Annotated in this window: 56 protein-coding genes and 3 riboswitches (1 of these 59 running past the window's edge); of the genes, 46 read left to right on the top strand and 10 right to left on the bottom strand. The window is 36.0% G+C overall.

Features of this window, described 5'->3' with window-relative positions; genetic code table 11:
* The first annotated feature begins 498 nt into the window (after positions 1–498).
* The 8 genes from P8610_RS17660 (at position 499) to P8610_RS17695 (ending at position 9,979) form a co-directional block, all read left to right on the top strand.
* Positions 499–1,086, top strand: a complete 588-nt coding sequence (locus P8610_RS17660; RefSeq protein WP_394605625.1) for a glycerol-3-phosphate acyltransferase — start codon at positions 499–501, stop codon at positions 1,084–1,086.
* Positions 1,087–1,375: 289 nt separating this feature from the next.
* Positions 1,376–2,833 (top strand): peptidoglycan DD-metalloendopeptidase family protein, encoded by a 1,458-nt coding sequence (locus P8610_RS17665; protein WP_394605626.1) that lies wholly within the window; start codon positions 1,376–1,378, stop codon positions 2,831–2,833.
* A gap of 178 nt (positions 2,834–3,011) precedes the next feature.
* A complete protein-coding gene (gene yycF, locus P8610_RS17670) occupies positions 3,012–3,716 on the top strand; it encodes a response regulator YycF (protein WP_066244253.1) in 705 nt (234 codons plus the stop codon).
* Positions 3,717–3,721: 5 nt separating this feature from the next.
* Positions 3,722–5,551, top strand: a complete 1,830-nt coding sequence (walK, locus tag P8610_RS17675) for a cell wall metabolism sensor histidine kinase WalK (RefSeq protein ID WP_394605627.1) — start codon at positions 3,722–3,724, stop codon at positions 5,549–5,551.
* On the top strand, positions 5,548–6,957 hold the full coding sequence (locus P8610_RS17680) for a YycH family regulatory protein (RefSeq protein WP_394605628.1): 1,410 nt from the start codon (positions 5,548–5,550) through the stop codon (positions 6,955–6,957). Before walK ends, P8610_RS17680 begins: the two co-directional genes overlap by 4 nt.
* The gene (locus tag P8610_RS17685; RefSeq protein ID WP_394605629.1) at positions 6,958–7,800 is read left to right on the top strand and encodes a two-component system regulatory protein YycI; all 843 of its coding nucleotides are present in this window, start codon (positions 6,958–6,960) and stop codon (positions 7,798–7,800) included.
* A gap of 16 nt (positions 7,801–7,816) precedes the next feature.
* The gene (locus tag P8610_RS17690; RefSeq protein ID WP_289493858.1) at positions 7,817–8,614 is read left to right on the top strand and encodes an MBL fold metallo-hydrolase; all 798 of its coding nucleotides are present in this window, start codon (positions 7,817–7,819) and stop codon (positions 8,612–8,614) included.
* A 156-nt stretch (positions 8,615–8,770) separates the two neighbouring features.
* Positions 8,771–9,979, top strand: coding sequence for a S1C family serine protease (locus tag P8610_RS17695; protein WP_394605630.1), 1,209 nt, complete (start codon positions 8,771–8,773; stop codon positions 9,977–9,979).
* On the opposite strand, the gene P8610_RS17700 is transcribed toward P8610_RS17695, so the two are convergent.
* A complete protein-coding gene (locus P8610_RS17700) occupies positions 9,953–10,159 on the bottom strand; it encodes a hypothetical protein (protein ID WP_394605631.1) in 207 nt (68 codons plus the stop codon). The two genes, P8610_RS17695 and P8610_RS17700, sit on opposite strands and share 27 nt — an antisense overlap.
* A 352-nt stretch (positions 10,160–10,511) precedes the next feature.
* Between P8610_RS17700 and P8610_RS17705 the strand changes: the two genes are divergently transcribed.
* The 5 genes from P8610_RS17705 (at position 10,512) to P8610_RS17725 (ending at position 14,079) form a co-directional block, all read left to right on the top strand.
* Complete coding sequence (locus P8610_RS17705) at positions 10,512–10,676, top strand: CxxH/CxxC protein (protein ID WP_394605632.1); 165 nt, start codon at positions 10,512–10,514, stop codon at positions 10,674–10,676.
* A gap of 80 nt (positions 10,677–10,756) precedes the next feature.
* Entirely contained in the window at positions 10,757–11,242 is a 486-nt protein-coding gene (gene rlmH / locus P8610_RS17710; RefSeq protein ID WP_394605685.1) for a 23S rRNA (pseudouridine(1915)-N(3))-methyltransferase RlmH, read from the top strand.
* 245 nt (positions 11,243–11,487) lie between these two features.
* A complete protein-coding gene (locus tag P8610_RS17715) occupies positions 11,488–12,249 on the top strand; it encodes an ABC-three component system protein (RefSeq protein ID WP_394605633.1) in 762 nt (253 codons plus the stop codon).
* Positions 12,246–12,479 (top strand): ABC-three component system middle component 7, encoded by a 234-nt coding sequence (locus P8610_RS17720; RefSeq protein WP_394605634.1) that lies wholly within the window; start codon positions 12,246–12,248, stop codon positions 12,477–12,479. The genes P8610_RS17715 and P8610_RS17720 overlap by 4 nt, the downstream gene beginning before the upstream one ends.
* A complete protein-coding gene (locus P8610_RS17725) occupies positions 12,463–14,079 on the top strand; it encodes a DUF2326 domain-containing protein (RefSeq protein ID WP_394605635.1) in 1,617 nt (538 codons plus the stop codon). The genes P8610_RS17720 and P8610_RS17725 overlap by 17 nt, the downstream gene beginning before the upstream one ends.
* A 39-nt stretch (positions 14,080–14,118) precedes the next feature.
* Here the strand turns inward: P8610_RS17725 and P8610_RS17730 are convergent, their stop codons facing one another.
* Entirely contained in the window at positions 14,119–14,520 is a 402-nt protein-coding gene (locus P8610_RS17730; RefSeq protein WP_394605636.1) for a 23S rRNA (pseudouridine(1915)-N(3))-methyltransferase RlmH, read from the bottom strand.
* Positions 14,521–14,716: 196 nt separating this feature from the next.
* On the opposite strand from P8610_RS17730, the gene P8610_RS17735 reads away from it, so the two are divergent.
* The 23 genes from P8610_RS17735 to P8610_RS17845 all read left to right on the top strand — a co-directional run bounded on the left by P8610_RS17735 (position 14,717) and on the right by P8610_RS17845 (position 38,943).
* The gene (locus P8610_RS17735; RefSeq protein WP_394605637.1) at positions 14,717–15,031 is read left to right on the top strand and encodes a hypothetical protein; all 315 of its coding nucleotides are present in this window, start codon (positions 14,717–14,719) and stop codon (positions 15,029–15,031) included.
* Positions 15,032–15,035: 4 nt separating this feature from the next.
* The gene (locus P8610_RS17740) at positions 15,036–15,386 is read left to right on the top strand and encodes a hypothetical protein (protein WP_394605638.1); all 351 of its coding nucleotides are present in this window, start codon (positions 15,036–15,038) and stop codon (positions 15,384–15,386) included.
* Between the two features lie 559 nt (positions 15,387–15,945).
* Complete coding sequence (locus P8610_RS17745) at positions 15,946–16,707, top strand: hypothetical protein (RefSeq protein ID WP_394605639.1); 762 nt, start codon at positions 15,946–15,948, stop codon at positions 16,705–16,707.
* Between the two features lies 1 nt (position 16,708).
* Complete coding sequence (locus P8610_RS17750; protein WP_394605640.1) at positions 16,709–17,557, top strand: hypothetical protein; 849 nt, start codon at positions 16,709–16,711, stop codon at positions 17,555–17,557.
* A gap of 534 nt (positions 17,558–18,091) precedes the next feature.
* Positions 18,092–18,637 carry a hypothetical protein gene (locus P8610_RS17755; protein WP_394605641.1) on the top strand — a complete coding sequence of 182 codons (546 nt, stop codon included), beginning with the start codon at positions 18,092–18,094 and terminating at the stop codon, positions 18,635–18,637.
* A gap of 57 nt (positions 18,638–18,694) precedes the next feature.
* Entirely contained in the window at positions 18,695–19,342 is a 648-nt protein-coding gene (locus tag P8610_RS17760; protein ID WP_394605642.1) for a hypothetical protein, read from the top strand.
* Positions 19,343–19,562: 220 nt separating this feature from the next.
* Complete coding sequence (locus P8610_RS17765; protein WP_394605643.1) at positions 19,563–19,835, top strand: hypothetical protein; 273 nt, start codon at positions 19,563–19,565, stop codon at positions 19,833–19,835.
* A gap of 1,044 nt (positions 19,836–20,879) precedes the next feature.
* Complete coding sequence (locus tag P8610_RS17770; RefSeq protein WP_394605644.1) at positions 20,880–21,263, top strand: hypothetical protein; 384 nt, start codon at positions 20,880–20,882, stop codon at positions 21,261–21,263.
* A 22-nt stretch (positions 21,264–21,285) separates the two neighbouring features.
* Positions 21,286–21,996, top strand: coding sequence for a hypothetical protein (locus P8610_RS17775; RefSeq protein WP_394605645.1), 711 nt, complete (start codon positions 21,286–21,288; stop codon positions 21,994–21,996).
* Between the two features lie 42 nt (positions 21,997–22,038).
* On the top strand, positions 22,039–22,716 hold the full coding sequence (locus P8610_RS17780) for a hypothetical protein (protein WP_394605646.1): 678 nt from the start codon (positions 22,039–22,041) through the stop codon (positions 22,714–22,716).
* A 632-nt stretch (positions 22,717–23,348) separates the two neighbouring features.
* Entirely contained in the window at positions 23,349–24,032 is a 684-nt protein-coding gene (locus P8610_RS17785) for a hypothetical protein (RefSeq protein ID WP_394605647.1), read from the top strand.
* A gap of 158 nt (positions 24,033–24,190) precedes the next feature.
* Positions 24,191–24,544, top strand: coding sequence for a hypothetical protein (locus tag P8610_RS17790; RefSeq protein ID WP_394605648.1), 354 nt, complete (start codon positions 24,191–24,193; stop codon positions 24,542–24,544).
* Positions 24,545–24,730: 186 nt separating this feature from the next.
* Positions 24,731–25,336 carry a recombinase family protein gene (locus P8610_RS17795; protein ID WP_394605649.1) on the top strand — a complete coding sequence of 202 codons (606 nt, stop codon included), beginning with the start codon at positions 24,731–24,733 and terminating at the stop codon, positions 25,334–25,336.
* A 48-nt stretch (positions 25,337–25,384) separates the two neighbouring features.
* The gene (locus P8610_RS17800; protein WP_394605650.1) at positions 25,385–25,963 is read left to right on the top strand and encodes a hypothetical protein; all 579 of its coding nucleotides are present in this window, start codon (positions 25,385–25,387) and stop codon (positions 25,961–25,963) included.
* 200 nt (positions 25,964–26,163) lie between these two features.
* Positions 26,164–27,231, top strand: coding sequence for a hypothetical protein (locus P8610_RS17805; RefSeq protein ID WP_394605651.1), 1,068 nt, complete (start codon positions 26,164–26,166; stop codon positions 27,229–27,231).
* 79 nt (positions 27,232–27,310) lie between these two features.
* On the top strand, positions 27,311–28,240 hold the full coding sequence (locus tag P8610_RS17810; protein ID WP_394605652.1) for a hypothetical protein: 930 nt from the start codon (positions 27,311–27,313) through the stop codon (positions 28,238–28,240).
* Between the two features lie 183 nt (positions 28,241–28,423).
* Complete coding sequence (locus tag P8610_RS17815) at positions 28,424–30,559, top strand: type I restriction-modification system subunit M (protein WP_394605653.1); 2,136 nt, start codon at positions 28,424–28,426, stop codon at positions 30,557–30,559.
* Positions 30,556–31,935 carry a restriction endonuclease subunit S gene (locus tag P8610_RS17820; protein ID WP_394605654.1) on the top strand — a complete coding sequence of 460 codons (1,380 nt, stop codon included), beginning with the start codon at positions 30,556–30,558 and terminating at the stop codon, positions 31,933–31,935. The genes P8610_RS17815 and P8610_RS17820 overlap by 4 nt, the downstream gene beginning before the upstream one ends.
* Entirely contained in the window at positions 31,935–34,904 is a 2,970-nt protein-coding gene (locus P8610_RS17825; protein WP_394605655.1) for a type I restriction endonuclease subunit R, read from the top strand. Before P8610_RS17820 ends, P8610_RS17825 begins: the two co-directional genes overlap by 1 nt.
* A gap of 48 nt (positions 34,905–34,952) precedes the next feature.
* A complete protein-coding gene (locus tag P8610_RS17830; RefSeq protein ID WP_394605686.1) occupies positions 34,953–35,171 on the top strand; it encodes a YdbC family protein in 219 nt (72 codons plus the stop codon).
* A 248-nt stretch (positions 35,172–35,419) separates the two neighbouring features.
* Positions 35,420–35,575 (top strand): hypothetical protein, encoded by a 156-nt coding sequence (locus P8610_RS17835; RefSeq protein WP_394605656.1) that lies wholly within the window; start codon positions 35,420–35,422, stop codon positions 35,573–35,575.
* Positions 35,576–35,645: 70 nt separating this feature from the next.
* Entirely contained in the window at positions 35,646–37,286 is a 1,641-nt protein-coding gene (locus P8610_RS17840; protein ID WP_394605657.1) for a recombinase family protein, read from the top strand.
* 105 nt (positions 37,287–37,391) lie between these two features.
* A riboswitch (glycine riboswitch) is annotated at positions 37,392–37,470 on the top strand.
* A gap of 126 nt (positions 37,471–37,596) precedes the next feature.
* Positions 37,597–38,943 carry an amino acid permease gene (locus P8610_RS17845; RefSeq protein WP_394605658.1) on the top strand — a complete coding sequence of 449 codons (1,347 nt, stop codon included), beginning with the start codon at positions 37,597–37,599 and terminating at the stop codon, positions 38,941–38,943.
* A 77-nt stretch (positions 38,944–39,020) separates the two neighbouring features.
* Here the strand turns inward: P8610_RS17845 and katG are convergent, their stop codons facing one another.
* Positions 39,021–41,243 (bottom strand): catalase/peroxidase HPI, encoded by a 2,223-nt coding sequence (gene katG, locus P8610_RS17850; protein ID WP_394605659.1) that lies wholly within the window; start codon positions 41,241–41,243, stop codon positions 39,021–39,023.
* Between the two features lie 337 nt (positions 41,244–41,580).
* Between katG and P8610_RS17855 the strand changes: the two genes are divergently transcribed.
* Both P8610_RS17855 and P8610_RS17860 read left to right on the top strand, forming a co-directional pair.
* Positions 41,581–42,162 carry a hypothetical protein gene (locus P8610_RS17855; protein WP_394605660.1) on the top strand — a complete coding sequence of 194 codons (582 nt, stop codon included), beginning with the start codon at positions 41,581–41,583 and terminating at the stop codon, positions 42,160–42,162.
* A gap of 223 nt (positions 42,163–42,385) precedes the next feature.
* On the top strand, positions 42,386–42,508 hold the full coding sequence (locus P8610_RS17860) for a hypothetical protein (RefSeq protein ID WP_394605661.1): 123 nt from the start codon (positions 42,386–42,388) through the stop codon (positions 42,506–42,508).
* A 32-nt stretch (positions 42,509–42,540) separates the two neighbouring features.
* Here the strand turns inward: P8610_RS17860 and P8610_RS17865 are convergent, their stop codons facing one another.
* Entirely contained in the window at positions 42,541–43,416 is an 876-nt protein-coding gene (locus P8610_RS17865; protein WP_394605662.1) for a LysR family transcriptional regulator, read from the bottom strand.
* A gap of 169 nt (positions 43,417–43,585) precedes the next feature.
* Here P8610_RS17865 and P8610_RS17870 point away from each other — a divergent pair, with 169 nt between their 5' ends.
* The 7 genes from P8610_RS17870 (at position 43,586) to P8610_RS17900 (ending at position 49,529) form a co-directional block, all read left to right on the top strand.
* Positions 43,586–44,878: a GntP family permease gene (locus P8610_RS17870; RefSeq protein ID WP_394605663.1), complete on the top strand. Its 1,293-nt coding sequence runs from the start codon at positions 43,586–43,588 to the stop codon at positions 44,876–44,878.
* Between the two features lie 22 nt (positions 44,879–44,900).
* On the top strand, positions 44,901–45,677 hold the full coding sequence (locus tag P8610_RS17875; RefSeq protein ID WP_394605664.1) for a 3-hydroxybutyrate dehydrogenase: 777 nt from the start codon (positions 44,901–44,903) through the stop codon (positions 45,675–45,677).
* 158 nt (positions 45,678–45,835) lie between these two features.
* Entirely contained in the window at positions 45,836–47,476 is a 1,641-nt protein-coding gene (locus P8610_RS17880; RefSeq protein WP_289493874.1) for an AAA family ATPase, read from the top strand.
* Between the two features lie 26 nt (positions 47,477–47,502).
* Positions 47,503–47,964 carry a hypothetical protein gene (locus P8610_RS17885; protein ID WP_289493876.1) on the top strand — a complete coding sequence of 154 codons (462 nt, stop codon included), beginning with the start codon at positions 47,503–47,505 and terminating at the stop codon, positions 47,962–47,964.
* Positions 47,961–48,167, top strand: a complete 207-nt coding sequence (locus tag P8610_RS17890) for a DUF2997 domain-containing protein (RefSeq protein WP_289493877.1) — start codon at positions 47,961–47,963, stop codon at positions 48,165–48,167. Before P8610_RS17885 ends, P8610_RS17890 begins: the two co-directional genes overlap by 4 nt.
* 4 nt (positions 48,168–48,171) lie before the next feature.
* Positions 48,172–48,897, top strand: a complete 726-nt coding sequence (locus P8610_RS17895) for a ComEA family DNA-binding protein (protein WP_394605665.1) — start codon at positions 48,172–48,174, stop codon at positions 48,895–48,897.
* Positions 48,897–49,529 carry a 4Fe-4S single cluster domain-containing protein gene (locus P8610_RS17900; protein ID WP_394605666.1) on the top strand — a complete coding sequence of 211 codons (633 nt, stop codon included), beginning with the start codon at positions 48,897–48,899 and terminating at the stop codon, positions 49,527–49,529. Before P8610_RS17895 ends, P8610_RS17900 begins: the two co-directional genes overlap by 1 nt.
* Positions 49,530–49,549: 20 nt before the next feature.
* Here P8610_RS17900 and P8610_RS17905 read toward each other — a convergent pair whose 3' ends face one another.
* The 6 genes from P8610_RS17905 to P8610_RS17930 form a co-directional block, all read right to left on the bottom strand.
* Positions 49,550–51,496: an ABC transporter permease gene (locus P8610_RS17905; protein WP_394605667.1), complete on the bottom strand. Its 1,947-nt coding sequence runs from the start codon at positions 51,494–51,496 to the stop codon at positions 49,550–49,552.
* Positions 51,486–52,247, bottom strand: a complete 762-nt coding sequence (locus P8610_RS17910) for an ABC transporter ATP-binding protein (protein ID WP_394605668.1) — start codon at positions 52,245–52,247, stop codon at positions 51,486–51,488. Before P8610_RS17910 ends, P8610_RS17905 begins: the two co-directional genes overlap by 11 nt.
* A 97-nt stretch (positions 52,248–52,344) precedes the next feature.
* Positions 52,345–53,349 (bottom strand): sensor histidine kinase, encoded by a 1,005-nt coding sequence (locus P8610_RS17915; protein ID WP_394605669.1) that lies wholly within the window; start codon positions 53,347–53,349, stop codon positions 52,345–52,347.
* On the bottom strand, positions 53,346–54,035 hold the full coding sequence (locus P8610_RS17920; protein ID WP_394605670.1) for a response regulator transcription factor: 690 nt from the start codon (positions 54,033–54,035) through the stop codon (positions 53,346–53,348). The genes P8610_RS17915 and P8610_RS17920 overlap by 4 nt, the downstream gene beginning before the upstream one ends.
* A gap of 173 nt (positions 54,036–54,208) precedes the next feature.
* Positions 54,209–54,991, bottom strand: coding sequence for a DUF817 domain-containing protein (locus P8610_RS17925; RefSeq protein WP_394605671.1), 783 nt, complete (start codon positions 54,989–54,991; stop codon positions 54,209–54,211).
* A 147-nt stretch (positions 54,992–55,138) separates the two neighbouring features.
* A complete protein-coding gene (locus P8610_RS17930; RefSeq protein WP_394605672.1) occupies positions 55,139–56,302 on the bottom strand; it encodes an acyl-CoA dehydrogenase family protein in 1,164 nt (387 codons plus the stop codon).
* Positions 56,303–56,590: 288 nt separating this feature from the next.
* Positions 56,591–56,703: riboswitch (SAM riboswitch) on the bottom strand.
* 155 nt (positions 56,704–56,858) lie between these two features.
* A riboswitch (SAM riboswitch) is annotated at positions 56,859–56,961 on the top strand.
* Positions 56,962–57,079: 118 nt separating this feature from the next.
* Between P8610_RS17930 and P8610_RS17935 the strand changes: the two genes are divergently transcribed.
* Positions 57,080–57,671, top strand: the 5' end (the start) of a protein-coding gene (locus P8610_RS17935) for an LLM class flavin-dependent oxidoreductase (protein WP_394605673.1). It continues 800 nt past the right edge of the window; the window shows 592 of its 1,392 coding nt (coding positions 1–592); its start codon is at positions 57,080–57,082; its stop codon lies off the right edge, out of view.

The following is a 57,671-nucleotide window of genomic DNA, read 5'->3' on the forward strand; positions in this document are numbered from 1 at the left end:
TCGATAGCTCAGTCGGTAGAGCAGAGGACTGAAAATCCTCGTGTCGGCGGTTCGATTCCGTCTCGAGCCACCATTTTACTTTTAATCTTAATCCTAAATCATGCTGCATGTTCCTTGAAAAAGGGGCATGCTTTTTTTATATTCGGTACTAGAAATAAGACTTGGTGTAGGGGTATAACTAGAGGTCGACTATGTCGAAAATTATCGAATCGCCTTTATTTTGTCACTAACGACTTAATTGTTCTTGAATAAGACTTAATTTTTCCCATTAAGACTTAATTACAGGGTGTTTAGACTTAATTATCATCACAAGTACCCCGCTAGGTATACGAGCGGACACTTATACGACACTGAAAATGCCCCTTTCTGACAATAAAAAGACTTGAAAAGTAAAAATTGCTGCATCACTATACACACTTTTGTCACTTTTAATGCTGATTAAGAGGGATAAGTCCTCGCTATTTAGAATATATTGTATCAATTGGGATGAGGAAGGTTGTGATCATACAGATGGAATTTGAATGGGGGCTGTATTTGATCGCGAGTTACCTTGTAGGCGGAATCATGACAGGGTTTCTTGTAGCTAAGCTTTTAAAGGGTGTTGACTTACGATTATTAGGCAGCGGTAATATAGGGGCTCGAAATGCAGGCAGGGTTTTAGGATCATCGGGCTTCGTTCTGACTTTAGCAGGGGACATTTTAAAAGCGGCAGCAGTCGTTTGGGCAGCCATTCAATTCGAATATCCTCCTCATATTCAGCTGCTTGGATTTCTTGCGGTGATTCTTGGTCACCTTTATCCGATATTCCTGAAGTTTCATGGTGGAAAAGGAGTCGCTTCTTTTATCGGAGGACTGATTGTTTTTCATCTGCCATCAGCCATACTTGTTGGAGCAGCATTTTTATTGTTTTATGCAATAAAAAGAAGTTTAACGGTAGCGGGTCTTTTTGCCTTCTCCCTCGCACCTTTCTTCTACTGGCTCATTGAAAGACAATGGCAAGAAACGTTAATCCTTCTGCCGATCAGCTTGCTCGTGGTATATGTTCAAAAAGAGGATATTATCGAACGAATTAAACTAACAGAATAGGTGTTAAGAAGAGTATAGATGAATCATCCTATACTCTTTTTTTTTTTGCGTTTTTTCCTAAAAGATTGCAAAGCGGAAAATCTGGAGTGGAAAATCAAAAAATTACTAGAGCAGCCACCAAACAGCCTTTTTCCATGTCGTTTTTTTACATTTGCATTACAAAATACGTGAAATTCTGACAAATAGAAATTCCTTATGATAGGATACTAGAGGTGCTTTAGGAGAATTTTGTCATAGGACATTAGACTTAGATGAGATATAGAAGAGGATCTTTAGGGGGAAATAGAAGGTGCAAAATCGAAAAACCACTGAAGTATTTAAAAATAAAATCATTCCGCTATTTATTGCGGTTTTAATGATACTCTCGACATTTACGTTGAATCCATCCATTGCAGATGCACATCATGATGATAACCACTTGATCAAAACCGTTTTTAACGTTTATGTGGATGGAAAGAAGATCGGTACCGTTCGAGAAGAAAGTGTTGTTGAAAACACGGTAGAAGAGATATTGCAGCAAGCTAAAGGCAGAAAGAGTAATTTTGCTTTTACCATAAATGAATCCATTGAGTTAAAGCCGGAAAAAATGTTCAGACCCCAGTTTGATAATGAAGCGGCGAGAGAAGCGTTAAGAGACCGCTTATCGGTTTCCGTTGAAGCTTATCGATTGGTAGTTGGCGGGCAAACAGTAGCTTACGTTTCAAGTGAAAAAGAAGCAGAAGATGCGCTGTTAAAGCTGCAGCTTGAACATGTTTCAAAAGCAGAGCTTGATGAGATACAAAAAAAGAAAGCCGAAAATAAGGAGCTTGAAGTTCCAAAATTGAGTCCTGGAGAAAGTAAGGTTGTTGATATTGATTTCTCGACACCCGTTTTTATTCAAAAAGCTCAGACGTCAATCAAGGATCTCGTATCTGTTGACGGTGCGATCTCCCTTTTAAAAGAGGGGACAATCCAGGAAAAAGAGCATGTTGTTCAAAAAGGTGAAACGGTTAAGTCGATTACCGAAAAGTATCACTTAACGATGGAGCAATTTTACACATTAAATAAAGAATTGCTGCTCGTTCCTGTTATTCGTCCTGGACAAGCGGTTACTGTTACAGAAAAGAAGCCTTATACCGAAGTAATGGTATATGAAGCAACTCGTGTACAAAACGAGATTCCTTTTCAAGTTGAAAAACAAGAAGACAGCACGCTAGAAAAGGGACAGGTGAAAACGGTTCAAAAAGGTCAAAAAGGGTTAGAAGACGTGACCTATACCGTTAGAAAAGCAGACGATAAAGTTCTTAAGAAAGACATCGTAAACCAAGAGCAAGTGAAAGCACCTGTTACTGAGATTCAGAAGATCGGTACGAAAGTGATTCCATCTAAAGGGACAGGCACTCTTTCATGGCCAGCAGTTGGCGGATACATCTCGAGCCATAAAGGATCCAGATGGGGAAGACAGCATAAAGGAATGGACATTGCACGGCCTTCTGAACGATCGATTTTGGCAGCGGACAACGGTACGGTTGCTTCTGCTGGTTGGGATGGGGATTACGGCAACAAGATCATCATCAATCATAACAATGGCATGAAAACTATCTATGCTCATTTGAATTCCATTTCTGTATCAACAGGAGATGTGGTGCAAAAGGGATCAAAGATTGGAGTTATGGGATCTACAGGCCAATCGACAGGCGTTCATTTGCATTTTGAAGTATACGAGAATGGCGTATTAAAAAACCCTGCAGATTATATAAAAAAATAACTTCTAAGACCTCTCAGGAATATTTCTTCCTGGGAGGTTTTTCTTATCTGAAATTAGAAGGTTTTACTAGTAGTATGGAGAAAGTTTCAACTGTGATAAAATAGTAGAGATACCTTAAAATGATACTACAAACAATCTGCTATATATTAAATAGAGTTTCCGAAGAAGGAGCGTTCCCATGGATAAGAAAATTCTCGTTGTGGATGATGAAAAACCAATTGCAGATATTCTGCAATTTAATCTCGAAAAAGAGGGATTTACGGTAAGCTGCGCTTATGACGGTATTAATGCCCTTGAAAAAGTAGAAAAAGAGAAGCCAGATATGATCCTGCTTGATATCATGCTTCCTTTAAAAGATGGCATGGAAGTATGCCGTGAGATCCGCAAAAAGTATGATATGCCTATTATTATGCTTACTGCAAAAGATTCGGAAATCGATAAGGTGCTAGGGTTAGAGTTAGGTGCTGATGACTACGTAACAAAGCCTTTCAGCACGCGCGAACTGATTGCTCGAGTAAAAGCCAACCTTCGCCGTCACCAGCAGGAGTCAGAGCGTGAAGTAGATGAGAACAATGAGATTACAATCGGTTCTCTAACGATTCACCCTGATGCTTATATTGTTACAAAGCGCGGTGAAACGATAGAGTTAACACATCGAGAATTTGAACTGCTGCATTATTTAGCTAAACATATCGGGCAGGTGATGACGCGTGAGCACTTGCTTCAAACCGTGTGGGGATATGACTACTTTGGTGACGTAAGAACAGTTGATGTTACGGTTCGTCGTCTGCGTGAGAAAGTAGAAGATAATCCGAGTCACCCATTATGGATCATTACTAGACGCGGAGTGGGGTATTACCTAAGAAATCCTGATCAGGAGTAATCATCATGGATAAAGTCAATTTTTTTAAATCAATACACGTTAAGTTTGTATTGATTTATGTTTTGCTCATCTTAATAGCCATGCAAGTGATCAGTGTCTATTTTATTAATAATTTAGAGACGGACCTGCGGCAGAACTTCTCAAAATCACTCTATGATCGGGTAAATTTGCTAGAGTTTAATATTGAGCAGAAGATGAAGGATAAAGATCGGTATAAGGTTAAGAAAGCTGAAGATGGTGAAGAAGCTGTAACGCTTGAAGATGATATTCAAGCGTTAATTGACGAGGAGTTTGAAGAGAAAGAAGTCCAAGTTTTAAATAAAGAAGGTATGGTTCTTGCGAGCAATAAGCAAAAACTAGTTGGCCAGATCAGTTTTAATCCTAAAATCAAACTGGCCTTAGAAGGTACGGTTGATGATGAGGTTATGCTTCATGAAGGTGAGCGGGTGATGGTGCTCGCTAAGCCTATTAAGAATGACAGCACGAGCGAAACGATGGGAGCCATCTATCTAGTAGCTTCCATTGAAGGCATCTTCAAACAAATACAGCGTATTAACAATATTTTAGTAACGGGGACGGTAATCGCACTAATTATTACTGGACTTCTCGGTATCTTTTTGGCGCGTACGATTACAAGGCCGATGGCAGATATGAGAAAACAGGCTCTTGTTATGGCACGAGGAGATTTCTCGCGTAAAGTACAGCTGTATGGTGATGATGAGATCGGGCAGCTCGCTATGACCTTTAACAACCTTACAACCAAACTGCAAGAAGCTACAGCTATTACGGAAAGTGAACGAAGAAAACTGCGTTCTGTCCTAACGTATATGACAGATGGTGTGATTGCGACTGACCGGGACGGGGCGATCATTCTGATGAACGACCGTGCGGAAGAGATGCTGAACATCTCGAGACAAAACGCGCTCGGTACTTCTCTCATGGAATTACTCCGATTAAATACAGAATATACGTGGGAAGAACTTTATAACGAGTATGAATCCATGCTGCTGGATTTTAGTACAGATGACATTCATTATGTCGTACGTGCTAACTTCTCTACGATTCAAAAAGATGATGGGCCAATTAATGGTCTTATTTGTGTTCTTCATGACGTAACAGAACAAGAACAGATCGATAACGAACGCAGAGAGTTTGTATTTAATGTGTCACATGAGCTAAGAACACCGCTGACAACGATGAGAAGCTACCTTGAGGCACTTGCAGATGGAGCATGGCAGGACGATAACATTGCGCCTCGTTTCTTAGAAGTTACGCAAAACGAAACAGAGCGTATGATCAGGCTTGTTACAGACTTGCTTCAGCTTTCAAAAATGGACAGCAAAGACTACAGATTTAATTTCCATGAAATCGACTTGGTGCACTTCTTAAACGGCATCATTGATCGTTTTGAGATGCTGGAGAAGGAAAACATCGAGCTATCCCGCTCATTGCCAAGTGATAAGATTCCTGTTCAAATGGATACAGACAAGATGACACAAGTGCTGGATAACATTATCTCTAATGCGATGAAATACTCTCCTGAGGGAGGCACGATCACATTTACCGCTGCCGTTATCGGGCGTAAAGTGAAAGTAAGCATAGCGGATCAGGGTGTTGGGATTCCGAAGAACAACGTCTCTAAGATCTTTGATCGATTCTTTAGGGTGGACCGTGCTCGTTCGAGAGATCTTGGAGGCACAGGTCTTGGCCTTGCGATCGCTAAAGAGATCGTGCTTGCTCATGGCGGAGATATTTGGGCAGAAAGTGAATGGGGACAAGGAACGACGATCCACTTTACTCTTCCTTTAAGAAAAGTTAGGGAGGGGCTTAAATGAACTGGTTAAAATGGATTACTCATGCACGGAAACTGATTACATTTTTCCGTAAGAACTATGAACATATTAAATCGATTGCACTAACGCTCTTGATCGTACTCAGCCTTGTCCTGACGTGGAGCTTATGGACATTTAAGCCAAGCTATCCTTCATTAGAAGGAGCACGTATTGTAAAAAAACAAGAAGTTGATGTTGAGGCAGAATTAAAAGAAATCGTTTATCCAACACAGCTCATTTACCACAAAGGTGACAGCTTGTACGGTGTAGAGGCAAACGATTTAATCAATGAATTTAATATGCGGTTAAACGAAACAAAGTTCACGTTTGATACAGGCACTAAGAACAATAGATCATTCGATCCTGATGAAACCTTTATAAAAGACAATAAATACATTGAAGTGGTCTTCCCAGTAGGCATGACTCAAGATATTTACAAAGAAATTTTTTCATTTGAGTCTGAAATAACAGGCAGTAAACCCAAATATGTAGATCGGATATTTTTGTATCAAAACAAGTCAACAGATAGTGTAGAAGGTTATTTAGTTTCTTATCAGGAAAAAAAGATGCAAAGAATTAGAGCCTCTAACAACCAGCTTAATCCGATCATGAAAGAAATGGATAAGTGGATTGATAATGGCAGCTTCGTTCCATATATGAACTTCGATATTGAAGAAAGAGGAAACGAAGGACAGGTTGATGTGAAAAGAAGATTTTATTTTCCTGAAGTCCCTCTTGATCTGACTCGCTATACTTATATATCAAGAGCAACAAGTGAAGATACGTATGAGATGTATAAGAAGGCTCTTTTTAAAGATCCATTGGCTGTAAAGAGTGCCTCCGCTCCCAACCAGATCACCTATGCGGATGGAACGGCGGCGATGGTTATAAATGAATTGCAAAATCGCTTCACTTATACAAACTTTGCGGGGTTCGGTAATCGAAATACACCATCAAGTATTTCACCGCTCCTTCAATCTATTGATTATATTAACACTCACGCTGGATGGGGAAATCCATATATCGTATCGAACCTAACAAATTACACGGCTAACTTTTGGCTTTTTATTGAGAATCTGCCCGTATTGAACCAAGAAATGCAGATGAGTCTGATCTGGTATGAAAATGAGCTGCAGGAGTATCAGCGGTCACTGATACAGCTAGATTTAAGTGCAGCTTCTTATCCAGATCTATTAACAGAAAAGGTGACGATTCAGTCAGGCAAAGATGTTACAACAGAACTAGAAAAAGAGTTTAATTTAAATTACGTACAAGATGTTCGTATAGGGTTCACGATGAAAAAACAAAATGAACCACATGTTTATAAACTAGAACCTCAATGGTTTATTAATTATGATACTAAAGGTTGGCAGCCTTTATTTAAAGAAGACAGAGAGGAAGGATTCTAATTGAATTGGCAAAGAACAAAAAGCATTTTTATCCTTACCTTTCTTGTCTTAAATTTATTTTTGGGCTATCAGCTGTATCAAAAAAACGATATTAACAATATTTCCAATCTTACAGAACAGCCTTTAGAAGAAAGACTTGCGATTAATAAAATTAATTATCTGGATAAGTTGCCAAAGTATAAAGAGGATCAAACTTCAATAAGTGCTCAGCGGTATAAATTTACAGATGAAGAAAAGAAAATACAGTCAAAGAATATCTCCCTAAATAAAGATAAAAGCACAGAAATAACGCTTCAATATAAATTAGATAAACCTATGGATCTGCCAAAAAAAGATTCAAAAGATCTTATTGCGGAGCTTAGTAAATTTCTAGAAGAAAACGTTACTCGAGGCAAGGAATACTCCTTTTATCATTGGGACAAAGAAACAAATATCGTTTGGTTTAATCAAGTTTATTTAGAAAAGCCCATCTTTTACAATCCTAAAAAATTTGACAATCGTGCTGATGCAGAAGATTATGATGCACCAAACGGGATGATTAAATTTAAGCTTGATGATAAAGGCAACTTAACAGAATTTACTCAAACATATTTACTAATTATGAGGCAAGGAGCTTTTCAGGAGATCATTTCGCCGAAAAAAGCATTAGGAAAACTCTTAGATACAGCTCACCTGACCAAAGGTGATAAGATACAAGATATTGACCTTGGGTACTACAGTCTTGTTGGTGTAGGAGAACTTCAAGTGTATGCTCCTACCTGGTTTATTAAGACAGAAGACGGACAATATCTCGTAAATGCAACTGACAGTTCCGTTCAAGTTTTATCGGGAGAAGAAGAGTAGAAAGGAACATGCGGTTATGAGTTTAAAATTTAGCGTTCTCGCTAGCGGGAGTTCGGGGAATGCCGTTTACGTTGAAACCGAACAAACACGCCTGCTTGTTGATGCAGGCTTAAGTGCGAAACAAATTCAGATTCTTTTTGAAAAAGCGGCTTGTGGTGAAGTGGGCGATATTGATGGCATTCTCGTCACTCATGAACATAGCGATCATATAAAAGGACTCGGCGTGCTTGCTCGTAAATTCAAACTTCCAATCTACGCGAACAAAAATACGTGGAATGCCATGAACGGCTTAATTGGTGAAGTGGCAACAGAGCAAAAATTTGAGTTTGAGATGGAAAGCGTTAAAACGTTCAACGACCTTGACGTAGAGTCGTTTGGTGTATCTCATGATGCAGCTGAGCCGATGTTCTATGTATTTCATCACAACGGCAGAAAGCTGGCTCTTATGACAGATACAGGCTATGTGAGTGACCGGATGAAAGGGATTATCCGTGACAGCCACTCCTTAGTCATTGAATCGAATCACGATATTAATATGCTCATGATGGGGAGATATCCTTGGAATATTAAACGACGTATTCTAGGTGATCATGGCCATATTTCTAACGAGGATTGCGGACATGCTCTGGCAGATGTTATTGGAGATGGCACGAAGCATATTTATCTTGCTCATCTTAGTAAAGATAACAACATGAAAGATATTGCTCGCTTAGCGGTCGAACAGACGTTAAAAACATATGATATCACGGCTGGTGAACAAATTATTCTGCACGATACAGACGCAAGTCAGCCTACAAAGCTGGCCTTGGTTTAAATACTTACTTGTTTAAAGTGAACCGTTTCAGGAAATAACAATAAGTGTGGGAAATTATGAAAAATAACCCAAAATGTCCATATTTTCAGGACTAATTGCTTATACTAGGTTATGAATTCGTACACTTCATTGTTGAAAGGAACGGTGATGAGCAAAATGGGATATTATGATGACGATTATGAATCCTCATCTCGACAAAAAGGAAACCGCGGAGGAAAGTTTCTACCAGCTTTGCTAGGAGCGATTCTGGGTGGTTTGCTTGTCTTATTTACAGTGCCTGCACTAGGTGGAGCTGGGCTTTTGCCGGATAATCTGTATCCTCCAAATGAAGAGGAAAACGGGCTAGGCACTGACGAAAAGGCAGTAGAGAAAAACGTGGATGTTGATCTTACGACAAATGTAACAGATGCCGTAGACAAAGCTTCTGATGCAGTAGTCGAGGTTGTAAACATTCAACAGACTGATTTCTGGAGCCAGCAGCCAGCGGGTACAGGGTCAGGGGTTATTTATAAAAAAGAAGGAAACAAAGCGTATGTTGTAACAAACGATCACGTCGTTGCTGATGCGAACCAGATCGAGATTACTTTAAGCAACGGTTCAAAATTAAAGGGAACGCTTCGCGGTTCAGATCCTCTGATGGATTTAGCTGTTGTTGAAATCGATGGCAGTAAGGTGGACAGTGTCGCTGAATTTGGTGTATCGGGTGACCTTAAGCGAGGAGAACCTGCGATTGCGATCGGGAACCCGTTAGGAAACTTCCCTGGCTCTGTCACACAAGGTATCGTTTCAAGTGCTGACCGATCTATTCCAATTGATCTTGATCAAGATGGCAATCCTGATTGGCAAGCTGAAGTCATTCAGACGGATGCAGCCATTAATCCAGGTAACAGCGGTGGAGCGTTAATCAATATTGCCGGTCAGGTTATCGGCATCAACTCTTCTAAGATTGCTCAGAATGAAGTAGAAGGAATCGGATTCGCTATTCCTTCAGATGTTGCAAAACCTATTATTGAGGACCTTGAGAAATATGGTGAGACGCGCAGACCGTTCTTAGGGGTTAACATTATTCCTCTTTCTCAAGTAAACACGTATCAGCGTGAACAAACACTTAAGATTCCAAACAGCGTTCAAGATGGCGTTGTTGTTATGGAAATCACGCCTGCATCTCCAGCTGCTCGTGCAGGCATGAAGGAAATGGATGTGATTACGGAGATGGACGGAGAGAAGATTAAGGATCCGGTCGCTCTGCGTAAGTTCCTATACACGAAAGCAAAAATTGGTGATGAAGTGGATGTGACGTTCTATCGTGATGGTAAGAAACAGACTGTCAAAGTAGAATTAAGCGGTGGAAGACAAACGCAATAGATGATGTAAAACAGGGGGGCTTATGGTCTTCCTGTTTTTGTTTTGTTGAGCTTCGATGCTCTTGAAAGTGTTGATATCCGTTCCAGATGCTCGCTTTCCGCGGGGCAGGCGGTGAGCCACATTCGGACGTTTCACTTTTAAGTGTCTCACCTGCCCGCCTGTCCCGCAGGAGTCTCGCACCTTGCACTGCAATCAACTTGTCGAAGAAGAGGATGAATAGAAAGATCTTTGAGAACAATCTGTTAGAGAAGAGCTTTTCAGTTTTACCACTTTAGTTCACGGTGTTTGCTTCTATGTATGCAGATAGGTAATCATTGATGTACAGGAATTTTTGATTTTGCGTGTTCATCAACTTTAAAGCGATTTTCATTTTGCGAAGAGTATTTAAAGGTCTTGAAAGCTACAATTTGTAGAATACAGTTTATATTGGTCTCAACATGTGGACAACTTTATTTGAATAAGATTGTTTACACACAGATGTATATTCGATAGTGTTAGAAGAAGCATTGTGGATAAGTAAGGAGTGAAGATTTTGATAATTATTTGCTGTAAAGAGCATGCTGAGCTTGCGATTGACATCATTGTGGATGAATTTGAAACACCTCCTGTTGTAGAGTTACTAACAGAAAACAATGAGTTATCAACAGGTTGTGAATACTGCGACAACGACGGTGTATATAAAGTATCGAACATATGAACGCCTACAATATATGGCCTTAAATGTGCATATGTGGATAAGTTCTGGGGATAACTTATTTGAAAGGAAGTTTTCAACACGTGAATATTTCAATCGTATCGGTAGGAAAGTTAAAAGAAAAATACTTGAAGTTAGGTATTGATGAATACTTAAAAAGACTAGGTCCTTATGCAAAAGTTGAAATCATAGAGGTTCCTGATGAAAAAGCACCCGAAACTCTAAGTGATCAAGAGATGATTATGGTCAAAAGCGCTGAAGGTGAGAGAATTTTAGCAAAGATCGGGCAAGATGTGCATGTGATCGCGATGGCGATTGAAGGTAAGGCCGTTTCCTCTGAAGATTTGGCTAAGAATTTGGATCAGCTTGCGACGTATGGGAAGAGCAAAGTAGCATTTATCATTGGGGGATCGTTAGGTTTAAGTGACGCTGTTATGAAGCGGGCGAATGAGAAGATTTCTTTTGGTAAGATTACTTATCCGCATCAGTTGATGAAACTCGTGCTTGTTGAACAGATTTATAGGACTTTTCGGATTAATCGGGGTGATGCGTACCACACCAAATCCTAAAATAGATTTTTTCGATTTTACTGAAAAAGTTGAGTTTACTTTGTATATGAAAAACGGAATTGTTACACAAGTTAAAAAGATGATGTAACGGAAAAAAGGTGACTTTATTTAGTCACCTTTTCTTTATGACTAAAAAATGGAAAATAGAGGTTTTGCAAATTTATTGTCGAATAATAATACATGAAATGGTAATTAAAATAGTAAATAAAAATATTGAAGTGTAACATTTCTGAGGTGTTGTGAGAATGCAGACAAATAGAAGAAAACTTTCTCAAAATGAAAATGCTATACTCCTCTCTGAAGTTGAGAGTATTTGTCCTTTATGCACCAAGCCTCTCATGTACGAGAAAAAGGGTAGAAAAGAAAAATTGTTTGAGGGAGCCCATATTTATCCTCTAAATCCTACTGCTGAAGAAGAGCAATTATTAAAAAACGAAGAACGCCTACATGAGGATGTAAATCATTTAGATAACTTTATTGCTCTTTGCAGAGATTGTCACAAAAAATTTGACAATCCAAGGACAGTTGAAGAGTATAGGAAATTAATTGATAAAAAGAAATTTCTGTTAAGTAGAACTAAAACAAGAGCAAAATACTATGATTATCAAATAGAAATTGAAATAAAACAAATATTAATGGCTCTTGTTGATGGATCTGATGAGTTCTCTGAGATTTTATTAAGCATGGATGCTTTAAAGCTTGATGATAAAGCAAATGAGACATTAACAGGATTAACGAAAAGAAGAATAAGGAACGAAATTACGGATTATTATTTATATATACAGGAGCAGTTCAGACAATTGGATAAACAATACCCAAAATCATTTGATACGATTGCATCTCAAGTTAAGACTTTTTACTTAAAATTAAGTAGAACAGAAACTTCACAAGAAGTAATTTATGAGCTGCTTTCTGAATGGTTATCAAAAAAGACAGAAAATAGTTCATTAAATGCGTGTGGAATAATTATCTCATTTTTTATTCAAAACTGCGAGGTATTCTCATGATAGTACCTAATAAGGTAATAAGTTATAGCGAGTCAATAATTGGGAAAATGCTCAATGTTCTTGAGCGCATTTCAGAGGATGAAGTTTCTATAGAACATTTGTATTCAAGCACTCAAGAATATTTTGAAGAAGTTGATGAATTTATTTATTCTTTAGATGTTTTGTATCTACTTGATGTAATCCAAGTAGACTTTAATAAAGGGGTAGTAAAATATGTTAAAAGAGATTAGGTGTGAAATATTTAAGGAAAAGGTTATTGAGTTTCACAACGGTCTAAATGTAGTTTTAGGTGATAACTTTGGTTCCAATTCAATTGGGAAATCAACATTATTAATGATTCTCGATTTTGTTTATGGTGGTAATACTTATATCACTCATAATAAGGATGTAGTGTCGAAATTAGGACACCATGAATTCTTATACATATTCGAGTTTACAAAGGTTAATTTATATTTCATTAGAGGAACAGAAGAGCCAAATATTATTTATCGGTGTAATAGTGGATTTGAAAAGGAAGAAGAAATTAAATTAAGCGATTTTAATAATCTTTTAAAAGAGTATTATAAATTACAATCAGAGGGCTTAAAATTTAGGTCCGCAGTTAGCCTTTTCTCAAGAATTTGGGGTAAAAATAATTATGATGTTAAGAGACCCTTGCATAGCCATCATTCAGAGAAAAATATTGAAACTGTAACTCGACTTATCAAGCTATTTAATGAATACAATAAATTAGCTCAAGAGGACAAAGAATTAAAACAATTAATCGAATCAAAAAATGTACTAAACAAGGCAGGAAGACTTAAATTCATTCCGAAAATAACTAAAAAAGCTTATGAAAAGAATTTGAAAGAAATTGAAAATCTTAAAGGTGAAATTGAAAAGTTAAGTAAAAGTGCGTTTAGTCCTATTATCAATATTTCCGAAATTATTTCTGACGAATTAATTGAGTTAAGGGAACGAAAAAACATCTTGATTGAAGAAAGGGATTATTATAAATCACGTTATAATAGAACTAGCAAAAAAATAAGCAAATATACGGATGTTGGTTTTGAGAAACTTTTGGAATTCTTCCCAGGTGTAAATATTGAAAAACTAGAATCAATCGAAAGTTTTCACGAGGGAATATACTCAATATTGAAGAAAGAACTTAATCGAGCTAAACAAGAATTGAAGCAAAAGATAGAATCATTGAATAAAGAAATTGATGAAATAAATAGAAAGTTAGAACAGGTATTAAACCCTAATGAGGAACAGAATGTATTTATTGATAGCTTAATTGAATCATCATCAAGATTAAAAAGTCTTCAATTAGAAAATAATTACTTCAATAAGTTACAATCTGTAACTGAGGGAATAGCGTCAAAGACAACTTCTTTAAGTCAACTAAAAGAAAGCATTGTAAAGAATTTAAAGTTAAAAATTAATTCCAAATTGATTGAAATAAATGATTCAATTCATGATGACAAAAGGACTCCACCCGAATTAAACTTAACTTATAACAATTATGAATATAAATATTTTGAAAACACGGGAACAGGTAAAGCGTTCACTAATTTAATTATCTTTGATCTAGCTATATTTACGTTAACAGAATTACCATTTGTAATTCATGATTCATTCTTGTTTAAAAATATTGAGAAAGTAACAGTTGAAAACCTTATCAATTATTATAATGAATTAAATAAACAAGCTTTCATAGCAATTGACATAATAGATATTTATAACGGAGATACTCAAAAGGTCCTAAAAGAGAACAAGGTAATACAACTTTCAAAGGATAATTTATTATTTATTCTAGATTGGCGAGATAATCCCATTGAAAATGAATAATTCAATTCCAATAAATAAAAGGCGACAGTGAGTCGCCTTTTATTTATGATAGGGTTCATTACCTAGAATACGATATGAACGGTAAATTTGCTCAAACATAATGAGTGTTTTAATTCCTAAATCCATTTCTATAGTACTCAAAGCCACCACTTCATCATGGGGAATATTATTGGTACCTATAACAAAAGTAACATCTGACTTTCCTGTAATCCCTAAATGATTTATTTTATCAGCAAGTTCTTCTGAAGTTACCGTTTTTCCATTAACAGAAATTAATATCTTATATGACTTATCAGCGAGTTTTTTTAAAAGTTGTTCCTCGTTTTTAAAGGACTGTAATTTAATTTTGCAGTATCTACTCAGTCGCTTTTCATATTCCTTTATTCCTTCTAGAAAAGTTTTATCTATTTTTTCACCTACTACGTAAACTTTAATATTCATAGCAAAACTCCAGTTAAAATATTTTATAGCTATCAACTCATACTACTTTATTTGGATGGTGAAAAACAAGACGCATTAAAAATCTGAATAACAATGATTTCTAAAGTGTATTTTCACTTTGACTCTTCTTCATTCCAAGTTATATTACTACAAAGTAAAAGTTCGAATGTGATTTGGAGAAGAATGAAGTTAATTTATGCAAATTACACAAGAAAGTATGTTTAAACGATTTCCTTGGGCAAAACCTGTAATTATAGAGTTAAGTGATTCTGATGAGGGGTTCTTCTGTGACGTTATTCCTTGGACTTACAATCGTGCTCAATTGAATTTGATACACACAATGCTTGAAGAAATAGAAAATTGGTTTTCATTATATAATAAACCAATTGAAGTAACCATATTCGAGTTTAAAGAGGTCCAGGGTCATGTATTTGTAGAAAAGATTTGTGGTTTTTCTGAGATTGAGGACATATTTAGAAAATATCAAATAATATATCTTGGGGAGGAGTAATAATATGGTCTATCTGTCTAGAAGAAGCATATTAGAGAAGTTTCCTTGGGCAAAAGAGAAGTCATTATTTGATAAAATTGATATTGATCAAGAATTAGATGACTCAATAAAATGGGTTTTAAATGAGAAGCAGCTACAGCTTGTTGTAATGTTATTTAAAGAGCTAGAGGAATGGTTTATTAGTCGAAATAGGGAGATTGACATTAAAATTTATTATATAGGAGAGTTATTGGATAGATTACAAATTGATTTTTCGAGTAATACACGTGAAGTTGGATTAATCATAGACAAGTATAAACGGTTTTCGGTGGATTTATTGGATGAAGAAGATGGGGATTATGATGTTATATTCTGAGGTGTCATAAGAATTGGCACCTTATTTATATTTATTGAGTATTTAATGATTTCATACACAATAAATTGAAGTTTTATCTCTTAAATTAAGAGATATCATAAAAAAAATTCCAATAAATCATTAAAATTTTTTAAATGTTCTCTGGAGAATAACCCCCCTTTAAGAGAAGATACGCCAGGTAAAACATATTAGATAGAGAGAGTCTGTTTAAACCAGTAATTAACGATTACAAATTAACATTTCATCCATACCACACAAATTTAATTGATTTAAACATCTTCGAACTTCTAAGTCATCTTGAGTATCAGCTTATATCCTTCCAAAATCTCCTGACAATAACTCAACACCCACTCACCCGGTCACTCAGTATAATTTAAAGGTAACAGTATTGAAAATGATTTTATTAACAGCAACTTAATGACAGGTAGATGAAAAAAGTAATATTTTTTGCTACATATTTTTTAAAGACTATGAGATGAGTATAATTGGGGTGAATTTTCAAGAGGCATTTTCTCTCTAAGTAGAAACGATAAAATTCTACAAAGAGAGGAATATTTTTATGAAGAAAAATCCATCTACAAACGATCAAGTGATAGTAAAAAATGAAGTTTTACCGCTAAGGGACATTCAGTTTCCATCAGGAATAAAAGATGCGGTAGAGACTGATTGGAAAGTGGAAATTCTACTTGAGGAACATCCTGAATTCACTGGTAATGTCTTTATTGCAAAATTCACAAGCAAACGGGGTAGAACTAATCCAATATATTGTCTTTGTTCTGACCTTTATGACAAGAAAAAACAAAAAGAACTGATAAGGGAATTAGTAAATAGGGGTAGATTTTATCCAGATGAACTTGAAGCCTTTATTCAGTATGTTGACTGTCTAAAGGTAGCTGGACTAATTATTTCAAATGATGAGGGATATAAACAACATATTTTGGGAACAACAGAACTTACTAACTTTGATGAAGCTAATAATGTGTATCGAGCTATTGTTGAACATGCAATTGAAAATAACTCTGCCTTTCCAGATAAGGGGAATTTTAGAGAGGAATATGATGGAATTCGATTTACTGATGCTATAGATAAACTAAAATACGGTGAATATTCTATTGCATTCGAAGCAAAGAAGTTTCGTGAACTAATCGATATGCCAAATACTAAGATTGTTAATGCAATATTAGCAGATTTAGCTAACAGGAGTTTATTCTTTCCAGGTTCATTTGAAAACAGAAAGAAGGTAACTTTGCGAGCTGGTTATGCTCCACACTGTTATATATTTAAAATTGATGATTCTGTATTGTCTCAAGGGGGTATGTAAAATGTTTGAAGTTAAACATATTAAAGTACTCAAAACAATAGGCGGTAAGAGCCGCCTATTGAAAGTATTTCTTCCCCTTATCAGATATGTATACAGGAACTATGAGATTAACGGTTTTATGGATTTATTTGGGGGAGGTAACAAGTTTGTACCTCAATTAAGTAGGAGAGTAGTACCATTTAGGCTCTATAATGAGTTAGATAAAGGTATTTCCAATGTAATGGCTTGTTTAACGGATTGGGGTAATGCAAGGGAATTGGTGAATTTGACGCGTCAACTTCAAAAAACAATTAAAACCGAAAAAGATTTCAAGAATGCTATAAAGAGAAAACATTCGGATGATACAACTCAACTAGAATCAGCAGCACTTGCAATTATTATCGCTGAATATAGTAGAGCAGGAGACAGAGTAAGTTTTTGTAAAGAAAATGCTGAGCGGGGTATTAGCTATGCAAGTTTAGTAAGATACAAAGAGCTGGTTCCTTTATTGCGGGATGTTGTAATAACACAGGCTGATTATAAGTTTTTTATTGAGGAATATGGACACAGGAGTGATTTTCTAGCGATCTTGGACCCACCTTATGTAGACTCAGATATCTACGAGGATTCATTTCCACGTTGCAAACATGAAGAGTTAGTTCGACTTATTGAGAATGTAAAGATGAGAATAATCCTTTGTGGAACTGATAACGATATATATGAGTATCTAGATAAAGATAAGGGTTGGAATAAGTATTTTGTAGGTAACATTCCTAAGAGCAGTTCAACTAAAACCGGTGATAAACAAGCCGAGTTTATTTGGACAAACATAGCTATCCCATTATATCTTCTTCCAAGACAAGTGAAATAATTAAACACCGCCTTACATCAACCAATAGCGATAAAATATGATTAAAAATTTTAGTAATTAATTAGAGAGGATAAGTTTTTTTAGAATAAAAGATATAAAAGTAATATTACTACCAATATAAATTTATTAGTAGAAAATTTATCTTAAGAGCCCAAGTACATCTCCTAGATAATTAATCAGGGGTATATACCAGGCTTTTTTATTTTGCCCAAATTAGGCTTTAATCGGTGGTAGGCTATGTATCCCTTATTTTCCTGAAAGCTTGCCATTTAGCTGTAAAAAATCGTTTACAAGGGTTTCCTGATTCTAAATGTATATTTTTTTATGTTTTAATAAAATCGATTCTATTTTATTTATTAATTTAAGAAGATTCAAAGAGAAATTTACAAAAATACATCAATAGTTTTTACAATTGGTGAGTAGAATTTGCATAAAAAACTCTATTATCTATAACGGCGCTTAACCGAACCATAAAATTAAGCAATAATTTTATTGGTATCTGGGCTGAATACTTTTATGAAGAAGGTGAGCAAGATGGGTAAGACAATTGGGTATCTTTGCACCAAAAAACATAGCGAGGCTCAACTGTTTAAAGGTGTAGTGAAAGCAGATAAATTTTACATCGATTTGGCAACAGATCGAGGATGGTCTAGCTATTATGAGTTTAATAATTTAATAGAAGAAGTAGAAGAAAATGACAAAGTAATTATGCCAAGTATTGTGATGGTGAGTGAAGATTTAGATGAGGTTTATAAACTACTATGCATTTTTCGAAATAAAGGGGTAAAGCTAAATCTCTTAAATCCAACTAGAGGAGAGGAAATCTTTTTAACCGATGGAGGATTTAAAACTCTGGAGGCAATTTTTAATCTGCGAAGGGATTTGACTAAAAATAGTGGAGCAATAGAAATTAAGGCTCAGAATCAAATTAAACATCGAGAAAGTCAAGAAGTATTCCCAGCAGATTTCTATCAGATGTTCATAGATTATAAGAATAATGCTCTAAAGGCAGAGGTTGCAGCTAAGAAACTAAAGATAGATGTGCATAAATTTTATCGACTTGTTCGTGAATTTAGCTAATTTTTCAAGAGATGGGTAATAATTCTGTCACAGCTATTAAGCAAAGGAGGAAATAAGATGTCAATAGAATTTCAAAGGAAATTAGAGCATATGAACCGTTTACAAAGAAAGGGGGTTGACCAAGAGGATAACTATAGACTACTTTTTGACGAGAATTCAAAAGTAGTAGAAATGGCAAAAATTAATGCACATAAAGAAAAAGTTCGAAATGGGGCATTTTATCTAAGTTGCAAGAAAAGTGATAAAGCTGATGAATATTTAGTAATTGATATGTTCGAAGGACAAGTATATAAGGTAAATAAAATGGATTACAGAGTTAAGATTGCTGATGATAACATTCTTGTCACAGATAAAGCAACCAAAAAGGAGAAATTCCTGATAGTTAAAGGTAAATTAGATTTTGGAGAAATCAAGTATCTAGGGATTAAGCATTACACATATTTTTCAGGTGGTAGGGATTTTAAAGGAGTTCCAGCTGTACGTTTTAATAATAGCTATAAGTATTCAATAAGAGTTCACTGGATAATAGCTTTAATGCGTTATGGCATAGAAACTATGAATAAATGCGTTGGAAATTCACCTGTTTTTCGCCTACGTCATAAGGTTGCCTATAAAAAATCTGCAGATAACTCTATCCGTAACCTTCATATTTTAACAGGGAATGATGACGATAATATTTATAGATGGTTTGACGAGCAAGTATGAGTTTGTTCTTTTAACAAAGTAGCGAGGATGTATCGTAACTAACACCTTCGCTACTTTTTGTTTTGTATACAATTACCATGAATGCATAAAAATAAGAGTTACCTCTTGGTGTCTGTATATTCTATCATTTTTTTTAAAATTACCTATAAAAATTCTAGTAAACAAATAAGAACAGAGTTAACATAGCATAAATATTTTCGAAAGGGGTAGTCCAATACCTTTGAAGACCATTAGGTTCTGCCAAACACCCGGCATTCAAGCATTAAAAAATGCTCATTTGGATATAGCAGCATCCATAATTATTCAGCATTTTGCTGGAAAGGAATCATTCTTAGTTTTTTCATATTTAGAAGGCAAGACGTACATCACTGACGGTAATAATATTACGCTTGCCACTTTTGCCCATAGATTATTCAGTCAAGATGTCTGGGCGGTGTATGGTGAAGAAGGTGAAATTAAATACTACACATTTTTGATCCCAAGTGAGTATTAAGAAGAGAGCTAAGGGTAATTTTGTTATCTAACTCTGAGTTTGCATAAAACTATTGCAAAGGTAATAACGATAGGAGGAATGAAGGTGGTTTGTAATTTATTGTTTTGGAACATAAATTGTTGATTGCATTAATTTTCTTCACACAGTTGAATGACTAAGCTGTGGTGTCAGAGTGAACTCTAAGTATCTAATGAGGAGAGGATAAATTCTTTATAAAAACCGAAAACGAGATTTATAAAGGTAAAGATGGTTTTATAAAAGAAAAAACCAAATTATAAATCTCTCGATACTTTTATTAAAGCCGAAAAGGAATCTTATAAAAGTACGGAAATGCTTATAAAACTTGAGGGACATTTAAAAGCGAAAAGAAAGGTTATAATAGGGACTCTTATTTATACAACAAAGATTAACTTTCCACCTCTAAATATTGTTCATTTTATAGGATTTGCTTCATAAATAGTAGAGTTTATACATTCTCGTTTAAATACCATCTCAATCCCTTAAATATAATTCCGATCAGAGTTAGGCAAAGGATGCCTAACTTTTTTTATGCTTAAAAATAGATACTTCCTCAAATAATGCCTCTGATGAATATTCAATATTCTCATAGAAATAATTCTAGTCACTCAAAGGCTCTACATGCATTGATAAGAAATTCGTCCTTAACATTTTACGTTGTAGCATGAACTTTTTTTATTTTTCATGAGAAAATTAGCAACCAAAACTATTCTCAGTAAGGAATGCTTAAGATTTTACTTAAAGAAAGTTATTGTCTATTTTTAACGGTGTTTAAATTTAATAGTTTTATGTCTTGCAGCCCTAAAGGTTATTCAAGAATTATAAATCTTTTAAATAAATAATGTAGAAAGTTTATTAAGTATTTACTGTATTTCCTTGGTTTTTACTAAGTCTTGTAGTTGTTCATAAAGATTCTTCTTACTTTGTTGATCGTGACTCACTTGTATTAGGAGTTACTCAATCACTAAGTAAAGAGTAGGAGAGTGAAAGTTTATAAAAAAGCAGTTGCTGTGGGAGAAAATTCAGGTGGGCATTTATGAAGTCGAACAAGAGCTACAATTGCTTGATAAACCTAATGAAGTTAGAAGCCTCCAAAATGAGAAGAAGTTATTTTTACTAAAAATAGTTTTGTTAATTGAGTATATAGGCAAGTCGACAGAGAAATCATCCTTAAAGTATGAAGCTTGGATAAATAGGGGTAAGAACCGAAGGGAAACAGCAGAAAGATTAGGTATAACTAATGATGGTCTACGAGCAATCATTTTGTACTTTAACACTCGAATGGAGAATTTTATCGGAAAAGATACAGTAAAGAGGATTGTTAAATGCGAGTCGCAACAGGAACTCGATGAGTTAAAGGAGTGGTTCTGGACTCACATTAGTACTCTTTATAAGGGATATTTCAGATAATCATCGGCGGGAGGATAATTAAATGGCAAATAAACTGGTATTTAGAAAGTTTGTCGAAGCAAGAGAACATATAGAGGCAATTCAGCGATGTAAAGAGTTTTATGGTGAAGATGATTCATTGGAAAAGAAGCAACTATCTGCTTTGAAAGAAATATTTGATTATATAAAGAATGATGAGACCTGGGTAGGCCAAGAAAAGTCTAGAAAGAAAGCAATTTTATTCATTAAGAATCGCTGTAACTACGGTAAAACAAAAGATGAGTTAGGTGCAAAAAGTAAAAACAGTGTAGAGGCATCCATGAGTTATTTATCAAAAAAGTTAGAAGGTAAAGTTGGAGCAAGTACCATTGAATTGATACTTGAAGGCAAAGTTGATGAAGCAATGATTCAGTTTCGTGCAGGAACCGGTAAGTTGAATCCTAGCGATTTTATAATAGATGGTCTTTTGAATTTATTACCGCTGTCAAATAAACTACATGCCAATTTAGAAGAGTGTAAAAAAGAAATAAAATTTTTACTAACACTTACAAAGGCAAACTTAGAAAAGCATACTAATTTATACAATAAGCATAATTTATCCTATTTATTATTTGTACTAACATCGACAGATAGTGTCGTAGCACATGAACGAAAAGTGTTGTATCAATTACTACGAGGAGATTTTAGTAAGAATGCAAATGGTGATTCTTTAGATTTAAATTCGCAAATAACCAAAGCATTTGAGAATTTTTAATTAAAGGTTTCAAGAAGAAAAATAATACAAGAAGGTGAAGTTATGTTCTTCATAAATTCAATCGAAAAAGACATTCATCCTGATCTTAGCAGGATTCATCTTATAAAGGGCATAAATCTCCAGAGCTCCTTGACCTTTAATGAAATCATGGACATAACAAATTCTCCTTATTCAAACAAAGGTTGGTGCCAACTCTCTTATTTTGTTACAAAAGAATCACTAAGACCTTATTATAATGAACATATAGGTAGAATTGCCGATCGGAAAATTGCAAATGGAGAATGGCTAATTGATAAAACATCTGACAATTGCTTATTCTACGAGACCTATCTCCGAATGCCTTCAGTTTGTGATTGGACTCGTCAATTCTTATTCTTCTCGCCAGATGAATTTCTAGGTTCATTAGGGGTTTATGCGATAAAACTATCATCTGATATAAGTGAAAATATGGCATTAAGGTGGATTGCAAAGGTTGCTCAATATCAACTAGTCAGTGACAGTCCTTTTAATCGATTTATGGTGGCAATACAAAAAGAGAAATACTGGGAGTTTGCATTTGGAGAAGTACTACCATTGATTGGTCCCAAAAGCCTTATAAAGGCTAGAAGAATAAAAATTTCTTTATTTAAGGAGCCTAGTAAGTTCTTTTATGAACTATTAAGTGGAGGTAAGGCATACAATATTCTTCATGATGAGTATGAAATTAGTGTCAGATTATAAATTTAACACTAATTGTGGCTTATCTGTGGTGCCTTATTAATTAAAAAGAATTAATTTAAAATTTATTACACTAAATATATGTTGAGAGCTATACTAACAAGTTATACGAATAAAAAAGGGTGATGTGTATGTACACCGTAAAGCGTAAATTTTTTGCAGCGTATGGTTCTCTCAAAAATGTGCATAAGATGATTCTGACCTGTCCTGAAGCCTATGTTTTTGGTTGGGGTAACATTCGGGTTTATTGATTAGAATTTAGAACACTTGAAAATATTAAGAATTCAGCAGAAAGTAGTGTACCTATTGTACTTTGGAGTATAACAAAAGATGATGAAACAGAACTAGATATCTTTTTTAATTTAGAAGTTTATCGTAAAGAAGAGCTTAGAGTAGTACTTACAGATGTAAATGACATTGTTGCCCCTTGTAGTGCTGATTACTATCGAGAAGGTATTAAAGCTTTGGGTTATATAATGAAATAGGTAAATATTCAAGGGCACAATGTTTGATAGATTACTAATGCATAGAAATAGTACTAAAATTAACAGGTTTGAGAATAGTTAGAGCGAAGAACTTCTTGTTGAGAATTATGGCATTTGATACCATAAAAGGAAAAAGGAAGTTAAATTATAGTGCATAACCGCCAAGACTTTAAAAGAAGTGTACCTACTGAAAGTTCTAAAACATTTAATAAGGAGAATAATATTTATTATAAAAAAACTAAAGCAAATGATGAAATACAAGCCAGAGGACGTAAAATATTAAATTCTTTGAATAAAGAAGAATACAACAAAATTGGAAGTAAAGAAGATACTTTACATTTCATTTTCTTACTTGGTTTAGCCTCTAAGAAAAAAACTATCAAAGTAAATGAAACCAGAGTTAAAGATATCTCAACACCTATTGGTGTTAGGCTAAAAACTGATATCGATATTGAAGTTTTTCATTTAAAGGAAGTAACTAAAAACAAAGATACAGGAATTGATCTAACGCAAGATGTCGAATATAAAACGGTTAAAGCAGGAGTAACTTTTGATCTGACACTTTATGAGTTTATGTACTTAATTATTCGAGATGAGTATGGTGGATTTTTAAAGGTCTATAAAAAGGATTTTTATGCTCATCTATCGGTTAAGCTCCCTGCTTTTTTAAGAGGGGATGCAAAGTTACCTACTCCTACAATAGTTTTTCAAAAAGAGAATGGTTCTGCCAGAGCAAGTATTATTGATATTGATATAAAAACTCCGAATGGGTGGGAAATAAAATCAGAATTTAAACGATTTGAACCATTTATTAAAAGAAGAAAGAGAAAATGAAAATAAAAGGACACCAGTTAGGTGTTCTTTTATTAAATAGTCTGTTAATCGTATGGTTATCTAGTTAATAAGTTTCCATTCTACTTTTAACTTTCCTAACTGTTTTCCCTTGGGCATAAGGTAGTTTTTTTTACTTTAGATTAAAGGTGTTGATTTTAATGGCGAATCATTTCTTTAAACCTATTACGCATAGGTGGATGAGGGGTAATGAAAAAATAGGGAATTTTATTATTGACGCAAATAAAAATGGTGAATTTATATATTTCATTGATGATAAAGAGGTAACAGATTTGATACGTAAAAGAATACCTGGCAAACGAGAAACAAAAAAATTAAATGAACAGTTCTTTCTTCAAACAGAATATAGTGAGTATTTTTATATACAGCATACAAATTGCTATAGCCCTGATGATGATTTGTGGGTCAGATTAGACCCTAAAATGAAGTATGAACAGGTCATATTTAAAAATTGCGTATTAAAAGAATTACTAAGGATCTATAGAATTTCATGAATGTCAACTCTCTAATTAGCTTTTATAAATAGTCTATAAAGCTACCCCTTTATGCTCGTTTCTTATTAATTATTATTGCTAGTCTATTTATTAAAAAAATAAAGCTTTATAAACGTCTAAAAAATAATTGACCTTTATGTACAATCAAGCTAACATACAACAACTTTATTAGTTTGGGGGTATGTTATGCATATAGCATTCGGTTATATAAGGGTATCGACAAAAGAGCAGAATTTAGATAGGCAGCTTGAAGCATTAAGGCGTTATGTGACTGACGAAAAATACATTTACAGTGATAAAGCAAGTGGAAAAGATATGGAACGGGAAGGGTTTCAAAATATGCTCAAAGCTATGCGAACTGGTGACACGCTTTTTATTAAGTCGATTGACCGGTTAGGTAGGAATAAGGCTCAAATTAAAGACTATCTAGAAGAGTTTAAAAAGAATGGCATAAGTGTAAAAATTTTAGATATGCCTACAACTATGCAAGAACATCCAGAAGGCCAGAAATGGGTATTGGATATGATTAATTCTATTCTCATTGAAGTCTATACTTCTTTAGCTCAACAAGAAAGAGAAACTTTATTGCAACGTCAATCAGAGGGGATTGCAGCTGCTAAGGCTAATGGTAAGCATCTTGGCAGACCTGTATTAGAACTTCCTAAAGAATGGCGTCATTCTTATGGACAGTGGAAAAAAGGTGAAATAAAAACTGTAGAATTTATGGATATTGTTAATATGAAAAAATCAACATTTTATAAGAAATTAAATACTTTTGAGAAGTCATTATGAAACTTAAAATTTTGAATTAGCAAATTCTCAGTAAGGAGACGTAAAAGCATGACAAAGTATATAGAAAAGGATTTAAGATTATGGGCAAAGGGCAATAGTATTTTATCTTTTGCTACAAGAAGCCAAAAACTAGCAACGGACTTAATGAAAACAGTTGGAATAAAGGATAGCATTATAGAAATGTTCAAAGTAGGAAAAGTCTTGAGAACTAATAGTTTAAACCCGTTATCTATTTCTCAAGAGGATCTAACAGAAATAGATGAAGAAATTATTTCAAACTTAGATAAAAATGGGTTATCCGTTTATCATGTTCTGCTATCTTATTTTATAGTAGGGAAGCAAACTGAAATCGAATGTGAGCATGAAGTTTCTACCTATAAAACAGTTACTACTACAAATTGTTATCTCTGTGTTCCAAAAGATATTTTTAATGATGCAATGGCTTTTGCTGAAGATTCTACTAATGAAAGTAATAGAGAATTGGTTATTAAGGAATACATAGAGCATAATATATTCTTAGCCAATCAGGGTTACCTATATTCTTATGTAGTAAGTGCTGATGGTGGAGCAGACTTTTATAATATCGGGGTAAATGGTTTAAATGGAGATTTGCTGAGTGTTAGTTAAACTCAAGCTAAAATCAAAAATATACACTTATTCTTTTAGCGATGATTATTTAGTGTCATTTAAAAGAATAGGTGTTTTTTTTAAAAAAAAATTGAAATTTTAATTTCTTCCTATTGAGATAAGGCTCTCTTATTTTCCAAAAGAACCCATATTTATAGTAGAATATAAAGTAATATTACAGAATATGGGGAGAATGATTTATGCTTGAGGATCAGCATGAACTAAATAGGATATTTTCAACTACAATTAAACTATTTCAAAACCAAGGCGATTACGATGTTACTAAAATATTAAAAGCAGCTATTATCTCTAGTGAAATGGTCCGCTATGATAATTGGAACGGTGGGATTAATTATTATTCTATCTATATTGATGTGGATGCAACATTGTTTGCTTTCTATGAAAATCAATTGAAGGACATCGAAGAAAAGCTTAAAGAAAAGTTTGAAATCTTTTTGCGTGGAGTTGAAGGCGAAGGTCTTATGGATATAATAATTAGACCTGTTGTGAAGCACTACATAGACTGGACTTCTGTAAGTGATAAAACTACCAAAATTGATTTTCTTAAATTGCTCCATAAAATTAAATCAATTCTAATACCAGTTGCAACAGGAGGACCCAAAATTCAATCTGTAAATGGAGAATACAAAAAGCTCTACCATGAGATAGATATAATCTTTGAGCGGTTAAAGCTAAATAACCCTAACAGATTTACGAATTTATGGGAATGGTATGGGCATTGGAGTTCTGGAGATCTTCCCACGTACCAATCAAGAAGACGGTTTATATCTGAAATGTATAAAGAGATTATCGATCTAATAGAAAAATCGAGTGAGACAGTGCCTATTGACCAACCCTACGAAATTACTGGATGGGAAAGAGTGGATAGAGGGGTTTCCGAAATAAGAAAGCGAATGAGTGAAGCTGATACAGAAGAGCAGTTTCAAGCTATTGGATTATTATCAAGAGAGACTATTATTTCCTTAGCACAAGAAGTATATGATTCTGAGATACATGTTTCAATCGACGAGGTGACTCCCAGTAGTACTGATGCAAAAAGAATGCTAGATGCCTTTCTTAGTTATGAACTAGGGGGGTCTTCCAACGAAGCTTATAGAAAATATGCAAAGTCTGCTTTGGTTCTTGCAAATGACCTTACACATAGGAGAAGTGCTAGTATTCATGAGGCATCCATGTGTGTTGTAGCTGTTATTTCACTTGTTAACATTGTAAAAGTAATCACAAATAAATCAAATATTCGATTTTAATAACCTTATCTCTTCATCAGTTTTATATTTTAACAGTGCATGATTTGAAATAAGGTAAAGTTGTGAAAGGGTGAAAATAATGAGCTATCGCATTAGTTTAAATTTGGTTGAAAACGGGTTGAATTTTATATCAAAGTCTATTGAAACTATAGATAAACCTGATGAAGACCTAAAATATTCATTAATAAATTTACATGCAGGAATACAATTGCTTTTGAAAGAGATGCTTTACCAAGAGCATTGGTCGCTAATTTTTCAAAATGTAGAGACTGCTGATAAAAACAAACTGAAATCTGGAGACTTTATAAGTGTCAATCAAGATACTTTAATTAAAAGACTACAAAAAATTAGTGGTATTGAATTTGATGAGCAGCTACTTGAAAAAATGGATTGGTTAAGAAAAGAAAGGAACAAAACGGAACACTATCACTTTGTAGTTACTGCCGATGTACTTAAATCTAATATTGTAAAACTTTTTACTTACTTTATTCCATTTATCAAAACAGAGATGATTGAAACAGGATACATTAGTTCTGACGATGAAAGATTCTATGAAATACAAGATTATTTAAATGAATTTGATGAATATGTGTCTGAGAGACTTGAGCTAATTCAGAGTTTATTAAGTAACAAAGAAATAATTTTACAATGTCCAATTTGTAATCAAGAGACTATTGAATTTACAGATGAAACTGATGCATTTTGTTATTTCTGTGATAAAAAAATTGAGAATTTCACTGAACAATATATTGATAGCTTTGTTGATACATACAGTCATGTAATGGATGGTGGAGAAGACCCTCTTAATGAGTGTCCTGAATGTGAATTAGAAACTTTTCTTTGTCTAGATGAATACCAATATGTTTGTCTAACCTGCGGGGTAAAACCAACTCAAGATGACTTAACAACATGTAATGGTCCAAGATGCAACGGGAAGTTAATCTACAGAAGAGATGAGGATGTTGCGGATTTTTGTGGGTATTGTACAGATTATTTTAAACATGCTTAGTTAACTAGCACCTTTTCTTTTTGTGATGATTATTTTAGGGTCATCATAAAAGTAGGTGCTTCTTTTTTATTAATGTAGTTCAAATGGTAACGATCTCCTGGAAATAAAAATGAGTGATGATATGATACTATTAAACTAAGTATCTATGGATAAATGATATAGAGATATATTGGAGGAAGAAACGTGAATAATCAAACATATAATCAAATTGTTAGTTTTATATGGAGCATTGCCGATGATTGCCTTCGCGACGTTTATGTACGGGGTAAATATAGAGATGTAATCTTACCGATGACAGTAATACGTCGCCTTGATGCAGTTCTTGAGCCTACAAAAGAGGCAGTATTGCAAATGAAAGATTCATTGGATAAAGCAGGAGTAGTAAATCAAACAGCTGCACTTTGTAATGTGGCGGAACAAGCTTTTTGTAATTCTTCACCTTTTACACTAAAAGACCTTAAGTCGAGAGCTAAACAGCAACAGCTTAAATCTGATTTTATTTCGTATTTAGATGGTTTCTCACCCAATGTACAAGAAATACTTGAAAAGTTTAAATTCAGAAATCAAATTGACACGATGATTGAAGCTGATATTTTAGGAGCGGTTATTGAAAAGTTTGTAAGTCCTAAGATTAACTTGAGCCCTAACCCAATCTTAGACGATAAAGGCGAAATACAAGTTCCTGGTCTTGATAATCATACTATGGGGGTAATCTTTGAGGAATTAATCCGTAAGTTTAATGAAGAAAACAATGAGGAAGCAGGAGAGCATTTCACACCTCGTGATGTAGTTGAGCTTATGGCAGATATTACCTTTTTACCAGTAGCAGATAAAATTAAGGATGCACCTTACCTTGTATATGATGGGGCATGTGGAACAGGCGGCATGTTAACTATCGCAGATGAAAGATTGCATCAACTGGCTAAGGAGCATAACAAAAGTATAACTACATATTTATATGGGCAAGAGATTAACCCAGAAACATTTGCAATAACCAAAGCTGATTTGCTCATTAAAGGTGAAGCAATACAGGATGACAATGTTGCTTATGGTTCTACATTATCTAATGATGGATTTCCAACTTATAATTTTGACTTTATGCTATCGAATCCACCTTACGGAAAGAGTTGGAAAACAGACTTAGAACGCCTTGGGGGTAAATCAGATATTTCTGATACTCGGTTTATAGTTTCTCATGGTGGGGAACCAGAATTTCAAATGATTCCACGCTCAAGTGATGGGCAGATGTTATTTTTGGCAAATAAGATTAGTAAAATGAAACACGATACAGAACTTGGTAGTCGGATTGTCGAAGTCCATAATGGTTCCTCATTATTTACTGGTGATGCAGGGCAAGGTGAAAGTAATCTTAGAAGATATATTATAGAAAACGATTGGCTTGAAGCGATTATTGCATTACCTGAAAATATGTTTTACAACACGGGTATTGCAACGTATATCTGGATTGTTACTAATAGAAAAGCACAGGATAGACGAGGAATGGTTCAACTAATAAATGCAACAGGCCTTAAAAGTCCCCTTAGAAAGAACTTAGGAAACAAAAACTGCGAATTCACTCCTGAAATTAGAAAACAAATTTCGGATATGTTAATTAATTTTGAACAGAATGAGCAATCTAAGATATTTGATAACGAAGAGTTCGGCTACCATAAGATTACAGTTGAAAGACCGCTGCGATTAAGTATGAATCTTGCAAAAGAAAGCTTAGAACGATTTGAGGAAATCTGTAAACAACAAAAGGAAACATCATTAATATCCGTTATTTATGTTGTTGCTGAAAAATTACAATACACTACGATTAATGACTTTAACTTGTTCCTAAAAGAGTTAGGAAAGATAGCAGCAGAATTAAATGTAAAAATATCAACTAAGAGATTAAACCTAATCAAAAATAGTCTTACTGAAATCGATGAGAATGCAGAAAAGGTAATAAAAAAAATTCACAAACTTGGGAAAATAGAGGCAAATCCACTATATGGACTGTACAATACAACTGTTGATGGTAAAGAATGTATTGTAGAATATGAACCTAATGGTAATTTACGAGATACTGAACAAATACCTTTATTGCACGAAGGAGGTATTAAACAGTTCTTCCAAGATGAAGTATTATCTTTTGTGCCAGATGCTTGGATTGAAAAAAGTAAAACTCTAATAGGTTATGAGATTAACTTTTCAAAGTATTTTTACAAGCCAGTAAAACATCGGAACCTCGATGAAATAAAAGCAGAGATATATAAACTTGAGAGTGAAACTGATGGACTATTAGAACAAATAATTGGGAGGAGAGAGAGATGATAGAGAACTTTTCCCCTTATTTGGAGTATAAAGATTCTGGTCATCCGTGTTTTGGGGAAATACCAAAACATTGGAAAGTCCTTAGGAATGGTAGAATCTTTTTGCAACGTAATGAGACAGGATATCCTGATTTACCAATTTTAGAGGTATCTTTAAAAACTGGAGTTCGTGTAAGGGATTTTAAAAATTCTAAGCGTAAACAGGTCATGAGTGATCGTGAAAAATACAAGCGAGTAATTAGAGGAGATATTGCCTACAACATGATGAGAATGTGGCAAGGTGCTGTAGGTGTTGCTCCAGTCGATGGTTTAGTCAGTCCAGCATATGTAGTGGCGAGTCCATTTTCAGAAGTAGACAGCCATTATTACTCATACTTGTTTAGAACTCATACCTACATGAATGAAGTAAATAAATATTCTCATGGAATTGTTGCAGACCGTAATAGATTATACTGGGATGAATTTAAGCAAATACCATCATTATACCCACCTCATGAGGAACAAAATAAAATTGTGAAATATTTAGACTTTCAACTTACTAAGATAAATAAGTTTATCAAGGTAAAGAAAAAGCTTATTTCAGTTCTTAATGAACAAAAACAAGCTGTTATTAACCAGGCTGTAACTAAAGGAATTCATTCAAATATAAAAATGAAACCCTCAGGAATTGACTGGATTGGAGAAATCCCTAACCATTGGAATGTAATGCGTGGAAAGTTTTTATTTAAGAATAAAAAGGAATTAAATACAAATAATCAGTGCGGAAATGTATTATCTTTAACACTTAGGGGTGTTGTTAATAATTGTTTAGATAATCCAGAAGGTCTGGTTCCAAAAGATTATAATACATACCAAATTTTCGAAAAAAATGATTTGGTTTTTAAGTTGATTGATCTTGAAAATTTTCAGACGAGCAGGGTTGGATTAGTTCCAGAAAGAGGTATAATGAGCCCTGCATATATTAGATTAACTTCAATTCAAAATAATGATATTAAATACTTTTATTATCAATACTTTAATTTATATTTAGGTAGAGTTTATAACAATCTAGGTGCAGGTGTTAGGTCCACTCTAAGTGGCAAAGATTTATTGGAAATACCAATCGTTGTTCCAAGTTATAGTGAGCAAGTGGAGATTAGAGAATTTATAATCAGTAATTTAAGAGGTATCGATAACATCATCTCAAAAACACAGGATGAAATTAATTTAATTTCTGAATATAGCACCAGACTTATTTCTGATGTTGTTACTGGTAAAGTAGATATACGAAATTTTTTTGTTGATGAAGTTTTTAATGAAGACATAGGCATTAATTATATCGATGAAGAAATAGAAGACAATGATGAAGTTGTAGATAGTGAGGAGTGTGAGGTTTAATGCCAACCAACACCAAAGAATCTGGGTTAGAAAAACTAATTGTGGAGCATCTCGTAAATCACAATGGTTATGACCAAGGGACAAACAATGACTACAACAAAGAATATACAATAGATGAAACACGGTTATTCAAGTTTTTACAGGATACTCAACCAGAACAACTTGAAAAATTAGGGGTATTTACAAATGAATTAAACAAGATTAAATTTTTAAATCGTTTACAAGGAGAAATTTCTAAAAACGGCATTATTGATGTTTTGAAACGGGGTATAAAAATTTATCCTGTGACACTTGATTTATTTTATTTAACACCTTCTCAGAAAAATACGAATGCGAAAGAGTTGTATAACAAAAATATATTCAGTGTAACAAGGCAACTTATGTATTCAAGAGATAATGCAAGGCTTGCTCTTGATATGGTCATTTTCATTAATGGTTTACCAATCATTACTTGTGAGTTGAAAAATAGACTAACCATTCAAAATGTTGATGATGCAGTTTATCAATACAAAACTGATCGAGACCCTCGAGAACTACTTTTTAGTTTTGGTAGATGTATGGTTCATTTCGCTGTTGATGAAAATGAAGTTAAGATGTGTACAAAACTGGAAGGGAAGAAATCTTGGTTTCTCCCATTTAACAAAGGTTATAAGGATGGAGCAGGTAATCCACCAAATCCAAATGGCATTAAGACAGATTATCTATGGAAAGAAATCTTGGTTAAGGATGAGCTTGCGAATATTATAGAAAACTATGCACAAATTGTTGAAGAAAAAGATGAGGAAACAAAAAAAGTAAAAAAGAAACAAGTTTTTCCTCGTTATCATCAGCTAGCAGGAGTAAAGTCAATATTAGTTAATGTCAAAGAGAACGGTGCCGGTCAAAAATATCTTATTCAACATAGTGCAGGCAGTGGGAAGTCCAATTCTATTGCATGGTTAGCTCATCAACTAGTATCACTCTCTAAAAATGGGAAAAACGTTTTTGATTCTGTAATTGTTGTTACCGATAGGATTAATCTAGATAAACAGATTAAGAATACCATTAAAAGCTTTATGCAAGTGTCTAATACTGTAGGACATGCCGAAAGCTCTGGTGACCTGAAAAAGCTTCTTCAAGATGGGAAGAAAATTATTATTACAATTGTTCATAAATTCCCTTACATCCTTGAAGATATAGGAAATAAGCATAGAAAAAATACCTTTGCTATTATCATTGACGAAGCTCACTCAAGCCAAAGTGGAAATATGTCAGCGAAAATGAATATGGCATTATCGGGTAATTATGCTGACAGCGATGAAGAAACTATTGAGGATAAGATAGTAAAGATGTTAGAGGGTAGAAAAATGCTTACGAATGCTAGCTATTTTGCATTTACTGCCACTCCTAAAAATAAAACATTGGAAATGTTTGGTGTTCCGTTTGAATCAGAAGGAAAGGTGAAACACAGGCCGTTCCATGTTTACACGATGAAGCAAGCGACTCAAGAAGGTTTTATCATAGATGTTTTGAAAGATTACACACCGATTAAGAGTTACTATAAGATTGCTAAAATAGTTGAAGATGACCCAATGTTTGACAAGAAAAAGGCTCAGAAAAAGCTAAGAAAATATGTAGAGTCAAATGAAAAGGCAATTGATTTGAAATCAGAAATAATCATTGACCATTTTCAAGACCAAGTGATTGCGAAGGGTAAAATTGGTGGCATGGCTCGTTCCATGGTTGTTACAAACAGTATTGAACGGGCAATTCAATATTACTATTCAATCACAGCTTATTTAGAAAGAAGAAAGAGTCCTTACAAAGCTATTGTAGCATTTTCTGGAGAAAAGGAGTTTGGTGGTCAAAAGTTAACAGAAAGTGCTATTAATGGATTTCCGAGTAATGAAATTGAAAAAAAGTTAAAAAAAGACCCTTATAGAATTTTAGTCGTAGCTAACAAATTTCAAACTGGTTATGATGAACCGCTACTTCATTCAATGTACGTAGATAAAGTGTTAACTGATATTAAGGCAGTTCAGACATTATCTAGGCTGAATAGAGCACATCCTCAAAAATACGATACTTTTGTTTTAGACTTTGCTAATGAAACGGATACCATTAAAGGAGCTTTTTCAAAGTATTATAAGACAACTATTCTTTCTGATGAAACAGACCCGGACAAGCTCAATGATATTGAAAGTGATTTGAGAAGATATCATGTGTTTACAGATTATCATGTAGATACCATTGTTGAGCTTTACTTAAATGGAGCAGAAAGGGACAAGTTAGACCCTGTTTTAGATGTTTGTGCTGTAAACTATGAAGAAGAACTAGATGAAAGCGAACAAATCGACTTCAAGAGTAAAGCGAAAGCATTTGCACGAACGTACGGATTTTTAGCATCAATATTACCATATGGACATGTTGAGTGGGAAAAGTTATCAATATTTTTAAATCTCCTGATACCAAAGCTTCCAGCACCAAAGGAAGAGGATTTATCAAAAGGAATTCTTGAGGCAATTGATTTAGATAGTTATAGAGTTGAAGCACAGACAAAAATGTCTATTGTCTTGGAAGATACACCGTTTTACGAGATCGACCCTGTTCCAACTTCGGCAGGGGGAGGAAAAGCTGAACCTGAACTTGACTTATTAAGTAACATATTATCCACTTTTCACGACCTGTTCGGAAATATCCAATGGAAAGATGAAGACCAAGTAAAAAAACATATTGCATCTATTCCAGAAATTGTGGCTAAGGATAAAGATTATCAAAATGCCATGAAAAACTCTGATAAACAAAATGCCAAAATAGAAAGCCAAAAAGCTTTAAATAAAGCAGTCATAAATTTAATGGCAGATAACATGGAAATCTTTAAGCAGTATAACGATAATGATTCTTTTAAAAAATGGCTTTCCGATATGGTATTTAGTATCACTTATAATACAGAAGGTGAAGTATTTACCGGAAATCCAGAGTTAGAATAAATATCCAGTGACTTAGTTCAATTAATTTGACGTAGAGGGTGAGTTTTTCTGGCAAATATAAAATTTGAAATTATTGAATCTATTGGGGTTCTGTCTGAGTCTGGAAAAGGGTGGAGAAAAGAACTTAACCTAATTAGTTGGAACGATCGCGACCCTAAATATGATCTTAGAGAATGGTCGGAGAATCATGAGAAAATGGGTAAAGGCATAACTTTATCAAAAGAGGAAGTAGCAAGTTTAAAAAGTTTAATAAATAATATAGATTAACACACAATCGCATATGAAGCAGAAAGAGTAACACCTATTTTATTAGTACTGACTATTTATCAAGTCAGCTAAAGGAATAGGTGTATTTTTTATGATTTTTTTTTTTGAGGTTTGTTGTGGGAGTCAGAAAGTTAAGGAGACACATTTAACAATAGGGTAACATGATTTTTCTTCCGGACATTTTTCAAGAGGTTTTTTAGAGAGACATGGAGTTGACTCCAAATCCCTTTTTTCGGAGTGGAATAATCATGTCTATAGGATTAGAAAAATTATTTAAAACTGAAGAAGAAATAAAAATTGATATCCTTTCAGACTTCACAAATCAACTGTTGGATGAAGTAGAAAACATTGTATCTATATATGGAAAAGAAGAGCTGATGAAAATGATTTCAAATGTAAAATAGCGACAGTCGAAAGTTTTATATTTTAAAGCCTTAAGAGTTATAATCACACAAAAAAAGAGGTGCTTAAAAAGTGAAAAAGAAAAAAATAGCAGTAGGGTATATTCGAGTTTCAACTGAAGAGCAGGCAAAAGATGGCTATAGTTTAGATAATCAACAGACGGTAATAAAGAAAAAGTGTAATTATGAGGAGTGGGAAGTAAAAGAGATATTCCATGATAAAGGGGTATCTGGTGCTTCAATAGATAAAAGGGAAGGCATTAAAGCTCTTCTCAAATATGTAAAATCAAATGATGTTGATTATTTAGTAGTGTATAAGGTAAGCAGATTAAGTAGAAAAATATCAGATGTTGTAGCTATTTCAGACTACTTGGAAAAATCTGGAGTAAAACTTATCGCTATTGAGGATAACATTGATACTTCAACGCCTATGGGTAAATACTTCTTAGTATTTGGTGCAATATTTGCTGAAATGGAACGTGAAAATATTATTACTCAAGTAAAGGGTGGGATGCAACAAAAAGCCAGGGAAGGTGAATGGAATGGAGGAAGTCCTCCGATTGGATATGATTTACTAGATAAGAAACTTAGAGTTAATGAGGCAGAGGCTAATATCGTTATAACTGTATTCAATGAATATTTAAAGGGAAGTGGTTATAAAACAATAGCTTCTTTATTGAATGAAAAAGGGTATAAGACAAAAAAAGGTAAGAATTTTAATGGAGTTGGAATTAAGCAAATTCTAAAAAACCCTACATATTGTGGCCTTGTCAGGTGGGGACACCGAAAAGACTGGAGTAAGCTCCATGAAGATAATAAAAGAAAAAGAAAATATAGTGATGACCCTATTGTGAGCGCAGGAGTTCATGAAGCGATTATCAGAAAAGAAATCTTTGATAGTGTACAGAATCTTATAATTAAAAACCCTCGCCACCATGTAAAACAGTTTAATGGGAATCATCTGCTAAGTGGGTTATTACGTTGTCCAGAATGTGGATATGGAATGTCAATGCAACTTGTTAATAATAAAGGGAAAATTTATGAGTACTATACTTGCAATCAGTATCAAACATATAAACGTTGTAAATCAAACTCTATAAAAAAAGATGATATTGAAAAAGAATTCTTGGGTATATTCTATAGCGCTTTAAACAAACCAGAGGTCTTAAAAACTATGTTGAACAGTCTAAATAATAGAAATCAAACAAACATGGAAAGTCTAAATGCCATCAAGCTTAGAGAAAATGAACTAAAAAAGTTGAGAATTAAAGAAAGTAAATTAACTGATGAATTGATTGAAGGGAATGAAAATTATAAGTCTACCATTAGAAGGAAAATCCAAGAAATTTCAGATGAAATAGTTGTCTTTGAAAACGACATAATGGTATTAAAGAACTCTTTGGAGCAAACTAATTCATTAAAATTAGATACAAACGAAATTACCGAACTTCTTGGTAAAGTTTCGAAGGTAATACCGTTACTGGAAAAACAGGTCCAACAATCGTTAATTCGGAAGCTGATTACTTCTATAAAGGTTGAAAACAAAAGGATTTTAGAAGTTCGTTTTAGTTTCAAAGAAGGCATAAGGTTAGGTGATGAAGGGGATTCTGATGAATCCCCTTCTGACACCAGGAGTTTTAGGGTTCAAAGTGATACGGTGAACCGTATCATAAGTAACTGTTGTATGGCTGAACTCGCAACGTTAAACATTTGACAAAAGCCCAACTCCATAATAGTATTGAAAATTATTCAGAACTACTAAAACTACTAAACAATTAATAGATAGCAAGCTATGATTGCTGTAGATCGTACTACAGCAGGAGCAGCTTCTGGAGAGACCGCATGGTAAGCGGCGCCGAAGGGTTCACAATCTCAGGCAAAAGGACAGAAGAGTATTGAAGTTTGACTTTGTTGTGTTTTCAGCGCAGTAAATGCTTTTTTAATATTCTAATGTACAAGAGATTGGAGATTCTTCCAGTCTCTTTTTTTACGTTTTATTTGCATCTTAGAAGGAGGAATCATACGTGTCACAGCATGAGTTAAAGAGAGATTTAGCTAACCGTCATGTGCAGCTGATTGCCATTGGTGGAACGATTGGTACAGGGTTATTTTTAGGTTCAGGTAAAGCAATTGAGCTTGCCGGACCGTCTGTTATATTTGCTTATCTAATAGTTGGGATCGCCTTGTTTTTTATGATGAGAGCGCTAGGGGAGCTGTTGCTTTCTAAGGAAGGCTATGAGTCGTTTACAGATATTGCGGAGGACTACCTTGGACCGCGGGCTGCGTTTATCACAGGGTGGACGTATTGGTTCTGCTGGATCATGACAGCTATGGCTGATGTGATTGCGGTCGGTGTCTATGTGCAATATTGGTTTGACATACCGCAGTGGGTTCCGGCACTTGTCTGTTTACTGCTTTTACTTGGGCTTAACCTTTTGACGGTAAAGCTTTTCGGGGAATTGGAATTTTGGTTTGCTTTGATCAAGGTGGTTACCATTCTCGCGTTGATTGTAATGGGGGTTGTTTTGATCGTGATTGGTTATCAGACCGATGCGGGAACTGTTTCAATGAACAACCTGTGGGAGCATGGAGGTTTGTTTCCAAATGGGATGACAGGATTTTTACTTTCGTTTCAGATGGTTGTGTTTGCGTTTGTTGGAGTGGAATTGGTCGGTGTGGCTGCGGCGGAAACGTCTAATCCCAGAAAAAATATTCCGTCTGCCATAAATAAGATTCCACTTCGGATTTTGTTTTTCTATGTTGGTGCTTTGATAGTCCTGCTCTGCATCAATCCATGGACACAATTAAGCGCAGCGGAAAGTCCTTTCGTTAGGACCTTCAGCTTAATAGGAATACCACTTGCGGCAGGAATTATTAATTTTGTTGTTCTGACATCTGCGGCATCTGCCTGTAACAGCGGATTGTTTTCAACGAGCCGGATTCTATTTACGTTAAGCAAGAGTGAGCAGGCGCCTCAATCTTTTAAAAAACTGACTAAAAATCATGTGCCTGGAAATGCGCTTTGGATATCTGCAGTTGTCGTTTCAGTCGGAGCGCTTCTCAGCAAACTGATTCCAGAGCAAGCTTTTGGGATCGTAACAACAATCAGTGCGATCTGTTTTATCTGGGTGTGGAGCGTCATCTTAATCAGCCATATCAAATATCGAAAAAATCGTTCAAATCTGCATAAAATATCAGCATTTAAAGCACCTTTTGCGCCATTCATTAACTATGTGGTACTAGCACTGTTCGGGCTGATACTGCTCGTGTTGCTCGTTGCAGATGCTACCCGTCCGGCGTTGTTATTGACACCATTGTGGTTTATTTTATTATTTGTACTGTATCCAACTAAAAGAAAAGCTTCCCCATAACTATAAAAAGCACCTAATCCTGACTGCTCTGAAGCAAAAAATTTACTTCAGTCAGCTGATTAGGTGCTTCTATTTATCTACTGTTTTACTTTTACATCAAAACGATCAGCGTCCATCACTTTTACCCAAGCTGCGACAAAGTCACGTACGAATTTTTCTTTGTTGTCGTTTTGTGCATACACTTCAGCTAAAGCGCGAAGTTCTGAGTTTGATCCGAAGACAAGATCAAAGCGGGATGCTGTTCGCTTCACTTCTCCTGTCTTGCGGTCGCGGCCTTCATATTGGTTGAAGCCCGTTGATTTCCACTCTACACCCATATCGAGCAGATTTACGAAAAAGTCGTTCGTGAGTGTGCCGACACGGTCTGTGAATACGCCGTGTTTCGTGCCTTGATGGTTTGTCCCAAGAACACGCATACCTCCGACTAGGACGGTCATTTCAGGAGCAGACAGACCGAGTAGCTGTGCTTTATCTACGAGCATCTCTTCAGGACTCGTAGAGTATTCTTTCTTCTGATAGTTGCGGAACCCATCAGAAACGGGCTCTAACACATCAAATGTATCAGCATCTGTTTGCTCTTGTGTTGCATCACCGCGTCCAGGGGTAAATGGAACCGTCACATCAAAGCCTGCGTCTTTTGCTGCTTTTTCTACGGCTGCACTTCCTCCGAGTACTATTAGATCGGCTAGACTGACTTTCGTGTCGAGCTGGTTTTGGATATCTTGATAGATTCCTAGCACTTTCTCCAGCTGAGCGGGTTCGTTTGCTTCCCAGTCTTTTTGAGGCGCGAGACGAATGCGTGCACCGTTCGCACCTCCGCGCATATCAGAATTGCGGTATGTGCTTGCTGAAGCCCAGGCGGTTTTAACGAGCTCGCTAACCGATAATCCTGCGTTCAGAATTTTTTCTTTTAGTTGAGCTATGTCAGATTGTGATAGATCATAATCAACGCTCGGAACAGGATCTTGCCAGATGAGATCTTCTTCTGGAACCTCTGGACCTAAGTAACGAACTTTCGGACCCATGTCACGGTGAAGTAATTTGAACCACGCACGTGCAAAAGCGTCAGCAAACTCATCTGGGTTCTCGTAATAGCGGCGAGAAATTTTTCCATAGTCTGGATCCATACGTAAGGCCATATCCGCTGTTGTCATCATCGTTTTTACTTTGATAGATGGATCTTCGGCATCAGGCGCCATATGCTCTTCTGTCATATCGACAGGACTCCATTGGTACGCTCCTGCCGCACTCTTCGTTAACTCCCACTCGTATCCGAATAGAAGGTCGAAGTAGCCGTTATCCCATTGAGTGGGGTTCGACGTCCAAGCCCCATCTACACCACTGGATATCGTATCGCGGCCTTTTCCGCTTCCGTGTTTACTCAGCCAACCGAAGCCTTGTGTTTCAAGATCTGCCGCTTCTGGATCGTCCCCAACAAGAGAAGGATCACCTGCACCGTGTGCTTTCCCAAAGGTATGGCCGCCAGCGATAAGGGCAACGGTTTCTTCGTCATTCATTGCCATTCGGCCGAATGTGTCCCGAATATCACGAGCACTTGCGAGTGGATCAGGCTTGCCGTTCGGTCCTTCAGGATTCACATAAATAAGACCCATCTGAACTGCTGCAAGCGGGTCCTCCAGTTCACGGTCTCCAGAATAACGATTGTCCGCTAACCATTCTTTTTCCGTTCCCCAGTAGACGTCTTCTTCTGCATGCCAAATATCTTCACGTCCGCCAGCAAACCCAAAAGTCTTTAACCCCATCGATTCAATGGCCACGTTACCGGTGAAGACAAGTAAATCTGCCCACGAGATCTTGTTGCCGTACTTTTGTTTGATCGGCCATAAAAGACGGCGCGCTTTATCCAAGTTTACGTTATCTGGCCAGCTGTTTAACGGTGCAAAGCGCTGAGAACCTGATCCGCCGCCACCGCGCCCGTCAGCTGTTCGGTATGTACCTGCAGCATGCCATGACATTCGAATAAAGAATGGACCATAGTGACCATAATCCGCCGGCCACCAATCTTGGCTTTCTGTCATCAACGCATGAAGATCATTTTTCAGTGCGTCGTAATCCAGCTTAGAGAATTCTTCGCGATAATTAAAGTCCTCACCCATCGGATTAGATTTTTTGTCATGTTGGCGAAGAACATTTAAATTTAACTGATTCGGCCACCATTCCTTATTTGTCGTACCACGAGGGGCTTTCGATGTTGTGATCGCACTATCTTTGTGGTGAGTTACAGGACATTGACCTGCAGACGTATGTTCTTTTTGATCGGGCTTATTGTTGTTTTCCATTACAATTCTCCTTCCTTTTTTGGAACACAAAATTGCAAACATTACAAAGCCAAGATGTAAAAATTTAGATTATTATGATAATTCATATTATAGAGTAGAGTTATGTGGATTCAAAGCGTAATGCACTTTGAGTATCCACTTTATTCCTACTAGAATTTCTAAAATTGTACGCACCTAGAACTTGCCCCTCGTTATAAATCATAACTGACATTTACAAGCTTCTTATTCAACTAAAACGTTAAACACTCTGTAACTGCAGTTATCGCGAATAACAAATAATAGAGCCGGGTAATGGTTACTACTTACAAAAAATTCCGATTACGAAAGGGCTGACAACTTGAATACTTTACTGTTAGTATCACTTTTGGTTAGTTCAATCCTAACAGGGTCAAACCCCAATCAAATGCAAGTCAATATGACGAGTAGTGAAGAGCCTAAGACATCTGTTAATGCCACTTTTGAAGAGCAACAAGAAGCAATCTTACAATTTATCAATGTAGATGTTGCGAGAGTTTCAAGCTACGAGATGGAAGCTTTTGATTCTTTAGCAAGAGTGTCTGGTGAAAATTACACAGACGATGAGACCATGTATTTGGAGCTGGTCGAAAACACCATTCCAGCTTATGAAAAAGCACTAGCAGAAGCACAGAACATCGAAGTACAAGGTAAAGAGCTGGAGGAAATGAAAAAAAGACTTTTAGAAGCCACTGGAACGTTTTATGAAGCTTTATTACTCCAAAAACAAGCTTTAGAACAACAGAGCAAAGAATTAATGAATCAGTCAAATCTAAAGTTAGACGAGTACTTTCAATTAGTGGATACGTATCATCTCGAACTGGAACTGTTGAGTAAAGAGTATGAAGTGAAGTACGAAAAAAATAGCGAGAAGACTGAGGAATCAGATGAAGGTTTTATGTAATCATGAGAAAGCTGAATCAAAAGGTACATATCGTGCCATTTTGATTCAGCTTTTCCATTTTTAATGATGTTTTTCAATCTAAATTTAACCTGCTAAGATAACCGTTTAAGGAGAGAAAGAGCAGCATCTTTGAGCGAACGTGTAATAATTATAGGCTATTTCGAAAGGATTTTTGCTTTAAATCTTTTTATAGTCTACTTTGAAAAGTTGATTGGAGTGGAAGGTGCGAGACTCCTGCGGGACAGGTGGGCAGGTGAGACACTTAAGAGTGAAACGTCCGAATGTGGCTCACCGCCTGCCCCGCGGAAAGCGAGCACCTGGAACAGAAATCAACCACTTACAATAACAACAAAGTTTAACCAAAACAGCCCCTAACATCTATTCTTCCAGCAGCATATTAATAAACTCACTTGTGGCAAACGTAACATATTTGCCCTTCTTTTTTATAATCGCTAATTGATAAGGAAGAGTTGGATTAACAATAGGAATGGCTTTTATCGCATCAGAGTCTACCTTCTCTGAGATCGATTGTGGAAAGATAGAAACCCCTAAACCTTCTCCAATCATACCGCTAATAAAATCCCACTGTGAGCTTTCATAAGAAATCTTCGGATGAAAACCTGCCTCCATGCACTCTTGAATAACCCGGTCATGCAGCGTAAAACCCTCTTTAAACAGAATGAAAGATTCTTCACTCAGTTCCTTCATCTCTACCGTTTTTCGGCTTGCTAATGGGTGAGAAGAATGAACAAACAACAATAGCTGTTCTTCTATAAAAGATACGACTTCAAATTCTTCTTGGTCTGCAGGTAAGACGACAATGGCTAGATCTAATAGACCGTCATGAACTTCTTGTTGAATTTCGTTTGCCCCGTGTTCTACCATCTGAATTTTAATCTCTGGATAACGTGTTTTGAATTTCTTAATAATTTTTGGGAAAAATAAGAAACCGATAAGAGGCGGGATTCCTATTTTGATTTTGCCTTTTTTCAAATGCATCAAGTCGTACAAATTCGCTGAAAGATTGTCCAGAGAATCGAGTATCATTTTACTTTGTTCAAAAACAATCTCACCTGCTTCAGTCAGCTCGATTTTTCTTGAAGAACGGTCAATCAGCTCCATTTCAAGCTCGTCTTCTAGACTTTTGACCATTTTACTAAGAGCGGGCTGAGAAAGATGTAGAACTCCTGAAGCTTTGGTAAAGCTTTTATACTTAGCGACTGCGTGAAAATAAGTAAGCTGGCGAATATCCATATTTGTTAACTCCAAATCTATAACTTTTTCTCATACTAATAATAGTTATAATTCATTTTACTTATTTATTGCACAAGAGTAAAATGTCCTTCGTGCAAAGAAACCATTTTTAAAGAAGCGCCAAATGATGAAAGCGCACTCTTTTCATATACAAAAAGGAGGAAAGATTTTGATTAGTATCATTATAGGTCTAGCTCTACTTATGTTTTTTGCTTACCTCGGCTGGTCGATCATTTGGGTTGCCCCAATCGTAGCGGGAATTGTTGCGTTAATGAGCGGTTTAGACCTTATGGACGCATATACAAATACGTATATGACCGGCTTTGTGGATTTCGCAAAAGCGTGGTTTCCGATTTTCTTATTAGGAGCGGTACTCGGAAAGCTGATGGAAGATACCGGAGCTGCAAAATCGGTTGCCATTCAGTTTACAAAGTTTATAGGTGAGAAACGTGCCATACTTGGTGTTTTAGTAGCATCAGCCGTTCTTACATACGGTGGCGTGAGTTTGTTTGTTGTAGTTTTCGCTATCTATCCGATCGCATTGGCTTTATTTAAAAAAGCGGATATCTCTAGAAGGCTGATCGCACCGACAATTGTCCTGGGTGCTTTTACGTTTACGATGACTGCCGTACCAGGAACGCCTCAGATTCAAAACTTAATTCCGATGAACACGTTTAAAACAACACCGATGGCGGGTACCATTATTGGTATTGTCGCAACGCTCATCATGGCTGTAGGCGGTTACTTCTGGCTGAAGTTTAGAGAAAAACGATTAACAGCAGCAGGAGAAAAGTATACAGAGCCAGATAAATCGAAAGAAAATGAAAATGAAGATGAAGAAGAGGGGAAACTTCCAAACTGGATTCTTTCATTAGTACCATTATTAGTCGTTGTAATTTTACTTAATTTCTTAAAAATAGCTCCGATTCCATCTTTACTAGCTGGAATTTTAGCGATTCTACTTATCAATGTTAAGCAATACAAGACGTTCATACCTTCTATGAACGAAGGAGCTAAAGGCTCTGTTATGGCGATTATCAACACGAGTGCAGCCGTTGGTTTTGGTGCAGTCGTAACGAGTGTACCTGACTTTGACAACATTACAGATATGCTTTTAGGCATCTCGAGCAATCCGCTCGTGTCCGAATCACTTGTGGTTCAGCTTCTGGCGATGATTACAGGTTCTGCATCAGGTGGTATGGGGATTGCTCTACAAGCGCTTGGCAGCACATATTATGAGTTATCACAGTCAACAGGAATGAGTCCTGAAGCGTTTCACAGAATGGCATCCATTGCATCAGGTGCATCCATCCTTCCTCATAATGGAGCATTATTAACCCTTCTTGCGGTAACACAGTTAACGCATAAGGAAACATATAAAGATGTATTTGTCGTTGCTTTAATCATACCTACAATAGCTGTAATTGTCGGAATCATCATGGCAAGTATGGGTATTATATAAAAACTTTTTAGGAGTGAGTAGTGTGGTAGAAAATAAAGTAGTTGTTATTACAGGATCAGCAAGTGGTATCGGTTTTGAAATCGGAAAAGTGTTCGCTGAAAACGGAAGCAAAGTGGTTTTAACAGATCTTAATGCTGAAGGAGTTAAAAAAGCAGCGGAAGAACTTAAGAGCCTCGGACATGAAGCGATCGGTCTTAAAGCGGATGTTACAAGTGAAGAAGATATCAAGAACATGATCGAAACAGCACACAAAGAGTATGGCCGTGTAGATGTTTTAATCAACAACGCAGGTCTTCAGCACGTTTCACCGATCGAAGAGTTTCCTACAGATAAGTTTGAACTAATGATCAAGATCATGCTGACTGCACCATTTATCGCAACAAAGCACGTGATGCCGATCATGAAGAAACAAGGCTTTGGCCGTATCATCAACATTTCTTCTATCAATGGTTTGATCGGATTTGCAGGAAAAGCAGCTTACAACAGTGCAAAACATGGTGTGATCGGTCTTACAAAGGTTGCAGCACTAGAATCAGCAGCTGAAGGCGTAACCGTTAACGCACTATGCCCAGGATATGTGGATACTCCACTTGTTCGCGGACAATTAGAAGACTTAGCGAAAACAAGAAATGTATCATTAGATAAAGTTCTTGAAGAAGTTATTTATCCGCTAGTACCCCAAAAGCGTCTTATGGAAGTAAGCGAAATTGCTGACTATGCGATGTTCCTATCAAGCGATAAAGCGAAGAGCGTAACAGGACAAGCGATCGTAATCGATGGCGGTTATACAGCTCAATAAATTTACCTTTAAAACCTCAGTCATTTAAGTGGCTGAGGTTTTTTTGTGTTTACAAACTCTCTCTATCTGTATAAACATGTCCCATTTAATAGGACTATAATGTAAAATATTAGTAAGTAGTTAGAGATAGATAACTGAATAACACTGAGGTGGATACGATGGATAAAAAATTGAATAGAAAAAAACTAATGGCTGATCTTTTTAAAGCACGCTTTCCTTTTCTTTATTTGTCTACTTGGGAAGAGGATAGGGCGCTTGAATTTATACGCTCTATTGCTTCTAATCATGAATTAATCAAAACGCCAAGAAAATTAATTACTTGGAAAGTCACCAATGGTATATCAGGAGATGATTTGAGTATTACAGATACTAAATCTCCTTTAAGAGCTTTGGAATACATCGAAAAGTTCCAAGATCCTGCTATTTTTATTTTGCATGATTTTCATGTTTATTTTGGTAATCAAGGCCAGCTTCCTGATTATCAAATTATCCGTAAATTGAGAGACCTACTATCCAATCTTAAACAAAGTCAAAATCCAAAGAACGTCGTTTTTTTATCCCCGATTTTAAAACTTCCTCTTGAGCTGGAAAAGGATATTACCATCTTTGACTTCAATCTGCCAACGTTTAAAGAAATTAAGAATAGTTTAGAAGAGATGATTGCAGTTAATAAGCAAAGAGGTCGTATTGAAATTAATATGTCTGATGAAGAAATCGAAAAGTTGGTTAAAGCAGCACTAGGATTAACATTATCAGAAGCGGAAAACGCTTTTGCACGTGCTATGGTGGAAGATGGGAAATTATCTGTCGATGATGTAGAAGTGATTTTGGAAGAAAAAGAACAAATCATTAAAAAAACGGGTATTTTAGAGTTTGTAAATAATGAATTGAACATGGAAGACATCGGCGGATTAGAAAATTTGAAACGGTGGCTTCGAAAAAGAAATAAGTCCTGGCTGGAATCGGCTCAACTGTATGGATTGCCTTCTCCAAAAGGGGTGCTCATTACAGGGGTGCCTGGTTGTGGAAAGAGCTTAATAAGTAAATCGATTAGTGAGATGTGGCAGCTGCCATTATTGAGGCTGGATATAGGGAAAATATTTAGCGGCATTGTAGGAAGCAGCGAAGAGAACATGAGAAAAGCCATTCAAACTGCAGAAGCCATAGCACCCTCTATACTCTGGATCGATGAGATTGAAAAAGGATTTAGCGGGATAAACTCTACCGGAGACGGCGGGACAAGCTCCCGAATTTTTGGGCAGTTCTTAACTTGGATGCAAGAAAAGGAAAAGGCAGTTTTCGTTATAGCTACAGCTAATAATATTTCCAGTCTGCCACCAGAAATGTTGCGTAAGGGAAGGTTTGATGAAATCTTCTTTGTAGATCTGCCAACTCACCGCGAACGGATTGATATTTTTAGAGTCCATTTAAAGAAAAGATTAAAGGCACAGGAAGTTATAGGAGAATTCGATATCTCAGATCATAACTTAGAATATTTGGCAGAACTGACGGAAGGATTTGTGGGTGCTGAAATTGAACAGGTCGTGATTAATGGATTGTTTGAAGCTTATTACGAGGATCGAAGTGTGAGATTGAGTGATTTCGAAAAAGTGTGTAAGCAATTCATTCCGTTATCTGTTACTCAAGCAGAACAGATCAAAAAGGTCCGCGAATGGGCAAATGTAAGAGCAGTAACGGCAACTCCTCGTGAAGATCGAAAAGAGTATTTTGAAAATGCGGATTCTGACCCTGAATTTGATATTAAAGCGTCTCGAGGCGGACGTACAATTGATTTCTAAGATATGAATAAGAAAGGGTGATAGATATGAGTATCGAATTAGTACTAATTCCTGTTGGCATCGCTGTTGCACAATCTGTGGGCTCTATGATTGAAAAACACAAATTTAAGGAAAAAACGTATACGATAAAAACAGTAATGAAACGACATCACTTATTACAGAGAGCCATTGAACAATATGGATGCAAAGTTAATGAACTTACTCTGCAAAACTATGAAACAGAAATAGGAGATATTAAAATTTATTTTCAACAAGACGAGCAAGGGGTCTTTGAAGCTGTTTTTGATGAAAGTGTAGATGCAAATGACGCTATAGAGTTTATAGAAAATTTACATACCGAGTATAAGTATTTAATTCAACAAGAAACGTATAAAGCGCTCCTGATCAAAGCGAAAGATAAAGGACTGATACTTGAATCTGAAGAAATTCAGCAAGATCGTTCCATTTTATTAACCTTTAATGTCGCGAATGTAGGTGGTGAAAGATGAAGAAGATTCAAATACGCATAGCAGAAGACGGTAAATTTTACGCGGAAACAATGGGTATTAAAGGGGATTCCTGTTTGTCATATATAAAAATGTTAGAAGAATTGCTTGATGCAGAAACGGTCGATTCAACTTTTACGGAAGAATACCACGAAACAGAAATACAAACTATCCAGAAACAGAAACAAACCGTGAAGGGGGACTAATAAAATGGCGTCAGTTACTGACAGAGGAAGGTTTTGGGAGATAAAAAACTCGATTTGGATGCTTTGGGTTTTTCTTACGTTTGGTTTTTTTAATTATATTTCATTCTTTTATGTTTCTTATAAAGTAAAACAAAGAAAATGGTTTATAGCAGGGATTCTGTATTCAATCCCATTTATATTGATGATGATTACTGCTGATACGGCTTTAAGTGATACTTGGCTAGATGATGTTGGAACTATGAGTTATATAATTGGATCTATAGTTTCGATCATTCATGTAATTAAAATACGTCCTGAATATTTGCTAAGACTTGATGCCAAACTTTCTTCTGGTTATAAAGAAAAAGAAATAGATCATTTGAAAAAGACCATTGCTAGAGAGTATGGTGCTACTCCGGTAATAGATAAGCAGCCTGTTTTAACAAATACAACTGGAGACGAACAAATTGGATATAACGTAAAGAAAGAAATGAGGGTAGAACAAGTTGTTATCAACGAAACAACTGAGGAGGAGTTGGCGAAAGTCCCAGGTATTGGAGGTTTATTCGCTAAGAAGATCATTTCTACTCGAAGTCAGGAAAATGGATTTCAATCTTTTAATCACTTTGTTGAGGTACTCTCTGTTAAACCACATTTGGCCGAAAAAATAAAACCATATCTTTTGTTTCCAGAGAAAGAGCATGTGGTAGCGTCAACAAATAAAACGGAAGGAAGAGTCATCGATTTCTGATGGAACTTAATATACATCGCTTTTTGCCAGTTACAACCGTTGAAGGTCCGGGTAAACGATTTTGTCTATGGGTACAAGGGTGCTCCATTCGTTGTGAAGGGTGTGGCGTTCCATGGACATGGTCGAAAGAAAACGGAAAGATAATAAGCGTTATTGATCTCTTTGAGGAAATAAAAAGAAGTAAACAGGATAACAGGATAGAGGGTATTACCATACTTGGTGGAGAACCGTTTGACCAAGCAGAACCTTTAGGAGAACTTGCTGTTATGGTTAAGGAGATTGGATTAACCGTAATGGTGTTTTCTGGATACCTTTATGAGAATCTTAAAGAACGAAATGATGCACAGAATCTTCTTCATGCAGCAGATTTACTGATTGACGGTCCTTTTATTAAAGACGAGTTAGACTTAACACGTCCTTGGGTGGGTTCTTCAAATCAGCGGTATCATTTTTTAACGAAAGCTTATAAACATATAGAGAATGAGTTGGAATCCATTCAAAATAAAGTTGAGATCCGTATTGGTAGTAATGGTGTGGTTTCTATTAATGGCATGGCTACTCAACATACACTTACTGATCTTTTCAGTCAAAATCATTTTAAGAAAGTCAAAAACGCTCCTGCAGATCATTAGCAGGAGCGTTTTTAAACTTTTTATAAAGCTTCATTTATGACTTTCTTATAGTATAGAACAGATAACAACCCGAATATAGAATAGAGGACGGTATAGACGACCATCACAATAAACATCGGTGTCCACACTTCAGCACCAAATAAGAACCATCCAGATTGTACGGCGAAATAACTGTGGAGCAAGCCAATCATTAATGGAATCCCAAAATTGAAGAGCTGTTTATACTGAATTCCTTTTAAGAGATCGCCTTGCGTATATCCTAACTTTCGCAGAATCGTATAGTTTGGCTTTTCACTTTCACCCTCATCCATCTGTTTAAAGTAGAGGATACAGCCAGATGTAATAAGGAAGGTAAGTCCTAAGAAACCTACGATAAACATCATTAGCCCCATGTTTTTCTTTTGGTTGTTGCTAATTTCGTATCGAGATTCATTGTAAAGTTTTTCGTAAGTTCCCGTTGCTTTGAAAAGTTCATTTGCTTTATCCAGCTTCTCGTTATCCTTAATATTAACGCCGATATAAAGATTGGATTCCTTCTGAACTTTTGGATCCATATCCTTTTTAATACGTTTGAAAACTGTATCATCTACAATGGCAACAGGTACACCACCTCCTGTAAAGAACCAAGAAACAGGGTGTTCTTGTCTTAAGCCATCGTACCTTTGAGAAATAACCTCCGTCTTTCCTTTAATTTGAATCATCCCAGAATTCTTTAACGGCATAAATTTCTGCAGAAGATCGTTATAACCTGTAAATACGGTTTCTTCTGGTGAAACATCTATCCATTCCACAGACGTATCACTTATAAGAGGAAGAGGCATTGCTTTTGGGTCGATCACTAACTCATCTAAACGTCGATCGACAAGCTGTCCTGCATTTACAGTGGCTTGAATGACCTCTATAGATGTTTCGGTGTAGTTAATCTTTTCTTTCTTTAAAGCTGCCTCAAACTGATCTGCAGAGTCTCTTTGAATGATAGAGAAGTCATGTGGTATATGATCTTTTGCTGTTTTCTCTGCTGAATAATAAGAGATATACGCAAGGCATAGCAATGCGATTGATAGAGCGGATACCGTCGTAATAATTGTTAAAAGCAGCGCGTTAGATTTCATGCGAAACATAACGGATGCAAGTGACATCACTTCATTAATGGATAAATAACCTTCTTTTCGTTTTCTTATCACGTTAAAGATAAAGCTGACAGAACCTTTATAAAAGAGATAGGTTCCTAAAATCACAGATGCTAGAATGACGATCATGGCTCCAAATAACTCAGGCATCGTTGTAAAGTCCCCGCTAAATAGTTTAGAGGAAATGTAATAACCCGTTATGATGAAGATTAATCCTAAGACACCCATAGTGATTTCCCAGACAGAAAGTTTTTTCACTTTGCCCTCCGTTAAGGAAATGACACGGAACAAAGCGAGAATACTTTGCTTTTTTATAAAGATGTAGTTCGTTAGCATAATTAATAGGTAGATGGCAGAAAAAACAATAACCGTCTGAACAAGAGCTTGTGTTGAAAAACGGAGAGATGCGATCGCATCAACACCTGTTGTTTTAAACAAGACCAAAATGATTAATTTTGAAAAAGAAAATCCAGCGAAAATACCGATGCATAATGAACCAAAATAGAGAATGAGGTTTTCAATGGATAATATCCGGAATATTTTACTTTTCGTCATGCCGATTAACTGAAACAATCCAATTTCTTTACTCCGCCTTTTAATAAATATGGTATTGGCGTATAAAAGAAAGATGCTAACAATGACAACAAGCAAGATAGAGGCTGCACGTATGGATGCTTCTCCTTTTACAGAGCCTTCTACAGAATCCATGGAAGGATCATATTGCAGCGTCACAAAAGCGAAATAAAGGGCTGAACTAAAGATTAAGGCAAACACGTACAGGTAATAGTTTCTCAAGTTTTTCTTGATATTACGGAAAATGAGCTGATTAATGTTCATGTTGGACACCGCCTAAAACACCTTGCGTTTTCATGATGTCTTTAAAGAAGGCCTGTCGATCTTGATCTCCTTTCATTAATTGGGTGTAGATCTGGCCATCTTTTATGAAAACAACGCGGCTGCAATAGCTTGCGGCAACTGGATCATGTGTAACCATTAATATGGTGGCCGTACGATTTTCGTTGAGCGCACTGAGTTTATTTAATAAATCAGATGCAGACTTTGAATCAAGTGCACCTGTTGGTTCATCGGCAAAGATGATACTAGGCTCATGTATAAATGAACGTGCGGCAGATGTTCGCTGTTTTTGACCACCTGAGATTTCATTTGGATACTTATCTTTAACATCATAGATTCCTAACTCATTCGCTACCAACTCAAATTTACGTTCTGCCTCTTTTTTTGGTGTTTTTGTTATGGATAAAGGCAATAGAATGTTCTCTTTAACCGTTAACGTGTCTAACAAGTTGTAGTCTTGAAAGATAAAACCGAGATGGTTCTTGCGAAATTCGGCAAGCTGCTTTTCTTTCATAGCTGTCATTTCTACAGAATTAATATGAATGGTACCTTCACTTACACGATCGATAGAGGAAAGGACATTTAATAAAGTCGTCTTACCAGAGCCAGAAGCCCCCATAATACTAACAAATTCTCCCTTTTCAATGGAAAGGTCTATTCCTTTTAATACTTGTTGTTTGTTAAATTTATTTCCGTAACTTTTATAAAGCTTAGCTGCTTTTAAAATACTCATGGTATTAACTCCTCTCTGATTAATTTCATTATAAAAACGGAGTTATCTAATTTCCTTCCATTAAACGAACAAAATACAAAAGCATGTGACACTTTTGTCACACGCCCATAATCTGTTGAAATTCATTTTTGCTTGGGAACAGAAGGGTAAAGGTTGTTCCATCATGTAGCTTTGAATCTGCAAATATGTTTATATGAAGAGAATTCGCTGCTTTCTGAGCTAAGTACAACCCCATACCGGTTGAGGCTTGATCATGGTGTTGTGTAGTTGAAGTGAATCCTTTATCAAAAATACGGGGTAGATCTCGCTCGTCAATTCCACGTCCAGAGTCTTTAATTTCAAGGTATGTACGTTCATCTTGCACATAACTTTTTATCAAGATATCCGAGGAATCACTATACTTTACGGCATTGGTAAGGATTTGACGAATGATAAATGCAAGCCATTTTGTATCAGCTAAAACATGCGTAATCTGCAGATCAAAATCAAACCCAATCCCTTTTTGAATGCACCACGACTGCAGTGTTTTTAGTTCAGAAAAAAGAAGAGATTCTAAATCAGCGTTCTCCATATAAAGATCGTTTTTAATGAAAGGAATTCTCTTTTGATGGAGCTGCTGATCGAGCAGAAGATGAATACGAAGCCACTCATACGTCAAATCAGCTTTAAATACGTCATCGTCTATCCGCTGAATCATTAAGTGCATGGCTGTTAAAGGCGTTTTGACTTCATGAATCCAAGACAGCATCTCATCTTTTTCTTGCTCAATCTCAATTCTATTGTAAGAAGCGGTTTGCTTTAAATGTTGTGTTTGTTCGATGATACTTTTCTCTATAATCGCTTCAAAAGGAGACCTAGGTGAAAGGAGAGTAGAAGCATCAAGGTCGCTTTCTCTTTCGGTTAGCGTTTTATAGAAAGCTGTCTCTTTTTGATAACGTTGAAATAAAAATAAGAAGAGGAGAAGAAAGAATAAAAAAACAAAATAACTTACAGCAGACAGGGAGATGGCTGGATCTACATAAGCGACAAATAATAAAATCACCTGTTGAAGAAGGAAGAACAGGATCCAGCTTCTTCTTTCTGTTAAAAAGCGCTTAATCATACGTTGTCCTCTTCAATCGCCATATATCCCTGGCCTACTTTGGTTTCAATATATTGACCTAACATGATCTCATCTAGACGTTTTCGCAGTCGATTTACGTTAACGGTCAACGTGTTATCACTAATAAAACGTTTATCATCCCATAAGCTGTTTATGAGATTGTCACGACTAACGATTTTATTTTTTTGTTCAATCAGAAGCTTAAGAATGAACATTTCATTCTTTGTCAGTTCAACAGAGCCGTTATCGTTTGTTACTAAATTTTTTTCATAGTCTATGGTTGCCCCGCACCACGACTTCAAGGATACCGCTTCGGTGTTGTAGTTATAAACACGTCGTAAGATCGCATTGATCTTAGCGATTAATACGTCAAAATGGAAGGGCTTTTGTACAAAATCATCCGCTCCAAGCTGCATGGCCATCACCATGTCACTCGGATGGTCGCGAGAGGATAAAAAGATAATGGGAACATTGGAGTGAGACCGAATATTTCTGCACCAATGAAAGCCATCAAATTTAGGCAGCTGGATATCGATGATGACTAAATCAGGTTTAATGTTAGTAAACTCTTGAGTGACTCGGGTAAAGTCTGTAATACCATAAACTTCATAAGACCATTGAAATAAACGTTCTTTTAACTCGCTAAATAACGTTATATCATCTTCAATGAGTAGAATCTTAAACATTTATTATCACCACATCAGGATAGTTGTATGTGTTGAGTTTATAGCAAAACCTGGATATTTACTACTAGAATCTCTATATAGATAATTCTCTATTAAAGAGTTTCTTAGGCGCTTAGTTTTTAATAATGTTTCACATGAAACAATAAAAAAAGCACTGGTTTTTTAAGCCAATGCTAAAGGTTTTTAGTATGAATAGGCGCTTCTTTTTGATGACTTTTTATCCGTTTTAACTGAGCTACAATAATGATGCTGATGATGACGAGTAAGAACCAAGAGCTGATCTTACCGAGATGGACGAGTGACCAAGAGGCTTGCTGATTCGGGTACTGCCATGCTCCTAAGAAGGTTGTAATGTTTTCTGCAATCCAGATAAAAAATCCAATTAATAAAAAGGAAAGAATGATAGGCATTTTATATACTTTGTTGAGAATTCGATAATGAACAGTTGTTTGATAGAAAATCGGAAAAAGAAGAAGAATCAATATCCATCTTGCATCGATTAAAAAATGATGTGTAAAGAAATTCATATAGATCAGAAAACATATTCCAAAAGAAAACAGGGGATTAGGCCATCCTGTAATGTGAAGATCTAATCGTCTCCAGCTCTGACAGATATAGCTTGCAACGCTTGCATACATAAAACCGCTGTACAGGGGAACGCCATAGATCTTTGTATATGCCTCTTCAGGATAGCTCCACGAGCCCATATGAACTTTGAACAATTCTAAAGCAAGGCCAATCAAGTGAAAGACACAGATGACTTTAAGTTCATCTATCGTTTCTAGTTTTGTCAGGATCATAACGATCTGGGTCAGCAAGCAAACGATTAGGATAAAATCGTATCGTGGTATGAGAGGGATGCTTATAAACTTTGAAAGTGCTAAAGCGCCAAAGATAACGACAGGAAAGATACAAGAAAGTGCTTGTAAGTATGTGAACTGAACGAGCGCCCTCATGAGCCAACCACCTTTTTATAGAATTAATATGGAAATATATTGTATCTATAATAACCTATGGTGTTCAGAAGCACATCATACAAAAAGCTGTTTATTTTAACATGGATCTGTCAGTTGACAGATCCATGTAAGTCTTGTGAAAAGAGTTTACCTCTTTGGCAGCGCTGCATCCGCTAATGAATAGACAATCGCATCATCTGTTGGTGGATTATGAAGACCGGCTCTTACATCTCGAAAGTGCCGTTGGAGCGGATTTTGTACAGAAAGACTTCTAGCCCCAACGATTCTCATCGCGAGATCAACCACTCTGTTCGCGCTGTTTGTTACAGAATGCTTAACTGCAGCGAGTTCTGTACCTAGATTCTGACGTTGTTCAGGGTGGTTTACCCATTTTTCAGCAACGGCGTGAAGAATCGTTCTTGCTTGAAATAGCTCAAGTTCGATCTTGCCAATCTTTCTTCTCACTTCTGGCACATCTGAGATAGGTCCTGATAAGGTGTTAGGGCTATACTCTGACGCAAATTCTATTGCGTAATTCCGCGCTGCTCTTGCGATCCCTAGGTATACAGCAGGCACTTGCAGATACCAGCCTTTAGGTACGAGGTTCTTCCCATCTTCTACGACAAGTAAATTTTCCTCAGCTACATAAACGTCGTTCAATAGGAGATCATCACTTTTTGTTCCTCTCATCGAGATGCTGTCCCATGTTTCTTTTACAAAAACCCCTTTTTCTTTGTGATTTACTAAGAAAAATCCTTTATGGTTGGTTTCTGAGATTGTGGCTGTGATGACCGAGTAATCAAGGGCTTCTGCCATAGAAGTAAAAGCCTTGCTTCCGTTAATCAGCCATCCGTCTGCTTTCTTGACTGCTGTTGTAGTAGGTATACCCCCTCGAGAGGGACTTCCTGTCGCGCGCTCTGTTTGTGCCAAGTTAATGAGTGCTTTTTGTTCAACAACTTTTCGGCTAAGATTAGCGAACGCGTCGCCTTTCCAATGCCGGTTTTCTGCCGCCTCTAAAAGAGTACCCAGATGCCACCCAAGAGAGAGGGCAGTAGGTGCATCTCCTTCAGCAAGGTGCTCTTGTATCGTTAATAACTCAAGCAGGTTCAATCCCTTTCCTCCATATTCTTTTGGGATGGTGAGGGAAAGGAAGTCATGGTTCTTTAGGTCTTGAAAGTTTTCATAAGGAAAAACACCTTCACGATCAACAAATTCTGCCCGATTCTTGAAAACTTCTTTTAGTTCTAGAGCGGTATTTATCGCTTCTTCAAAACTATGTTTTTGGATGGTTTTTCTCAAAGATATGCTCATGGTATCCTCCTAAAGTTATTTTTATGTAAGTTGGTTTTAGTATTTGGTCTTATAAAAGGACTTCATTGAAAAGTTGATTGGAGTGTAAGGTGGGAGACTCCTGCGGGACAGGTAGGCAGGTGAGACACTTAAAAGTGAAGCGTACGAATGTGGCTCACCGCCTGCCCCGCGGAAAGCGAGCACCTGGAACGGAAATCAACCGCTCACATGACATCGATGGACAACCAAGCACAAAAAAGCCCTCTTTCAAAGACGAAAGAGGACGTAGATTCCATGTGCTAACACGCTCTCTCATCTATCAGACATTCAAAGAACATCTGCTGGAATTAGCACCTTTCTTTTAATAAAAGCGGTTGCTGCAGGATCGTAGGACCAGTTCCTCCCCTGACTCTTGATAAGATACAATTATTTAATTATTAGTCATCACTATAGAGGATAAAGTAAACCGCTGTCAACTAAAAACAGATTGTTAAGAAAATTATTTTATTTCTCTAAATTTCATTGACAGGCTATTTTTATTCCTGTATATTTCGTTACTAAATTGAATATTATCGATTCCTTATCGAGAGAGGTGGAGGGACTGGCCCTTTGAAGCCTCGGCAACAACTATTTTTAGTACTGTGCCAATTCCAGCAAGCTTGTAGCTTGAAAGATAAGAGGAGACGTATACGTATGTTTTTTTTGACGTATCTTTAAACCTCTTCTTAATTTGAAGAGGTTTTTTCATTTTCTCTTGGAACGGGTACAAAAAAATTCTATGCAACGGAGGAAACAATTTTGAGTAAAGAAATTTTGTTTAACGCGTTTGAGATGACAAGTGCTATGCATAATTCTCATGGCCTTTGGAAGCACCCGGAGAACAAGAGACATAGAAACTATAAGGATCTGGATTATTGGATTGAATACGCAAAACTTCTAGAGAAAGGGAAGTTTGATGCTGTGTTTTTTGCAGATGTGCTTGGCGTTTATGACGTGTACAAAAAAAGCAAGCATCCGTCAATCCGTGATGGACTTCAAGTACCGCTGAATGATCCGGCGCTTCTCATATCTGCGATGGCGAGTGTTACAGAAAATCTATCGTTTGCCGTAACGGTTAGTACTACGTATGAACAGCCTTTTGGCAACGCGAGACGGTTTTCCACACTTGATCACTTAACAAAAGGTCGTATCGCTTGGAATGTGGTCACGTCTTACTTGCCGAACGCTGCAAGGAATTTTGGTTTAGAAGATATGATTAAACATGATGAGAGGTACAACATCGCTGATGAATATTTAGAAGTGTCATACAAGCTTTGGGAAAGCAGCTGGGAAGATGGTGCATTTATTGAAGACCACGAAAACAATACGCTTGTAGATCCTGAGAAAGTTC

The organism is Fictibacillus sp. UD (assembly GCF_043558025.1).
Classification (GTDB): Bacteria; Bacillota; Bacilli; order Bacillales; family Fictibacillaceae; genus Fictibacillus.

Bases quoted from the DNA above. Each gene is read 5' to 3' on its own strand.
- yycF (WP_066244253.1), top strand. From the start codon at position 3,012: ATGGATAAGAAAATTCTCGTTGTGGATGATGAAAAACCAATTGCAGAT.
- walK (WP_394605627.1), top strand. From the start codon at position 3,722: ATGGATAAAGTCAATTTTTTTAAATCAATACACGTTAAGTTTGTATTG.
- P8610_RS17680 (WP_394605628.1), top strand. From the start codon at position 5,548: ATGAACTGGTTAAAATGGATTACTCATGCACGGAAACTGATTACATTT.
- P8610_RS17690 (WP_289493858.1), top strand. From the start codon at position 7,817: ATGAGTTTAAAATTTAGCGTTCTCGCTAGCGGGAGTTCGGGGAATGCC.
- P8610_RS17695 (WP_394605630.1), top strand. From the start codon at position 8,771: ATGGGATATTATGATGACGATTATGAATCCTCATCTCGACAAAAAGGA.
- P8610_RS17715 (WP_394605633.1), top strand. From the start codon at position 11,488: ATGCAGACAAATAGAAGAAAACTTTCTCAAAATGAAAATGCTATACTC.
- P8610_RS17720 (WP_394605634.1), top strand. From the start codon at position 12,246: ATGATAGTACCTAATAAGGTAATAAGTTATAGCGAGTCAATAATTGGG.
- P8610_RS17725 (WP_394605635.1), top strand. From the start codon at position 12,463: ATGTTAAAAGAGATTAGGTGTGAAATATTTAAGGAAAAGGTTATTGAG.
- P8610_RS17730 (WP_394605636.1), bottom strand. From the start codon at position 14,520: ATGAATATTAAAGTTTACGTAGTAGGTGAAAAAATAGATAAAACTTTT.
- P8610_RS17735 (WP_394605637.1), top strand. From the start codon at position 14,717: ATGCAAATTACACAAGAAAGTATGTTTAAACGATTTCCTTGGGCAAAA.
- P8610_RS17740 (WP_394605638.1), top strand. From the start codon at position 15,036: ATGGTCTATCTGTCTAGAAGAAGCATATTAGAGAAGTTTCCTTGGGCA.
- P8610_RS17745 (WP_394605639.1), top strand. From the start codon at position 15,946: ATGAAGAAAAATCCATCTACAAACGATCAAGTGATAGTAAAAAATGAA.
- P8610_RS17750 (WP_394605640.1), top strand. From the start codon at position 16,709: ATGTTTGAAGTTAAACATATTAAAGTACTCAAAACAATAGGCGGTAAG.
- P8610_RS17755 (WP_394605641.1), top strand. From the start codon at position 18,092: ATGGGTAAGACAATTGGGTATCTTTGCACCAAAAAACATAGCGAGGCT.
- P8610_RS17760 (WP_394605642.1), top strand. From the start codon at position 18,695: ATGTCAATAGAATTTCAAAGGAAATTAGAGCATATGAACCGTTTACAA.
- P8610_RS17775 (WP_394605645.1), top strand. From the start codon at position 21,286: ATGGCAAATAAACTGGTATTTAGAAAGTTTGTCGAAGCAAGAGAACAT.
- P8610_RS17780 (WP_394605646.1), top strand. From the start codon at position 22,039: ATGTTCTTCATAAATTCAATCGAAAAAGACATTCATCCTGATCTTAGC.
- P8610_RS17790 (WP_394605648.1), top strand. From the start codon at position 24,191: ATGGCGAATCATTTCTTTAAACCTATTACGCATAGGTGGATGAGGGGT.
- P8610_RS17795 (WP_394605649.1), top strand. From the start codon at position 24,731: ATGCATATAGCATTCGGTTATATAAGGGTATCGACAAAAGAGCAGAAT.
- P8610_RS17800 (WP_394605650.1), top strand. From the start codon at position 25,385: ATGACAAAGTATATAGAAAAGGATTTAAGATTATGGGCAAAGGGCAAT.
- P8610_RS17805 (WP_394605651.1), top strand. From the start codon at position 26,164: ATGCTTGAGGATCAGCATGAACTAAATAGGATATTTTCAACTACAATT.
- P8610_RS17810 (WP_394605652.1), top strand. From the start codon at position 27,311: ATGAGCTATCGCATTAGTTTAAATTTGGTTGAAAACGGGTTGAATTTT.
- P8610_RS17820 (WP_394605654.1), top strand. From the start codon at position 30,556: ATGATAGAGAACTTTTCCCCTTATTTGGAGTATAAAGATTCTGGTCAT.
- P8610_RS17825 (WP_394605655.1), top strand. From the start codon at position 31,935: ATGCCAACCAACACCAAAGAATCTGGGTTAGAAAAACTAATTGTGGAG.
- P8610_RS17835 (WP_394605656.1), top strand. From the start codon at position 35,420: ATGTCTATAGGATTAGAAAAATTATTTAAAACTGAAGAAGAAATAAAA.
- katG (WP_394605659.1), bottom strand. From the start codon at position 41,243: ATGGAAAACAACAATAAGCCCGATCAAAAAGAACATACGTCTGCAGGT.
- P8610_RS17865 (WP_394605662.1), bottom strand. From the start codon at position 43,416: ATGGATATTCGCCAGCTTACTTATTTTCACGCAGTCGCTAAGTATAAA.
- P8610_RS17880 (WP_289493874.1), top strand. From the start codon at position 45,836: ATGGATAAAAAATTGAATAGAAAAAAACTAATGGCTGATCTTTTTAAA.
- P8610_RS17885 (WP_289493876.1), top strand. From the start codon at position 47,503: ATGAGTATCGAATTAGTACTAATTCCTGTTGGCATCGCTGTTGCACAA.
- P8610_RS17890 (WP_289493877.1), top strand. From the start codon at position 47,961: ATGAAGAAGATTCAAATACGCATAGCAGAAGACGGTAAATTTTACGCG.
- P8610_RS17895 (WP_394605665.1), top strand. From the start codon at position 48,172: ATGGCGTCAGTTACTGACAGAGGAAGGTTTTGGGAGATAAAAAACTCG.
- P8610_RS17900 (WP_394605666.1), top strand. From the start codon at position 48,897: ATGGAACTTAATATACATCGCTTTTTGCCAGTTACAACCGTTGAAGGT.
- P8610_RS17905 (WP_394605667.1), bottom strand. From the start codon at position 51,496: ATGAACATTAATCAGCTCATTTTCCGTAATATCAAGAAAAACTTGAGA.
- P8610_RS17910 (WP_394605668.1), bottom strand. From the start codon at position 52,247: ATGAGTATTTTAAAAGCAGCTAAGCTTTATAAAAGTTACGGAAATAAA.
- P8610_RS17915 (WP_394605669.1), bottom strand. From the start codon at position 53,349: ATGATTAAGCGCTTTTTAACAGAAAGAAGAAGCTGGATCCTGTTCTTC.
- P8610_RS17920 (WP_394605670.1), bottom strand. From the start codon at position 54,035: ATGTTTAAGATTCTACTCATTGAAGATGATATAACGTTATTTAGCGAG.
- P8610_RS17925 (WP_394605671.1), bottom strand. From the start codon at position 54,991: ATGAGGGCGCTCGTTCAGTTCACATACTTACAAGCACTTTCTTGTATC.
- P8610_RS17930 (WP_394605672.1), bottom strand. From the start codon at position 56,302: ATGAGCATATCTTTGAGAAAAACCATCCAAAAACATAGTTTTGAAGAA.